The organism is Streptomyces radicis (assembly GCF_003626575.1).
GTDB lineage: Bacteria > Actinomycetota > Actinomycetes > Streptomycetales > Streptomycetaceae > Streptomyces > Streptomyces radicis.
On the sequence record NZ_RBDY01000009.1, the window covers coordinates 171020 to 227912 of the forward strand.

Here is a 56893-nt window from a genome sequence, read left to right on the forward strand (position 1 = left end):
AGCAGCGCGATGTCGTCGGTCGGCAGCACGCCTTCGAGCACCGTGCCGAGCACCTCGTCACACGTCGTCTCGAGCGACGTCGAGCGCCCGGCGAGCGCCTGCCGCAGGCTCTCCTGGCCGCGCGCCATGTCGTGGTCCACGTCCACCAAGCCATTGGTGTACAGCGCGAGCAGGCTGCCCTCGGGCAGCGAGAGCTCGGTCGCCTCGAACGGCAGCCCGCCGAGCCCGAGCGGCGGCCCCGCGGGCGCCTCGAGCAGCTCGGCGCGCCCGTCGGGCCGCACGAGCACCGGCGCGGGATGGCCCGCGCGGGCCATGACACACGTGCGCCCTACCGGGTCGTACACCGCGTACAGGCAGGTCGCGCCCACCGCGCCGCCGGGGATCTCCTGCTCCTCCGCGCTCTCCTCGGTCTCCGAGCCGAGCCGGATCACCACGTCGTCCAGATGGGTGAGCAGCTCGTCGGGCGCCAGGTCGATGTCGGCGAGCGTGCGCACGGCGGAGCGCAGCCTGCCCATCGTGGCCGTGGCGTACAGGCCGTGCCCCACGACGTCGCCCACCACGAGCGCCACCCGCGCGCCCGACAGCTGGATCACGTCGAACCAGTCCCCGCCCACGCCCACCGTCGAGTCGGCGGGCAGGTAGCGGGTGGCCACCTCGACCGCGGCGATCCTGGGCAGTCGCCTGGGGAGCAGGCTGCGCTGGAGCGCCAGGGACGTGCGGTGCTCGTGCGTGTATCTGCGGGCGTTGTCCACGCAGACCGCCGCCTGCACGCCGATCTCCTCGGCGAGCAGCAGGTCGTCGGCGTCGAACGGCTCGTCGCGCCGGTTCCTGACGAACACGGCCACGCCGAGCGTCGCGCCCCTGGCCCGCAGCGGCACGGCGATCCCCGAGTGCGCCACCGGCTGCCCCGGCGACCCCGCGTGCCGCGCGTCGCCGCCGAGCCAGCCCGGCACGTCCTCGCCGTCGAGCAGCGTGGCCCGGCACGTGGCGCCCTCGACCAGGCAGCGCACCGGAACGGCGTCGTTCTGGTGCGCCTCCCCCGTGGCGGGCCCCGGCGCGGCGAACTCGCCGCCGCCGCCCTCCTCGGTCCCACGGGCGTCGCCGCCCCCGTCCCCCTTCCCGCCCCCGTTGCCGCTCGCCGACCGCTGCGCGATGCGGCGCAGCGTGCCGCGGCCCTGCTCGGGGTCGGGCGGCTCGTCGCCGCGCAGCACGGACTCGTAGAGGTCGACGGTGACCAGGTCGGCGAACCGCGGCACGGCCACCTCCGCCACCTCGCCCGCCGTCCGCGACACATCGAGCGTGGACCCGATGTGCTGGCTGGCGACGCGCAGCAGGGTGAGCCGCTCCCTGGCGATGGTCAGCCGCCGCACCCGGGCCTCGCGGTCGAGGCGGATGCGGCACACGAGCACGGCGAGCGCGAACGAGCAGAGCGCCGCGATGTTGACCAGGATGCGGATGCCCATCTCGAGGTCCGGGATGGCGTAGCCGTAGCTGAGGCCGACCGACGCGATGTTGACCACGCCGACGATGACGGTCTGCCGCATCGAGAGCAGCGCCCCGGCCACCACGGGCGCGAGCATCGAGAACCCGGACCAGCCCGCGAGCCCGAAGTGGCGGGTCGAGAGGATCTGGACGCACGTCAGCAGGGCGAGATAGACGAGCACCAGCGTGAAGATGCCGCCCTTCATGCCGCGGCGGAGGAAGACCACGTGGCACCTCCAGCGTCGAGACCTTGCGGCCACGGTAGCCGGGGAGGTGCCACCCCGCGACTGGCGAACGTGACGGAGGGTGGCGGCGCGCCGGGCTCAGATCGTGCGGCTCACCCGGGCGGGGTTCCCCACGGCGACGACATCGGGCGGCAGGTCACGCGTGACGACGGCACCCGCGCCGACCACGGTGTTCTCGCCGATGCTGACCCCGGGGCAGACGATGACGCCGCCGCCGAGCCAGACGTTGTCACCGATCGTGATCGGCTTGGCCGCCTCCCACTTCTGGCGGCGCGGCTCGGGATCGACCGGATGGGTGGGGGTGAGCAGCTGGACGTTCGGGCCGATCTGGACGTCGGCGCCGATGGTGATGGGCGCGACGTCGAGCATGATCGCTCCGAAGTTGACAAACGTCCTGGGGCCGATCGTGATCCGGTACCCGTAGTCCACGCGCAACGGCGGCCGCACCTCGACGTCCTCGCCGACCTCCCCGAGCAGCTCGGTCAACGCCGCGAGCCGCACCGAACGCTCGGCGGCCCCCGTGGCGTTGAACCGCTCCGCGAGCCGCGCCGCGCGCATCAGGTCGACCGCCAGGTCGGGATCGTCGGCGATGTACAGCTCCCCGGCGAGCATGCGTTCCTTCTGACTCCCCATGCGGGAACCCTAGCGGGCGCTTCGGGGGCGGCGGCTAAGGGCTGGACGCCCTCCCGTCCGCCGCCTGCCGACCTCTGCTTTCGTGCCCTTCGGGCCTGCCCTGGCCGCCGCTCTCGTCGTTCACCGCGCGCACGTTGAGCTGATGGAGCGGGCCGGTCCGGGGCGAGCGCGCGCTTCGTTCAGCGGGCTCGCTGGACTTTATCCCCCGCTTACGCGAGGCCGGGTGCTCTCCTGAAACAGGGCACACTCTGTGTTGAACAAAACGTGCCGCGTTTCAAAAGAGCACCTGCCCCGGCATAAGCCGCGGATAAGCACCGACCCGCTACCTGAGCTCAACGGACGCCAGGAATGAAAACGCTTCCGGCGGCCAGGGCAGGCCCGAAGGGTGCGCGCCACCGCAACCGACCACCGGGAAAACGGCCGCCGACGAGGGACGCGGCCGCGCCCGTTTGGCGAACGGTCCGGGCCAGCGACGAAACCGACCGTTTACCGGGACGGCCGGTCACCCGAGGCCCCCCCTCCCGTAGGTGCCAGCTTTTACCCGCACCCACCACGAAAGACGAGGTCGGCGGACGGCGAACGGGAGGACGTCCAGCCCGTAGCCGCCCCGCAAAGCGAGCGCAGCCCACACAGCAAGCGCAACCTACCGAGGCGCGCCCGTCGAGTCCCGCACCATCAGGTCGCCCCGGAACGTCGTCACCCCGCCGGGCGGCCCCTCCTCGCGGCCGAGCGCCAGCCGCCCCGCCTTCGCGCCCGCGTCGTGCAGCGGCAGCCGCACCGTCGTCAGCGCGGGCATCGCGTCCACCGCGAACGGCAGGTCGTCGAAGCCGGTCACCGAGATGTCCTCGGGGATCCGCAGCCCCCGCTCGCGCAGCGCCGCGCAGACGCCCAGCGCCACCGTGTCGTTCGCCGCCAGGATCGCGGTCAACGACGGCTCGCGCCACAGCAGTTCGCGCGCGCCGTCGTAGCCGGACGCCCGGTCGTACGCGCCGTGCACCGTCAGCCGTTCCGCGTCGCCGCCGAGGCCCGCCGCGGACAGCGCCGCGCGGTGGCCCTCGAGGCGGTGGCGGGTGGTCGTCCGCGCCGCGGGGCCCGCCAGATAGCCGAGCGAGCGGTGGCCGAGCGACAGCAGGTGGTCCGTCAGGCGGCGTGCGCCGCCCCTGTTGTCGAAGGCGACCGTCAGCGGGTGCGGGCCCGCGTCGCCCGCGTCCATGGGCGGGCGCCCGCACAGCACCACCCGCGTGCCCGCCGCCTCGAGCCGGCGCAGGCGCGCGGCGAGCGCCCCCGTGTGCGCCGCGTCCTCCACCGTGCCCCCCGTCAGCACCACCGCGGCGGCGCGCTGGCGTTGGAGGAGCGTGAGATAGGTCAGCTCGCGCTCGGGGGAGCCTCCCGTGTTGCACACGACCGCCAGCTTGCCGGGCCCGTCCGCGCGCCCCGCCCCGCCGCCCCCGCCCGGCACGGGACTCATCTCCGACTGCACCGCGCTCGCCATGATCCCGAAGAACGGGTCGGCGACGTCGTTGACCAGCACGCCCACCAGGTCGGACGTGGCGGCGGCGAGCGCGCTCGCCGGGCCGTTGACCACGTACTCGAGCTCCTCGACCGCCCGCAGCACGCGCGTCCTGGTCGCTCCCGCCACGGGATAGTTCCCGTTCAGCACCCGGGAAACGGTCGCCGCGGAGACGCCCGCGCGCGCCGCGACATCCGCAAGCGTCACTGACATCCTCTGCTCCACTTGTCCTAGCCGGTGGGGAGAGGTTAGCTTCTCTCCGGGTAGAAAGCGCTTACTGCTCCGGAGGGAAGGGCATGACGACGAAGAGGACCGTCCGGATCGCCATGAACGGCGTGACCGGCCGGATGGGCTACCGCCAGCACCTGGTGCGTTCGCTCCTCGCCATCCGCGAGGAGGGCGGCCTGGACGTGGGCGACGGCACCGTGATCTGGCCCGAGCCCGTGCTGGTCGGCAGGCGCGAGCACGCGCTGCGCGCCCTGGCCGAGCGCCATGGCCTCGACCAGGCCACCGCGGTCTCCACCGACCTGGACGCGGTGCTCGGCGACGACGCCGTCGACATCTACTTCGACTCCCAGATCACGCTGGCCCGCGAGGAGGCCATCGCCAAGGCGATCGCCGCGGGCAAGCACATCTACACCGAGAAGCCCACCGCCACGGGCCTCGACGGCGCGCTCGCGCTGGCCAGGCAGGCGGCGGACGCGGGGGTCAAGCACGGCGTCGTGCAGGACAAGCTGTTCCTGCCGGGGCTGCTCAAGCTCAAGCGGTTGCTCGACGGCGGCTTCTTCGGGCGCGTGCTCTCGGTGCGCGGCGAGTTCGGCTACTGGGTCTTCGAGGGCGACTGGCAGGAGGCGCAGCGCCCCTCGTGGAACTACCGCTCCCAGGACGGCGGCGGCATCGTCGTGGACATGTTCCCGCACTGGGAGTACGTGCTGCACGAGCTGTTCGGGCGCGTCGAGTCGGTGCAGGCGCTGGTCACCACGCACATCCCGCGGCGCTGGGACGAGGGCGGCGCGCCCTACGACGCCACCGCCGACGACGCGGCCTACGGCATCTTCGAGCTGGCCGGGGGCGCGATCGCGCAGATCAACTCCTCGTGGGCGGTCCGCGTCAACCGCGACGAGCTGGTGGAGTTCCAGGTCGACGGCACCGAGGGCTCGGCGGTCGCGGGCCTGCGCAACTGCCGCGCGCAGCACCGTTCGGCCACGCCCAAGCCCGTGTGGAACCCCGACCTGCCCGCCACCGAGGTCTTCCGCGACCAGTGGCAGGAGGTTCCCGACAACGGTGTGTTCGACAACGGCTTCAAGGCGCAGTGGGAGCTGTTCCTGCGCCATGTCGTGCTCGACGAGCCGTACACGTGGGACCTGCTCGCCGGGGCGCGGGGCGTGCAGCTGGCCGAGCTCGGGCTCGCCTCGTCGGCCGAGGGCCGCCGCCTGCCCGTCCCCGAGCTGACCCTGTGAGCACCGTGCGAGAAGGGACGCGAGAAGGGAAACGCGCCATGTCCGTGATCCGACTGCCCGACGCCGAGGGCCGGTTGACCGAGTACCGGCCGCGCGCCGAGGCTCCGCGCCCGGCGCCGGGGGGCGCGCCCCTCGCGTCGCGCGTGGTGTTCTCGGCCGCCCATGTGGTGGCCGACCCGTTCGCCGACGTCGCGCCCGACGACCCAGCGGCCGTGGACTGGGACGCCACGCTGGCGTTCCGCCGCCACCTGTGGGCGCACGGCCTGGGCGTCGCCGAGGCGATGGACACCGCGCAGCGCGGCATGGGCCTTGACTGGGCGCGCGCCGCCGAGCTGATCCGCCGCTCCGGCGCGGAGGCGCGCGCGACCGGCGGGCGCGTCGCGTCGGGCGCGGGGACGGACCAGCTGACCGGGCCTGGCGCCGCGACGTTGGCCGAGGTGCGGGCGGCGTACGAGGAACAGCTCGCCGTCGTCGAGGAGTCGGGCGCCCAGGTGATCCTGATGGCCTCGCGCGCGCTGGCCGCCGTGGCCAAGGGCCCCGAGGACTACGCGGAGGTGTACGGGCACCTGCTGCGGCAGTCCGCCGAGCCGGTGATCCTGCACTGGCTCGGGCCGATGTTCGACCCGGCCCTCGAGGGCTACTGGGGGAGCGACGACCTGGACGCCGCGACCGACACGTTCCTCGACATCATCGCCGCGCACCCCGACAAGGTGGACGGCGTGAAGGTGTCGCTGCTGGACGCCGGGCGCGAGGTCGCGTTGCGTCGGCGCCTGCCGGAGGGCGTGCGCTGCTACACGGGCGACGACTTCCACTACCCCGAGCTGATCGAGGGCGACGAACACGGCTTCAGCCACGCCCTGCTCGGCATCTTCGACCCGCTCGGCCCGCTGGCCGCCCAGGCGGTGCGCACGCTGGACACGGGCGACGCGGCGGGCTTCAGGGCGCTGCTCGACCCGACGGTCGCGCTCTCGCGGCACCTCTTCGAGGCGCCGACGCGCTTCTACAAGACCGGCGTGGTCTTCCTCGCCTGGCTCGGCGGGCACCAGGACCACTTCACGATGGTGGGCGGCCTCCAGTCGGCCCGCTCGCTGCCGCACCTGGCGACCGCCTACCGGCTGGCCGACGAGCTGGGTCTCTTCCCCAACCCCGAACGCGCCGCCGACCGGATGGCGCGGCTGCTCGCGGTGCAGGGGGTGGACCGTTGACGACCGATCTCGATGGGTTCTCGATCAACCAGATGACCGTCAAGCAGCTGTCGTTGCCCGATCTTGTCGACGGATGCCTGGAGTTGGGCGTTCCGGGGGTCGGGCTGTGGCGGGAGCCGGTGGCCGAGTACGGCCTGGCCGCCGCCGCGCGCCTGGTGCGGGGCGCGGGCCTCGCGGTCACGACGCTGTGCCGGGGCGGCTTCCTCACCGCCGTCGAACCGGCCGAGCGCGCCGCCGCGTTGGACGACAACCGCGCCGCGGTCGACGAGGCGGCCACGCTCGGTACCGACACCCTGGTGCTGGTCTCGGGCGGGCTCCCCGAGGGCAGCCGCGACCTGGCGGGGGCGCGGGAGCGGATCGCCGACGCGCTCGCCGAGCTGGCGCCGTACGCGGCCGAGCGCGGCGTGCGGCTCGCGATCGAGCCGCTGCACCCGATGTTCGCGGCCGACCGGTGCGTGGTCTCGACGCTCTCCCAGGCGCTCGACCTGGCGGAGCGCTTCCCCGCGGACCGCGTCGGCGTCGCCGTGGACACCTACCACCTGTGGTGGGACGACCGCGTGGGCGAGGGGATCGAACGCGCGGGGCGCGGCGGCCGGATCCACACGTTCCAGCTCGCCGACTGGACGACCCCGCTGCCCGCGGGCGTTCTCACCGGGCGCGGCCAACTCGGCGACGGCGCCGTGGACTTCCGCTGGTTCGCGGCGGCGGTCGCGAAGGCGGGGTACCGGGGGCCCGTGGAGGTGGAGATCTTCAACGACGGGATGTGGGCGCGCGACGGGCGCGAGGTGCTCGCCGAGACGGTGGCCAGATACCGGGCCCACGCGGCATGACGGTGCCGCGCCCTTCCGTGGCATCGTGGGCAGCCGCGCACATCCCGCGCCACACCCCCACGGCAGGAGGCATCCCATGACCAGCACCGACGACAGGCTCATCACCGTCTCGCTCGACAAGCGGGGCGTCAGCTGCACCGCCCGTCTGCTGGGCGACCGGGCGCCGATCACGTGCGACGCCGTGTGGAACGCCCTGCCGCTCGGCGGCGACGTCTACCACGCCAAGTACGCGCGCAACGAGATCTACGCCCTCGTCCCGCCGTTCGCGCCCGAGGAGCCGCCCCTGGAGAACCCCACGGTCACCCCGATCCCGGGCGATCTGTGCTACTTCACGTTCTCCGACACCCAGCTCGGCACGGCGTCGTACGGCTACGAGAACCAGGCCAAGCACCGGGGGAAGGCCACGGTGGTCGACCTGGCGCTGTTCTACGAGCGCAACAACCTGCTGATCAACGGCGACGCGGGCTGGGTCCCCGGCATCGTGTGGGGCACGGTGGTGGATGGCCTCGAGCGCATGGCCGACGCCTGCCAGGACCTGTGGCGCGCGGGAGCACTGGGCGAGACGCTCACGTTCCGCCGCGCGTGATCCCCTCCGGGGAGGTGGCCGACGCCGGGTCCGTGGGCGTGGGGTGCGGGCCGATCCGGTCCGCGCCCCGGGGCGGGATCCCCTCCGGGGAGGGGATGCCCGTGCGGGCGCGCGACGGCCGTACGTGGTGTTCCCTTCGGGGAGGTGGCGGATGCTCGGGTTCGTGGGTGTGGGTGCGGGCCGATCCGGTCTGCGCCTTGGGGCGGGGTCCCCTCCGGGGAGGGGATGCCCCTGCGGGGGCGCCCCGCCCTCCCCGGCCCGGTGCTCGCGCGGGTGTTCGCGGCGCGGCGATGCGCGCGAATGCGGCGGTGCCGCCTCTGCCCTCCCGGACTTGGTGGCCGCGCGGGTGTTCGTGGCCCGGGCTGCCACCGGGCGCGCGGCGGCTGTACGCGGCGGGGGCGCCCCGCCCTCCCCGGCCTGGTGCTCGCGGGGGCCGTTCGCGGTGCTCGCGCGGGCGGGCTGCCGTCAGATGTGCGGCGCTCGGGGCTGGCGCGCCTCGCGCGGACGCGGCGGGGGCACCCCGCCCTCCGGCTCGCGGGCCCGGAGGGCCCGCACTCCGGACCCCAGCAACAGACCTCAGGCGGAGGGCCGCGGGCCCCTCGGGGCCCGCGCCCCGCGGCCGGGTCCGGGTCCGGCAGGACCCGGGGGAACCGGCCTCAACCCGTGGGGACGTCGCGCAGAACCGCCGGAGGCTCGCGCAGAACCGCCGGAGGCGGAATCCTGGCCGCCCCCGCCTCGTACAGGGCGTGCGCGGCGCGCAGTACCAGCGCGTCCGCGTGGCGCGCGCCGACCAGGTGGAGACCGATCGGCAGCCCGTCCGCGTCGACGCCGCACGGCAGCGACGCGGCGGGCTGCTGCGTCATGTTGAACGGGTAGGTGAACGGCGTCCACTCCGTCCACCGCGCCATCCCCGAGCCCTCGGGCACCTCGACGCCCTTGGCGAACGCCGTCCCCGGCATCGTCGGCGTCACCAGCAGGTCGAACTCCTCGTGGAACGCGCCCATCGCGCGCCCCATCGCCATCCGCACATCCACCGCCGCCAGGTAGTCGAGCGCCGAGTAGCGCGCCCCCCGCGCGCAGATCTCGCGCAACCCCGGGTCGAGCGCCGCGCGCCGCTTCTCGTCGAACGGCTGCGTCACGCGCGCCGCCCCGCTGAACCACAGCGTGTGGAACGCCTCCCGCACCCCGTCGAGCGGCGGCACCGGCGGATCGGTCTCGGTGACGCGCGCCCCCAGGTCGGCCAGCCGGTCCACCGCGCGCCGCACCGCCGCCGCCACCGCGGGCTCCACGGCCACCTCGCCCAGCGCGGGCGAGAACGCCACGCGCAACCCCGCCACGCCCTCCGCGCCCGCGCGCAGCGCCTCGCCGAACGCGCCGGGCGCGGGCCCCAGATGCGACCAGTCGCGCGGGTCGGGCCGCCCGATCACGTCGAGCAGCAGCGCCGCGTCCCGCGCGTCCCGCGTCATCGGCCCCACGTGCGCGAGCGTGCCGAACGCGCTCGCCGGATAGAGCGGAACGCGCCCGTACGTCGGCTTGAGCGCGAAGATCCCGCAGAACGACGCGGGGATCCGCACCGAGCCCCCGCCGTCCGTGCCCAGGCTCAGCGGCCCCGCGCCCAGCGCCACCGCCGCCGCGCTCCCCCCGCTCGAACCGCCGGACGTGCGCTCCGGGGCGTACGGGTTCCCCGTCGCGCCGGACGCGGGGGAGTCCGTGACGCCCTTCCAGCCGAACTCCGGCGTCGTCGTCTTGCCCAGGAAGACCGCGCCCGCCTCGCGCAGCCGCGCCACCGACGGCGCGTCCTCCGTCCAGGGCCCGACGTCGCCGGGCGCGGGCAGCGCGCCGCGCAGGGTGGGGTGGCCGCGCTGGAGCAGGATGTCCTTCACCGTCACCGGCACCCCGTCCACGGGTCCCGCGGGCTCCCCGCGCCCCCAGCGTTCCTCCGAGGCCAGCGCCTCGCCGAGCGCCCCCGCGTCGTCGATCAGGACGAAGGCGTTGACGGCGGCCCCCACCGCCTCGGCCCGCCGCAGCGCCGCCTCGGTCACGGTCACCGGCGAGAGCTCACCGGCCGCGTAGCGGGCGGTCAGCTCGGCGGCGGACAGCGCACACAGGTCGCCCATGTCACTCATGCCATCTCCCCCGGGACATAGCCCAGCTCCTTGTCGACCACGTTGAACAGCGGCTCGCCCGCGATCCACCGGTCGAAGTTGTCGCAGAACTGCGCGGACAGGTCGTCGCGCCAGCCCACGGTGTCCCCGCTCATGTGCGGCGAGATCAGCAGCCCGGGCAGCCCCCACAGCGGGCTGTCAGCGGGCAGCGGCTCGTCGCTGAAGACGTCGAGCGCGGCCCCCGCGAGCCGCCCCCCGGCCAGCGCGTCGGCCAGGTCGTCCTCCACCACGTGCTGCCCGCGCCCGACGTTGACGAACCGCGCCGTGGGCTTCATCAGCGCGAACGCGTCCGCGTCGAACATCCCCTTCGTCTCCGGCGTGAGCGGCGCCGCGCACACCACCCAGTCCGCGCCACGGAGCAGACCGGGGAGCGCGCCGTTCCCGTGCACGCGCCCGAACTCCCGGTCCGTCTCCCGCGCGGTGCGGCCGACCAGCTCCACCTCGATGCCGAGCACGAGCAGCGTCCGCGCGATGCGTCGCCCGATCGGCCCTGAGCCCACCACCACGGCCCGGGTGCCCGCGACCTTCTCCGTCTCGCGATACGCCCAGCGCCGCTCCCGCTGGGCCGCCCAGCGCCCGGGGAAGTCCTTGGCCATGGCCAGAACCAGCCCCGCCACATACTCGGCGATGGGCCCGTCGAACGTGCCGCGCGCGTTGGTCACCACGGTGTCGGAGGCCAGCAGCTCGGGGATCAGCAGCCGGTCGACGCCCGCGCTCGCGGTGTGTACCCAGCGCGGCCGGGGCCCGGGCCCCGGCCAGGCGGCGCGCACCGCGTCGGACAGGAAGTCCCACACCAGGAGCACGTCCGCCTCGGGCAGCAGCTCGGGCAGCGAGGGCTCGTCGGTGTGGGTGATCACCGCTCTCCCCGCCAGCCGGTCGAGGCGTGGCAGGGGGTCGGCGTCGAGGACGAGGACACAAGGGTCAGACATGGGGGAAACCGTTCCGCAACGAGCCGCTGGTTGGCTGGAAGTCAAGGATTGACCACGGTAGGAAGCCGTATCTACCTTCGTCAACGAAGGCATCTGCTTCTCTCATCTCCCCACATTCGCCTCTGCCGGCCCGTTCGATCGGGGTGTCCCCATGGATGTCTCCTTCCTCGGTGGCCCGGTGCCCCAGCGTGGCATCGGTGTCGTCGCGCCGTTCGACTTCGCCCTCGACCGCGAGCTGTGGCGCTGGGTGCCCGACGACGTCTCGCTCCATCTGACACGAACGCCGTTCGTGCCGGTGGAGGTCAGCCTCGACCTGGCCAGGCTGGTCAGCGAGCACGAGACGCTGCGCGAGGCCGTGCGCGCGCTGACCGCCGTCAGTCCCGAGGTCGTCGCCTACGCCTGCACGTCGGGCAGCTTCGTCAGCGGGGTCGCGGGCGAGCGGGCCATGACCGCCGCGATGGAGCAGGCGGGCGAGCTGCCCGCGCTGACCACGTCGGGGGCGCTGCTCGACGCGCTGGTGGAGCTGGGCGTCCAGCGGATCGCGGTGGTGACGCCCTACACGAGGTCGGTGACCGACGCGCTCGAGGAGTATCTGAGCGAGGCGGGCGTCCAGGTGTGCGGGCGCAGCTATCTGGGGCTGACCAGGGAGATCTGGCGCGTTCCCTACCGGGACGTGGTGGGCATGGCGCGCGAGGCCGTCGCCGACGCGCCCGACGCGCTGTTCATCTCGTGCACCAACCTCCCGACCTACGACGTGATCCCGCAGCTCGAGGCCGAGCTGCGCATGCCGGTCATCTCGGCGAACCAGGTGACGATGTGGTCCGCGCTACGGTCGATAGGGAAGACCGCCGTCGGTCCCTATCAGGCGCTGCTCGACCCGGTGGCGCGCCGCGGCCCGGCCTCGCTGGCCGCCGAGGCGCCCGCCGTGGCGGTCGACCCGATGCCCCTGGCGGTGGAGGCGCCACCGGCCGTCCCCGAAGAGGAAGTGTGAGCGAACGATGGTCGCGACTGTCGGTTTCCTGTACCCGGGCCACTCGGCCGAGGACGAGTTCCCGCGCATGGAGTCCCTGCTGAACGCCGCGGGCGCCGACGTGGGGCTGCCGCTGGTCCACACGGACATCGGCACGGACGCCCACCGCGTGGACGCGCTGCTCGAGATGGGCTCGGTCGACCGGCTCACGCCCGGCCTCGGCGAGCTGTCCGAGCGGGGCGCCGAGGCCGTCGTGTGGGCGTGCACGAGCGCGAGCTTCGTCTTCGGCTGGGACGGCGCGGCCGACCAGGTGCGGCGCCTCGCCACCGCGGCGGAGCGCCCCGCGTCCAGCACGTCGTTCGCGTTCGCCAGGGCCGCGCGGGCGATCGGCGCCCAGCGGGTGGCCGTCGCCGCGACCTACCCCGACGACGTCGCGGGCCTCTTCGCCGACTTCCTCAAGGCCGCGGGGCTCGAGGTGGTGGCGATGCGCGGCAGCGGCATCATCACGGCCGCCGAGGTGGGCACGTGGGGCCGGGACGAGGTGCTGCGCCTGGTCGCCGAAGGCGACCACCCCGACGCCGACGCGATCCTCCTGCCCGACACCGCGCTGCACACGGCCGCGTGGCTGCCCGACCTCGAGGCGGCGGCGGGCAAGCCGGTGCTGACCGCGAACCAGGTCACCGCGTGGGAGGGCCTGCGGCTCCTCGACCACAGCGCGCGCTGCCCGGCGTTGGGGCGGCTGTTCGCCTGAGCGCGCGTGAGCGCGCCCGACCGTTCCGGCCACCGGCGCCGCTCAGCGGTGCCGTCTGCCGCTCGTGCGGAACGCGTGGATGGCGTGGCCGTGCTCCTTCGCGACGCGCACGGCCTCGTCCCACGAGAGCGCCCTGCTCCCCACCGCGAACAGCGGCCCTGTCGCGCGGTCGCCGACGAGCCGCCCCAGCAGCGCGTCGGCGCGTTCCCCCAGCTCGGACTCGGCCCCCGCCGCCACGGGTCTTATCCGCTCCACGTCCGTGACCTCGAGGGCGAGCAGGTCGAGCACGCGCACGTCGCTCTGCCACAGCAGCAGCCACAGGGCGCGGTGGACCACCGGGATCGACTCGTCGTCGAGAAGGCGCTCGAACCGTTCGAAGGACACGGAATCAGCCATGATCGTCATGGCCCGGGAGTATCCCGTTCCGGCCGGTGCCACGTACACCCCGGAAGGGCCCGTTGACAAGTACTCGCCTCTCCGGTCCGGGTGTTGGGCGGTCCGGGTGTGGGGCGCCGCGCGCGGCTCAGTCGCGGGCGGCGAGCAGCGCGGCCATGTGGTCGGCGGGCATGGGCCGCGCGTAGTGCCAGCCCTGCCCCGTGTCGCACCCGATGCGCCGCAGCCGCTCGGCCTGCGCGGGGCCCTCGACGCACTCCGCGGTGACGGTCAGCCCGAGCTTGTGGGCGAGCTGCACGAGCGAGGTGACGATCGTCTCGTCCGCGGGGTTGAGGTGGCGCGCGGTGCGGAACCCCCGCACGAACATCCCGTCGAGCTTGAGCGCCCGCACCGGAAGGCGGCTGAGGTAGGCGAGGTTGGAGTACCCGGTGCCGAAGTCGTCGATCGCGATCCGCACGCCCATGTCGGACAGCGCCTGCAACGCCTGCAACGGCCGCCCCGCCGAGCCCATCACCGCCGACTCGGTCAGCTCGAGCTGGAGCAGCCCCGACGGCAGCCCCGACTCCCGCAGCGCCCCGGCCACGTCGCGCACCAGGTCCGAGTCCCACACCTGCCGCACCGCGACGTTGACGCTCACGAAGAGCGGCGGGCCAGGGTGCTCACGCTGCCAGCGCCGCGCCTGGCGGCACGCCTCGCCGAGCACCCAGCGGCCGAGCGGCACGATCGCGCCGTTCTCCTCGGCCAGGCCGATGAAACGGTCGGGCCCGAGGGTGCCGAACTGCGGGTGGCGCCACCGCACCAGCGCCTCGGCGCCCCGCACGATGTCGTCGGCGAGACCCACGATCGGCTGGTACTCCAGCGTGAACTCGCCCCGGTCCACGCCCCTGCGCAGCGTGGACGAGAGCGACTGCCGGGTCATGCGGTGCGCGTTGCGCTCGGGGTCGAACAGCGTCCAACGCGCCTTGCCGTCCGCCTTCGCCCAGTACAGCGTCGTGTCCGCGGCCTGCATGAGCCCGGTGGCCGTCGTGTCGGCGGACTCCCGCTCGACCACGCCGATGCTCGCGGAGACCGCGAGCCGCTGCCCCGCCAGGTCGAAGGGGCGCTGGAGCGCGGTCAGCATCGTCTCGGCGAGCCCGGTCAGCTGCTCGGTGCCCGTGGACCCCTCGACAAGCACCGCGAACTCGTCGCCGCCGAGCCGTGCCACGAGGTGCCCGCCCGCGCCCGTCGCGCACTGGGCCAGGCGCTGGGCGGTGGCGCCGAGCAGCTGGTCGCCGACGCGGTGGCCGAGGGTGTCGTTGACCGCCTTGAACCCGTCGAGGTCCAGGTAGCACAGCCCGATCCGCCCGGTCGCGGAGTCGGCGAGCGCGCTGGTGAGGCGCTCGAAGAAGAGCGCGCGGTTGGGCAGGCGCGTCACCGGGTCGTGCATCTGGATGTGGCGCAGCCGGTCCTGGAGGTCGCGCCGCTCGCTGATGTCGGACACGGTGAGCAACGCGGCCGAGCGGCGCCCCGGCACCGGCGCCACGGTGACCTCGGCCCACAGGGTGTGCCCGTCGGCGTGCTTGAGCCGGCGCGTGCAGCGCATGCGCTCGCTCTGGCCGCGCAGCACCGCGTGGTACGAGCCGCGCGCGCGGCCGTCGAGGCCGAGCCCGGTCAGGGCGTCGGCCCGCAGCCCGGCCAGCCCTCCGGGCTCGACGCCGAGCAGGACGCCGAGCGCGGCGTTGGCCGCGAGGATCTCCCCCGAGCCGCCGACGAGCGCCATCGGGAGCCCCGCGATCTGGAAGGCGGCCCGGTAGTCGGCAAGATGCTCGGCCTGATTCTTACCCTGGGTGACCGCGGCCCGGCTCGCGTCAGGGGCGCTCCCGGGGCCGTGGCCCGGTGCTGTGTGGGGTCCGTTCACCGATCGCTCCCGATGGTGCTGTCGGGCGCTCCCCGGCTGCCCGCTTGGCGTATCCGCGCTGGAAATGTGGCGATCATAGAGGCAGTGGCGCGGCTGGAGCCAGTGGCCCGGTGGCCTGTCTCGGAACCCGAAACATGTGCTTCCGACAAGCATTCGACGGCGCGATCGCTCATCTGATCGTTTCTGCTCGTCGGTGTGCCCTACGGATTGATTCCGATTGATGTATACGCAGGGTCATCGTACTGCCCATGACTCGGGCGGCGTACCGAAACAGGGCGATTCCCGGCATATCTGAACAGAGTGGTGGCGGTGCCCTCATCAGCCCCGATCGGAGGTCTCCGTGCGCCGCTCACCCCGCAGACCCGCCGCCGTGCTCGCCGCGCTGGCCGTCCTGCTCGGCGCCACCATGACCGCGGGCCCGGCCACCACCGCGAGCGCCGACGAGCCGTGCACCCTGCCGCGCGCCCCCCTCCACCACTCCGAGGGCCTGGACAGCTGGAACGAGGAGTACCCCGAGCCCGTGGGCACCGTGCGGGCGGTGATGCTGTTCCTCTCCTTCCCCGACGCCAAGCCCAAGCTCTCCCCGCGCCGCATCGCCGACGACTACTTCCCCGCCACGAGCGACTTCTTCCGCGACGCCTCCTACGGCAAGCTCGACCTGCGCGCCGACATCGAGGCCGCGTGGCTGCGCATGCCCGCCGACTCCGGCGACTACGGCATACGGCGCGACTGGGACGCCTCCCTGCGCTCGGCCTATCTGCGCGACGCGCTCAAGGTGGTCTCCCCCCGCGTGGACCTCGCCGACTACGACGTCGTCTACCTGGTCGCCGACCCCGACGCCCCCGGCGTCGACCCGGACGCCACCAAGGTCGTCAACTTCGACAAGCCCGTCACCGTCGGGGACGCCGAGATCCGCCGCCTCGTCACGGTCTTCGAGCACCGCGTCCCCGACCGCAACGTCCTGGCCCACGAGACCGGCCACGTCTTCGACCTGCCCGACCTCTACCACCGCCCCGACGACCCGCACGGCGACTGGGACACCCACGTCGGCGACTGGGACCTGATGGGCAGCCAGTTCGGCCTCTCTCCCGAGCTGTTCGGCTGGCACAAGTGGAAGCTCGGCTGGCTCGGCCACGGGCACGTGGACTGCGTCCGCTCCACCGGCACCACGCTGCACACCCTCCAGCCCATCGGCGCCCCGCTCGAGGACGGCGACCCCGAGGCCGACACGCGCCTCGCCGTCGTCCGCACCGGCCCCGCCGAGGCCCTGGTCGCCGAGGCCCGCACCCCCGTGGGCAACGACTCACGCAGCTGCACCAGGGGCGTTCTCCTCTATCGCGTGCGCAGTGACATCGCCTCCGCGGACGGGCCCATCGACGTCGTCGACGGCCACCCCGACACGGGCGCGTGCCACGCCGCCTCGGTCCACCCGCGCCTGGCCGACGCCCCGCTCGAGACGGGGGAGAGCTACTACGACGCCGACGCCGCCATCCGCGTCGAGGTCGGCGAGCGCACGGTCACCGGCGGCTGGAACATCAAGATCGTCCGCGGCTGAACGGCCCCCGCGCACACACGAAGAGGCCCCCACCTGCCGGTGGGGGCCTCCCGCTGTCGGTGCGCCGCCAGGGACTCGAACCCCGGACCCGCTGATTAAGAGTCAGCTGCTCTAACCAACTGAGCTAGCGGCGCCTGCTGACGTCGTAGACCTTAGCACCCCGCCACGCCGGAGCGAAAATCGGTTAGGGGCGGTCCCGCAGCAGCTCACGGCCGTACTCGATCATCTTGACGGCGTAGTCCTCGGTCCAGCCCGCGCGGTCGGCGATCGCGGCGGCCGGGAGCGCGTCGAAGCTGCGGGGGTCGGCCAGCTGCGCCGCCGCCATCGCCTGGTACTCGACGGAACGGTCGGCCGCGGCCTGGAACGCGACCGCCAGCTCCGTGGAGCGGTCGAGCAGCGTCCGGGGGTCGGTGATCGACTCCAGGGCGAAGAAGTGCTCCTCCCGCTCCTGGTCCGACGGCGGCTCGAAGAACAGCGCGGCCGGGCGGCGGTGCCGCGGCGGCTCACCGCCCTGCGGCTCGGAAGCGGGCCCTGCATCGCCCATGGGTCTGTCAGCCTTCCTGTCCGTGGCCCTGTCCGTGGCCCCGTCCGCGGCGCGGCGGCGCGACACAAGGGGACGCCGTTCGCGACGCCGTTCGCCGCGCCGCCTCACGACGGCGACGCCAGCTCGCGCCGCACCGACCTCCCATTGTGCCGCGCTGCCGCGTCGGGGCGCCCTGGGCCGCGCCCCGAGCGCGTCCACCGCCGCTGCCGCGGCGGGGCGGAGAGGCTGTCGTGCTCGGTGCCCGGCTCGGGCCCGCTGGCCCCCAGGGCGCCCCTGATCCGGTCGCCCGCGCGCAGCAGCGGGCGCACCAGCAGCAGCCCGGCCGTCATCACCGCGGCGCCCGCGACGGCGTCGAGGAAGTAGTGGTTCCCCGTGCCCATCACGACGATCGTGGTCATCAGCGGATACCCGACGGCCAGCGCGCGGACGAGCGGTGTGCGCCGCCCGTAGTGCCACAGCGCGACGCCGCACCACAGCGACCAGCCGACGTGCAGGCTCGGCATCGCCGCGTACTGGTTGGTGAAGTCGCCCATGCCGCTCGGCGCGCTCGCGTCGTCCGCCCACCAGCCGTACCCGGCGTACTGCGCCAGGCTGTCGACGAAGCCGTAGTCCCCAGGCAGCAGCCGCGGCGGGCTCGTGGGCATCAGCGTGAAGCCGACCAGGCCGAGCACCGTGGACGCCAGCAGCCAGGTGCGCATCAACCGATAGTGCAGCGGCCGACGCCGGTACAGCCAGAGCAGCACCGCGGGCGTGACGATGTAGTGCAGCGACGCGTACGCGAACGACGAGGGAACGCCGAGCCACTTCTCCTGCGTGAACAGCTCGTTCAGCGGGTCCTCGGGGTGCAGCCACAGCGAGCTCTCGAGACGCAGGATCGCCAGGCCGTTGTCCACCGCCGTGGCCACGTCGCCGCGGGCCAGCAGTCTGGCCCCCGAGTAGGCCCCGTAGACGACCACGATGAGTAGCAGCTCGGTCCACCAGCGTGGCCGGTCTCGGGACATGCGCGAAGACTCCTGATTCGTCTCGTCGTCGGCGACAGGGCCAGCTTGTGGTGGGTCCACCGTACGGCGAACTCCACCAGAACGGACGCCCGGGGCGCCCCGGTCGGTTGCGTACGGGATGATGAGTGACGGAAGAGACGGAAGAGGGGACCCGCATGGCCGCGCACATCCTGCTGATCCGGCACGGGAAGACCGCCTGGTCGGTCGCCGGGCGCCACACCGGACGCACGGATGTCCCGCTCCTCGACGAGGGCCGCGACCAGGCCAGAGCGCTCGGCGCCCGGTTGCGCGGCGCGCCCTGGAAGGGCCTCGCGGGCGCCGAGGTCCGCACCAGCCCGCTGTCCAGGGCGCGCGAGACGTGCGAGTTCGCAGACCTCGGACCCGAGGCCACCGAGTGGGACGCCCTGTGCGAGTGGGACTACGGCGACCAGGAGGGCCTGACCACCGAGCAGATAGCCGAACGGCGCGGGGGCGAGTGGGTCATCTGGCGCGACGGCGTCACCGGGGGCGAGACCCTTCGGCAGCTCTCCGACCGCGCCGACGAGGTGGCCACCTGGGCGCGCGCGGTGCACGCCGAGGACCGAAGCGCCGTCCTGTTCGCGCATGGCCATGTCCTCCGCGCCGTCGCGGCCCGCTGGCTCGGCCTCGACGTCAGCTTCGCCGCCCGACTCCGCCTGGACGCCGCGGCCGTCTCGGCCCTCGGGTGGGCCTACGGCGAACCTGCCCTGGAGCGCTGGAACGACACCGCCCACCTCGAGACCGGCGACTGAAACGACCGATTCGCGCCGTTGTGCGCGCCTTCGGCTTCGCGCGCCCTTCGACTCCGAACGCCGTTCGACAACGGGCCCTATGCCGCGAACGCCCCGCGCGAGCCCCGGTCGAGGAACGCCGCGACCGTCGCGTCGTGCCGGGCGGGGCGCAGCCGTTCCGCGGTGTCGGCCAGGCGGCCCCTGATCCGCGTCGAACGGACCTGCTCGAGCAGGTCGAGCGCGCGATGGCCGTGCGCCGCCGCCTCCTCCGGCTCGCCGTCGTCGACCAGGCGCGCGGCCAACTCCGCCGAGTACAGCGCGATGTTGCGCGCGAAGTGCGGCTCGGCGAGCGCCGCGTCCACGGCCGCGCGCGAGTGGTTCGCGGCCCGCCGCGCGTCGCCGAGCGCCGCCCAGCACGTGGCCTCCAGATCGGCGAATTCCGCCTGCCCGAAGAACGACATCCACTCCGGGTCCTCGTCGTTCGCCCCACGGCCGTAGTGGCGGCGCGCCCGCGTGAGCGCCTCCTGCGCGGACGCGCGGTCGCCCATGCGCGCCCACCCACCCGCCTCGCGCAGCGCGAGCAGCGCGCGCAGGTGGTGCGAGCCCAGCGCGCGCGCCGCGTGGTCGCCCGCCTGCGCGGCGCGCACCGCCTCCCTGGGCCGCCCCGCGTCCCCGGCGAGGAACGCGGCGTTGCAGAACGCGTGCGCCTCGAGCGCCGCGCTCCCGCCCACGCGCGCCGTGGCCAGGGCCTCGGCGTAGTGCGAACGCGCCTCGTCGAGGCGGCCCGAGTCATGCGCGAGCCAGCCGACCGAGAGCGCCAACTCGCCCGCGCCGGCGTGCAGTCGGTCGCCCACCGAGGCGGTGCGCGCCCCCGAGTCGAGCAACGCGTAGGCCGAGCGCAGGGCCAGGACCGCAGGGCGGTACAACGCGTCGGCGCCCTGTCGGTCGTCGAGCAGCCGGATGTCGCGGACGGCCTGCCACACCGCGGCGGCCTCGCGCGCGCCGGGGCGGGGAACGGGCCCGGCGGACAAGGGGCGTTCCCCCAGGGCCGCCAGGGACGCGACGGCGGCGGGGCCGCCGGTCATGAACGCGCGACGCAGCACGTCGCCCTCCTCCATGGTGTTGTCCAGGGTGTCGTCGATGGGAACGCCGTCGGGGCCCGCCACCGGTAAGGCGGGGTCGGCGGACAGCGAACGGGCGCGCGGCCGCCGCGCACGCACCACCTGGCGCGGCTCGAACCCCAGCTCGCCCAGGGAGCGACCGGGGAACATGTGAAGGAATACCCGTTCATACGCGTAATTAGGGCATCGGATCTCGCCCGCCTCGACGCGGCCGATGTACCGGGCGTCGCAGCTGACGCGTTCACCGATCTCCCGCGCGGCGCGCCGCACCGCGGCCGCGAACTCCCCCTGGGACCTGTCTCCGCGCAGCTGTCTGAAGACCCGGTTGGGGGCGCCGGGCCGGGGCGCGGGGGGTGACGTCACCATGGCCGGAAGGTACCCGCTGTGCATGGGCCACTACGGTGAGTTTCTCTACAAACCGGATATCCCACCCTCGATCCGCCATGAAGTGCCACCCTTTGCGGCGGTCATCGGCCGTACCCGTTGACGGCGCACGCGCGTTGTACACGGCACGCGACGGGTTGAAGGAGGAGCCATGGCGGACACCGGCGAAGCGGCGCCCTGTGATCTGGTCACCGTGCCGGCCCGGGAGGGACTCGAAGCCGTCGACATCCTGCGGCTGCGGCACGGCGTGGGCCCGGTGCTGCACGACAGGGAGGGCGACACCCTGGGTTTCATCGTTCCACCGGGGACCGCCGAGCGCTGGGACCTCCCGGGGAGCGCGTGCACCCAGACGTACACCGGCGCGCGCCGGGGCACGCAGCCGCCGGTGACGGGGAGCGGCTGGCTCGTGTCCCCCGAGGGCGCGGTCGTCGCGGCCACCGAGCCGGACCGGCTGCGCGCCGCGCTCAACGAGGCCGTCTCGATGCTGCGCGTCGTGGACCGCTGCCGGGCCTTCGGCGGCCGCCCGGCACACTGGAGGGCGTGAGAAACAGAGCGCGGCGCGCGCGGGGCCCCGAGATCGTCGAGGAGCCGGTGGGCGGCGGGCTGGCGCGGCTCGTTCCCGATCCCCAACGCGCCGAGAGCTGGGAGCTGTTGATCGACGGCGCCCCGCAGTCCCATGTCGACATGGCCGACCCGACGCGGCTGGTCTTCGAGTACCAGCGGCGCCTCGGCCACATGGCCGACCTCGCCGCGCCGCCGGGGCAGCCGCTCGCGGTCCTGCACCTGGGCGGCGGAGCGCTGAGCATCGCGCGCTACGTCGCGGTCACCAGGCCGCGCTCGACCCAGCAGGTCGCCGAGCCCGACACCCGGCTCACCGACCTGATCAGGCGCGAGCTGCCGCTGCCGCACGGCGCCCGCGTCCGGGTGCGCGCCGGGGACGCGCGCGACGTGCTCGGCAGGATCAGGGACGGCTGGGCCGACCTGGTCATCACGGACGTCTTCGACGAGGCGCGCACGCCCGCGCATGTGACCAGCGGGGAGTTCCTCGACGAGGTCCGCAGGGTCCTGCGCCCCGGCGGCACCTACGCGGCCAACGTCACGGACGGGCCGCCCTTCCGGCACCTGCGCGGCCAAGTGGCCACGGTCCGCAGCCGTTTCACGGATGTGGTGCTCACGGCCGAGACGCCGGTGCTCAACGGGCGGCGCTACGGCAACGGCGTCCTGTGGGCCGCCGACCGCCCGTTGCCGCTCGTCGAGCTCGGCCACCGTTGCGCCGCCGATCCCGCGCCCGCGCGGCTGCTCGTGGGCCGCGACCTGGCCGACTTCGCGGCGGGGACCCCACCGGTCACCGACGCCACGGCCCTGCCGTCCCCACCACCCCCTTTGGGCACGTTCGAGGTGTGAGGCGGTCGGCTACTGGCTGGATGTCCTCCCGTTCGCCGTCGGCCGACTGCTGCTCGCGCGCACCCTTCGGGCCTGCTCTGGCCGCCGCTCTCGTCGTTGACCGCGCGTACGTTGAGCTGAGGTGGCGGGCCGGTCCGGGGCGTGGGCGCGCGTCGTTCCGTGGGCCCGCTCGCGCTTATGCCCCGCTTACGCGGGGTCGGGGCCTCTCCTGAAACGGCGCACGTTCTGTTCAACACAGAGTGTGCGCCCGCACCGGCCGCCCCTCCGTAGCCGCCCGCAGGGACGTGTGACGTGTGAGGCGGGTGGACTGGCACCGCGCCTACCTTTGAAGTACCTTTGAAGTATGACCGTGACCCAGGCTGAGGCGAACTTCTCCGAGCTGATCCAGCGGCCGAAGGACACCGTCGCCCGCATGCAGAGCAGCACCAGGAAGGGCATTCGCCTGCACCGGCGCGATGAGGAGGACCTCTACCTCACCACCGCGAGCAAGGCGGACGAGGCGGTGCGTGTGGTCGAGTCGACCACGCGCATGTTCACCGCCCTCATCAAGAGCGATCCCACCGCCGCCCAGAGCCTGGCCGATGTCTTCCCCGAGGCGTTCCCTTGGGTGCGCTTCCTGCCGCGCGAGGCGGCGCGGGAGTTCTTGGCCGAGTTCATGGAGACGGCGCGCGCGGCTTCGGACCTGGGTTCGATCAGTCCCCTCGTCCCGCTGATCGCTTCGTGGAAGTCGACCGCTGAGGTCTACGCTGATCCCGAACTGGCTGCCCAGCTCAGGCAGTCGACGGATGATGACCTGGGGCCGGTCGAGCGCCCCGAGTGATGTGCGCGAGGTGTGGTGACGGGTGTCGTTGGGCAGGGGGGATCCGGTCGCGCCGCCGCCGGGCGACGGGGAGTTCGCGATCATCTTCGCCTCCAAGGAGGCGGCGCGTGGATGGAGCGAGCTGTGTCGGCAGGTCCCCGGAGCGGCCGGTAGGGCGTGGGAGCAGATGCGCCGTGACCCGGCTCCGTCCTCTCCCACCGAGCGGCACCACCCGCTGAAGGCTGCCCTGGCGACCGCGACACATCAGGGCCGTGAGCTGCCGGTGTGGCAGATCGAGGTCACCGGTGGCGGGCGTGTCTGGTACCTGTTCGACCGGGAGAGGCGGACCTGCTGGCTGAAGCTGGCCTCTCTGCGGCACCCGAAGAAGACCGAGTAGCCGTTCCCGCGCCTCCGTGGCCGCCCTTCCGGGGAGGGATTCCGGAGGGGCTTCCGGGTGGACGTGGGGAGTCGTGGGCCCCAACGCGCCGAGAGCTGGGAGCTGTTGATCGACGGCGGCCCGCAGGGTCCTGCGCCCCGGCGGCACCTTGCGGCCAATGTTCACGGACGGGCCGCCCTTCCCACACCTGCGCGCCCGTTGCCGCTCGTCCACCGTTGCGCCGCCGATCCCGCGCCCGCGCGGCTGCTCGTGGGCCGCGACCTGGCCGACTTCGCGGCCGGTGCCCCACCGGTCACCGACGCCACGGCCCTGCCGTCCCCACCACCCCCTTTGGGCACGTTCGAGGTGTGAGGTGTGCGGCTACTGGCTGGATGTCCTCCCGTTCGCCGTCGGCCGACTGCTGCTCGCGCGCGCCCTTCCGGCCTGCTCTGGCCGCCGCTCTCGTCGTTGACCGCGCGTACGTTGAGCTGAGGTGGCGGGCCGGTCCGGGGCGTGGGCGCGCGTCGTTCCGCGGGCTCGCTGGCGCTTATGCCCCGCTTACGCGGGGTCGGGGTCTCTCCTGAAACGGCGCACGTTCTGTTCAACACGGAGTGTGCACTCGCACCGGCCACTGACGCCGACCTGTCCCCGGCCCCGCGAGGGGCCGGGGACGGGGTTCCCCTGTCCCCCCTTCCGGGAGGGATTCCGGAAGGGCTTCCGGGTGGACGCGGGGAGTCGTGGGCCCGCGCGCCGCCTCAGCTGGTGGCGGGCAGGCGTCCCGAGGCGGCGATCCCCGCGTACCAGCGGGCGCTGGCCTTGGGGGTGCGCTGGAGGGTGTCGAAGTCGACGTGGACGACGCCGAAGCGCTTGCTGTAGCCGTAGGCCCACTCGAAGTTGTCCAGCAGGGACCACACGAAGTAGCCGCGCACGTCGGCGCCCTGCTCGATGGCCTGGTGGACGGCGGCGAGGTGGCCGTGGAGGTAGGCGATCCGGTCAGGGTCGTGCACCGCGCCCGCGGCGTCCACCTTGTCCTCGAACGCGGCGCCGTTCTCGGTGATGTACAGCGGGAGGTTGGGCACCTCGGTCCTGAAGCGGGTCAGCAACTCGACCATGCCGGTCGGGTCGATGACCCAGCCCATGTCGGTGAGCTGGCCGGGCGCCAGGTGGAACTCGACGTCCTCGGAGCCGACCCAGGGAGAGTGCGTGGACGAGCCGTGGCCGTCGTTGCGCGAGACCACATCGCCGCCGGTGGGGGCGGAGACGACGGTGGGGTTGTAGTAGTTCAGCCCGAGGAAGTCGATCGGCTGGTGGATCAGCGCCTCGTCGCCGTCGCGCAGGAACGACCAGTCCGAGGCGCGGGCGGTGTCCCGGCGCAGGTCGTCGGGGTAGCCGCCGTGCAGCACCGGGCCCGTGTAGATCCGGGTCTGGAGCGTGTCGATGCGCCGCGCGGCGTCCACGTCCTCGGGGGACTCCGTGCGGGGCCTGATGACGCCGGGGTTGAGCGTGATCCCGATCTCCGCGTTGCGCGGCAGGACCGAGCGGAGGGCCTGGACGCCGAGGCCGTGGGCGACGTTGAGGTGGTGCGACGCCTTGAGCACGGACTCGGGCTCCGTGCGCCCCGGGGCGTGCACGCCGGAGCCGTAGCCGAGGAACGCGGTGCAGAACGGCTCGTTGAGCGTCGTCCACATCGAGACCCGGTCGCCCAGGGCGTCGCCCACGATCGCGGCGTACTCGGCGTAGCGTTCGGCCGTCTCGCGCTCCGGCCAGCCGCCCGCGTCCTCCAGCTCCTGGGGCAGGTCCCAGTGGTAGAGGGTGATGGCCGGGGTGATGCCCCGTTCGAGCAGGCCGTCGGCCAGGCTCCGGTAGAAGTCGAGCCCGCGCTGGACGGCCGGGCCACGCCCGGTGGGCTGGACGCGCGACCAGGACACCGAGAAGCGGTAGGCGCCCAGGCCGAGTTCGGCCATGAGGCGGATGTCGTCCTGCCACCGGTGGTAGTGGTCGCAGGCCACATCGCCCGTGTCACCGGCGTGCACCTTGCCCGGGGTGCGGGCGAAGGTGTCCCAGATGGAGGGGGTGCGGCCGTCCTCGGCGGCCGCACCCTCGACCTGGTACGACGCGGTGGCCGAGCCCCACAGGAAGTCCGGTGGGAAGACCCGGGGTTGGTTTTCAGTCATGGAAGCGCTCCCATTCTTGCTCGTAGAGAAGGTATCAACCGCGGTGCCGGGGTGCTCAGCCCTTGAGCGCTCCGTGCATGATGCCGCCCACGATCTGCTTGCCGAACAGGACGAACGCGATGAGCAGCGGCAGCGTGCCGAGGAAGGCGCCGGCCATGATCACGCCCTGGTCGGGGATGTAGCCGCGGCCGAGGTTGGTGAGGGCGACCTGGACGGTCGGGTTCTGCTGGGTGAGCGCGATGATCGGCCAGAAGAACTCGTTCCACGCCGCCACGAAGGTGAGCATCCCCAGCACGGCCATGGCCGGTCTCGCCGCGGGGAAGACGACGTGCCACACGACGCGCAGGCTGCTCGCGCCGTCGACGCGCGCGGCCTCGATCAGCTCGGTGGGCAGCGCCTGCGTGAGGTACTGGCGCATGAAGAACACGCCAAAGGCGCTCACCATCGTGGGCAGGATGACCGCCTGGAGGTGGCCCGTCCACTCGATCTCGGCGATCGCCATGAACAGCGGCACCACGGTGAGCTGCGGCGGCACCATCATGGTGCCGATGACCAGCAGCATCATGAAGTTCTTCGCGCGGAACCGCAGCTTGGCGAACGCGAAGCCCGCGAGCGTCGCGAAGAGCACGGTGGAGACGGTGATCGCCCCGGCCACGAAGACCGTGTTGGTCATGGCCTTGACCAGGTTGGCGTCGTTCCACGCGGCCTCGAGGTTGTCGAAGAGGCGGTCGCCGAACCAGAACGGCGGGGTGCGCTCGCTCAGCCTGGCGTTGTCGTGGGACGCGGCGATCGCCGAGTAGAGCAGCGGGAGGATCGACCCGAGGGCGAAGAGGACCAGGATCAGATAGGTGAGCCAGCCTGCCCGGTGCTGCTGCCCCGCGGCCCGAACGCCCCTGCGGCGCTTGGCCCTTCGGGGCGCGGGGGCGTCGGTGGCCTCCTCGGGGTGGGTCTGCGTCGCGGTGGCCATCACTCCTCCTCTCCGGTGCTGCGCCCCACCCACCGGGTGATGAACGCGTAGAGCAGCCCGATGACGATCAGCAGCAGGAACATCGTCCAGGCGATGGCCGCGGCGCGGCCGAGGTGCCGGTTGGTCCAGCCCGTCTCGTACATGTAGAGGCCGAGCGTCTGGTACTGGCCCTGGGCGCCGCCCGACTCGTCGCCGCCGAACAGCATGGGCTCGCCGAAGAGCTGGGTGGCGCCGATGGTGGAGACCACGACGGTGAACAGGATCGTCGGGCGCAGCGCGGGCAGCGTCACATGCACGAACTGCTGCCAGCGGGACGCCCCGTCGAGCGACGCCGACTCGTACAGGTCGTTCGGGATGGCCTGCATCGCGGCGAGGTAGATCAGCGTGTTGTAGCCGGTCCAGCGCCAGATGACGATGGTCGAGACGGCGAGCTGGGAGCTCCAGTCGCCCGCCTCCCAGGAGACGCCGTCGATGCCGACGAGGCCGAGGCCCCAGTTGATGACGCCGTAGTCGCCCTGCCCGAACAGCATGACGAAGACGAGCGTCGCCGCCGCGATCGAGGTCGCGTACGGGGTGAGGATGGCGACGCGGAAGAACATGCTGCCGCGCATCCGGTAGTTGAGCAGGTGGGCGAGGCCGAGCGCCATCGCGAGCTGCGGCACCGTGGAGATGATGCCGATGGTGAACGTGTTCGCCAGGGCGTTCCAGAAGAACTCGTCGTCCCACAGGCGCGTGAAGTTCTCGAAGCCCACCCACTCCAGGTCGTTGGGGTTGTTCAGGTTGACCTGGTGGAGGGACGACCAGCCCGTGTAGAGCAGCGGGAAGAGGCCGAACGCCGCGAAGAAGAGGAAGAACGGCGCGATGAAGCCGTAGGGGCTGTACTTGATGTCCCAGCGGTAGCGCCGGGAGCGGCGCGCCTGGCGGCGCGCCTCCTTGGGGTCGGGTGCGGGCGCCTCGCCGTGGGGCGGCTTGTCAAGGCGCGGGGCCGCGCCCCCCGGGGTACCGGGGGGCGCGGCCTGACGGTGTTCAGTCGTCATGGATCCGTCCTGCTCACTCAGCGACTGCGTTGTCCAGCGCGCTGACCACGTCGTCCCAGGCGTCGTCGGGCGACAGGTCGTTCTGCTCGAGGGCGAGCAGGCCGTCCGTGATGCCCTCCTGGATCTGCTGGTCGTACGGGCCGATGACGGTCGTGGGCACGTCCGCGGCGGCCTGCGAGAAGATCTGGCCGATCGGCGCGTCGTTGAAGTAGTCGTGCGTGGCCTCGAGCACCTCGGGCAGCTGCTGGGCCTCGGCGGAGCTGGGGTAGCTGCCGCGCTCGGTGAACAGCTTGGCCAGCTGCTCGGGGGCGGTCAGCCACGCGGCCAGGGCGACGGCCTCGTCCTTGTTCTCGCCGGCCTCGGGGACGCCGACGAACGCGCCGCCCCAGTTGGACGGGACGGGGGACTGGGCGACGTCCCACACGTCCTCGCCGCCCTCACCGGCCTGCGACTGGATGTAGCCGAGCATCCAGGCGGGGCAGGAGGGGAGCGTCGCGAAGTCGCCGTTGGCCATGGCCTGGTTCCAGTCGGGCTGGAACTGCTCGAGGCCGCTCGACAGGCCCGCCTCGGCGGCCTGCGTGGCCAGCTCCCAGCCGGTGGCGACGGCCTCGGTGTCCTCGTAGGCGATCTCGCCTTCGGCGTTGTAGTACCGCTCCTCGTAGCCCGAGACCACCGCGTTGAACATGCCGCCGGCGGAGTCGAGGAACGCGACGCCCTCGGGTCCCTCGGCCGCGAACTGGTCGCCGACCGCGAGGTAGTCCTCCCAGCCGCCCGCGAACAGCTCGGTCACCTCGTCGCGGTCGGTGGGCAGCCCGGCCTGCTCGAAGAAGTCGGTGCGGTAGCAGATGCCGGTCGGGCCGATGTCCGTGCCGAGGCCGATGAGCCGCCCGTCGGGGTCGGTCGCCTGCTGGTTCTTCCACTCGACGAAGTGGCTCGCGTCGACGTCGGGGTACTCGTTGAAGTCCACCCAGCGGTCGGACAGCTCGGTGGTCATCTCGGCGATGTTGCCGATCTCGATGGCCTGGATGTCGAGCAGCCCGCTGTTCTGCGAGAGGCGCGTGCGCAGCTGTGTGATGTAGTCACCGTTGTCGGTGATCGAGTCCTGCTCGATGGTGATGTGCGGGTTCAGCTCCATGTACTCGTCGTAGAGTCCGGACTCCTCGAAGCCGAACTGGCCGAAGACGCCGACCCGGAGAGTGATCTCCTCGTCTCCGTTGCCGCCGTCGCCGTCGCTGTCGTCGTCGCTCGAACACGCGCCGAGCAACGCCGTGGACATGACGGCGGCCATGCCGACGGCGAGGGCTCTGCCCGCGCGTCGGCGCGATCGAAGGGTGGTACGTGGTGTGTTGCGCATGACGTGGTCGTCCTCCTGGCGCACTGACGTTGCCTTCCCAGCCGGGTGGTTGCGACACGTGGGGATGGGGGCCTGGGCTCGGAACGTACGGGTTCTGTAGGGTTTGACAGCCATGGGAGCGCTCCCAGACGTGATGGGTTGAAGGGTTCCCGAGTGCTGAGCGGGTGTCAAGGCGTAGAACAGTTCGTCTCGGATTCCGTGATGTAGTTGGATCCTGGGGCGGAAACGGGAGGAAGCGATGGCAATGGCAAGGCGCGGCACCGGTCGCGACGGAAGACCGACACTTGAACAAGTCGCGGCCCGCGCGGGGGTGGGGCGCGGCACGGTGTCGCGCGTGATCAACGGCTCGCCCCGGGTGAGTGATCGCACGCGGGCCGCCGTCGAGCAGGCCATCGCCGACCTCGGCTACGTCCCGCACCGGGCCGCGAGGGCGCTCGCCGCGAACCGCTCCGACGCCATCGCGATGGTCGTCCCCGAGGCGGAGACCAGGCTGTTCGCCGAGCCGTACTTCTCCGGCATCCTCAGGGGCGTCTCGGCCGAGTTGGCGGACACGGACATCCAGCTGCTGCTGACGTTGATCCGCACCCCGAAGGAGCGGGCGCGGTTCGCGCAGTACGCCGCGAGTCACCGCGTGGACGGCGTGCTGCTGGTGTCGGTGCACGGCGACGACCCGCTGCCCGACCAGCTGGCCGAGATGGGCATCCCGCTGGTGATGAACGGACGCAGGTCCGCCGACGAGCTGGTCCCGCACGTGGACTGCGACAACATCGGCGGGGCCCAGCTCGCGGTCGAGCACCTGCTCGGGCGCGGCAGGACGGGCGTGGCGACGATCACGGGACCGGCCGACATGTATGTGGCCAGGTGCCGCCTCGACGGCTACCGGGAGGCGCTGCGGGCGGCGGGCCGCAAGCAGGACGAGGAGCTGGTCGGGCGCGGGGACTTCACCGAGGAGAGCGGCCACTCGGCCATGCGCGAGCTGCTGATCAGGCGGCCCGGGCTCGACGCGGTGTTCTGCGCCTCCGACCTGATGGCCATCGGGGCCAGGCGCGCGCTGCGGGAGATGGGGCGCTCGGTGCCCGACGACGTGGCGCTCGTCGGCTTCGACGACTCGGCGCTGGCCCGGCACATGGACCCGCCGCTGACCAGCGTGCGGCAGCCGATGGAGGGCATGGGGCGCGCGATGACGCGGGCGTTGCTCGCCGAGATCGCCGACGGGCCGCCGGAGCGGCCGCGCCTGGTGCTGCCGACCGAGCTGGTGCGGCGCGCGTCGTCGTAGCGGGGCCGGTGGGTCCGGTCGGCGCAGGCGCGTTCGGGGGGCGTGTGACGCGCGGAGAGTGGTGGGTGCGGCGCGTCCGCGCCGGGGTGGTGCGGGCGCGGAACGGGGCGTGAAGTGGCCCCTCGGGGCGCGCCGTTGCCAGATCGATACCTTCATTTCTTGAACGCGGCGGTGTCGCTCCGTCGGCGTGCGGGGGCCGTCGAGGGCGCCCGTGGGCCGCCTCGGGCGGTGGTCGGGCGATGCCCGGGTACCCGCCCAACTGCCCACGAAACGGGCGGCGTTCGGTCCCGCCTCGGCCGCGCGGCGGCGCGGCGTCGGCGGCGGGGGCGCGCCGTGGGGCCCCGGCGTCACGCCCGGTGGCCGCTGATTCCATGCGTTGAACGCAACGCCCCCTGTCTCGCGCGTCCCTCGCGCCCCGTGGCGCTCGCGGCCCCGAGGCTTGTCGTCAACGGCCTGACGCGGCGTGGCCGAACTGTGCCCGTCGGCCCGTGCAAGGCGGTCTCCGCGGGCGGCGGAGCGGTTTAAGGTCCCTGTCATGGCTGTTCGGTACCTGTGCGATCCCGGGAAACTGGACATCCGCAGGCCGCTCCCCGGGCGGCCCGCCGTGGCGCAGCGCGTGACGGCGGTGGCCGTCTCCGAGGGCGTCGAGCGGGTCGCGGTGGCCACCGCCGCGCCGTGGTTCCCCGGCTGCGGCGAGCTGCTGCTGTGGGAGAACGCCTCCCACGGTGGGCGTGGGAGCGATCCCGTGCGCCTCGGGGTGGCGCGCCGCACGCCGGGGGTGGCGATCAGGGACCTGCTGTTCGGCCCGGGCGGCACGGCGTTGAGCGCGTCGTTCGGCGGGACCGAGGAGCAGCACGTCGGCCAGGTCGCGCACTGGACGCGGCTCGGCGCGCGCGAGCGGTGGCGGCGCTCCATCAGCCGCCCGTTCTACGCGGGCTACGGCGACTTCGGCGGCGTGCGGCTCGCGGTCAGCGGCGACGGGGCGACGGTGGCGGGCTGCGACCAGAGCAGCCGCAGCGTCGTGGCCTGGCGCGCCGCGGACGGCGAACAGGTCGCAGAGCCCGCCGGGATCGGCGGCAGCGAGGCCATCGCGGTCGACGCGGACGGCGCACGCCTGGCGTTCCGGCTGTGCCGCCCGTACGAGCGGGCGCCCGAAGGGGCGATCGCCGTGCTCGACCTGCGCGACGGCTCGCTCGCCACCCACCCCACGGGTCTTGGCTGGTGCGCGGGCCTGACCTTCTCGCCCGATGGGCGCTCCCTCGCGGTGGTCGGCGCCACCGGGTCGACGGCGGTCGCGGTGCTCATCGACCTGGCGGGCGGCGCGCCCCGCACCGTTCCGCTGGCCGAGCTCCCGGGCGAGGCACGGCAGCAGGTGGTCCGCCCCGTGTGGGGCGCGGCGGGCCCGCGCGCGGCGGTGCGCGCCGGGCGCACGGTGACGGTGTGGGACCTGGCCGCGGGCGCGCCCCTGCTCGCGGTCCCCGACCTGGGCCGTTCGACGGCCTGGGCGCTGAGCCCCGAGGGGCGTGCGCTGGTCGTCGCGAGCCCCGAGCGGGTGCGCGCCCATGATGTGTGAGGACGGGTGATGGACAACGGGGCGCCGGGGAACGGGGCGACGAACGACATGGCGAGGAACGACGCGATGACACCGTTGGACACCCTGCTCGCCGCCCGGCCGAGCGAGGCGGGCTGGCGGGAGATCTGCCGCCTGCTCGAAGGGCTCGACGACGCGGCGCTCGCCGCCGTGGCGCCGCGCGTGCTGCGCTGGCCCGCCGGGCAGCGCCCGATGCCGGACGGCTGGTGGGCCCGCTGGGTCGCGGGGGACGTCCGCCCGTGCCACGCGCTCGCGGGCACCCGCCGCCTCGGGCGCCTCGACAGCGTGGAGACCGGCACGGTCCCCGTCCCGGTCGAGGACGACCGCGAGGACGCGGACGGCAGCGAGGGCGCGTACTTCGTCAGCGGCGCGAGTGCGGTCGCCGCGCCGCCCGGGCTGCGCTGGCTCGCGCTCGCCGCCGCGGCGGAGTGGCACCACAACGGCGGCGACATCGTCCGCTGGCACACCACGAGGGACGCCCCGCTGGTGTGGTACCTCTCCGGCGGCGAGTACGACGACGAGGCGTACGACATCGCCGTCAGCCCGGACGGCGCCACGGTGGTGACGGCCGTCGAGGGCGCGTGGCACGCCTGGTCGGCGGCGACGGGCGAGCCGTTGTGGCAGGTCCGCCCGTGGCTGGGCGACGAGGACGACGACGTGTGCTTCGGGCGCGACGACGTGGTGCGGTTCGCGTTCTCCGGCGACGGGGAGCGGCTGGCCGTCGGGACCGGCTCGACCGATGTGGTCGCGGTGATCGAGGTGGCCACGGGCAAGGTGCTGCTGCGGGTGCCCGAGGGGCAGGACGCGTTCGGCCCCGTGGCGCTCGACGGAGAGGGGCGGCTGCTGGTGCACGCGGGCCCCGCGGGGCGCGTGGTGGCGCGCGAGGTGGTGACGGGCGCGGTGCTCGCGACCGCCGAGACCGGGCTCACCTCGGTCGGCGCGCTGGCCGTGGCGCCCGACGGGCGCGGGGTGTTCGCGGTCGGCGGCGCGGTGGGCGGGGCCCCCGAACGCGCCGGGCTCGCGACCGCGGCCTGCCCCGCCGCGCGGCTGCTGACCGCGCGCCGCTCGTCCGACGACGAGCTGACCCTGGAGCCAGGGGCGTTGCTGCGCCCCGAGGGCTTTGCCGAGGGCCTCGACGCGGACGCGCCGAGCGCCGCCCTGACCACGCGCGCCAGCTGGACCGCGGCCGGTCCCCACGGGTTCGTCGGCGCGGACTTCGGCTCGCTCCTGTTCGACGGCGAGGGGCGGACGCTGTGGGCCGATCCGGCCTCGGCCATCGGGGCGTTCACCCCCGACGGCACCGCGCTGGTCACCGTGCAGGACGAGATCGAGGCGTGGTTCCTCGCGGGGCTCGCCCCGCCGGGCGACGCCCCCGCCCCGGCGCCCGAGCCGGGCCCGGGGCGCGTGCTGCTCACCGGGCTCCCCGCCGCGCTGGTGGGCGCCCCCGTGGGCGCCCCCCAACTGCCGTGCTCCCACTGGTCCATACCCGTGGCGGCGGTCGCCGATGACGCGCGCGCCCTGGCGTTCGGCGCCAAGCTCGACCGCGACTCGGCCGACCGCCCGCAGATCCTGTGCGCGTGGGACGCCTCGCCCGACCCCCGCGTCGCCACGCTGCCGCGCGTCGCCGACGCGGCCTATCTCACCGATCTGGCCTTCGCCCCCGACGGCTCCGCGCTGGCCAGGGCGCTGCTCGGCGAGGAGTCGTGCGTCGTGCTCGACGACGTGCCGGGCGCCACCACGCGCTGGCGCCACGCCCTGCCGCCGACCGCGCCGCACGGGGAGGAACGCCTGCGGCTGGCGTTCAGCGGCGACGGCTCCCGGCTGGCGTGCGCGCTGCACACGGCGGGCGCGGTCACCGTCATCGACGTGGCGACGGGCGACGTGGTGCGGACGATCGAGGAGCCCGAGGCGCGCCCCGGGCACTGGCGTGGGGTGCGGATGGAGGCCGCGGCGCTCGACCGCGCGGGCGCGCGGGTCGCGCTCGGCGCCAAGGACGCGGTCAGCCACGTCGTCGTCCGCGACGTGGCGACCGGCGCGGCCGTGCTGCGGGCCGAGCCCGCGGGGCTGCGCCAGATCACCGGGCTCGCGTTCGCCCCCGGAGGGCGTGAGCTGGCCGTGGCGGGCGCGACCGACCGCGGCCATGCCGCGCTGTGGCTGCTGCCGTTGGGCGGCGCGGCGGGGGAAGAGGCGGAACGCCCCCGGCTCGCCGTGCCCGACCTGCCGATGCACGACCAGCCCGACGGGGCGCTCGTCTGGTCGGCCACCCGTGGCCCCCTCGCGTACTTCCCCGGCAGCCACGGCTGGGGCGCGGTGTGGGAGGCGCGCGGCGGAACGGTCGTCGCCGAGGTGCCGTTCGGGCGGGCTGACGGCGCGGTGGCGCTCTCGCCCGACGGCGGGACGCTGGTGACCGTGACCCAGTTCGGCGCCAGGCGCTGGCCGTTGCCGAAAGTGGAGGGCGGCGCGGCCGAACGTTCGGGCCCGCTTCTCCGTCCCTGATACATGACAGGGAGACACATGACAGGGAGAAGAGGAAACGGGCGCCGCCGCGCCGCCGCGTCCGCGCTTGCCGTGCTCGCCGCGCTCACGTCGGCCGTGCTCGCGCTCGCCGGGTGCGGCGACGGGGCGGGGGCCTCCTGGCGCGAGCCCGACGACTACGCCTACACGCTGGAGCTGTTCGACGGGGAGTGCGGCGCCGCGTCGAGGGGCGCGTGGCGCATCACCGTGGAGAACGGCGCCGCCGTTGAAGCGGAGCCCCTCAACGACGAGGCGCGCGAGAGCGCGTGGGCCGAGGGCGCGCCCACGATCGGGGAGCAGCACGCCGCCGCGCTCGGTGTGCGCCAGGACGGTGCCTATGACGCGGTCGACATCGACGAGGTCGATGAGGGCCCGGAGGCCGGGCGCCTCCTCCGCGTCCACTACGTCGACCGGGACGGGGGCGCCGAGGGCGAGGGCCATGAGAGCTGCGAGGAGTACCGCGACGTTCAACGCACCGACTGACCAGGGGCGTTGAGGACGGCACCGCGCCCCCGGTGCCTGGCGGGCACCGGGGGCGGGCGCGTGGGGGGTGTCACGCCGATCCGATCCGATCCGTCCCCTCCGTCTCGAGGGACGGAGACCGCCGGATCGCTGAGACCGTCAGATCACAGGGGCGGGTAGGCGTTCGCCAGCAGCTCCTCGAACTGGGCCTGGAACCAGTGACCCGAGATCGGGGCGTCCGGCAGGGCGCCCGACGGGTTGTTCTGGTTGCGCGGGTTCCCCTCGTAGGTGGGGTCGCACATCCGGTCGAAGCCCTTGCCCTCGTCGTTCGGGATCTCCTCGCTCGAACCGTCCGACTCCCCCGGGGGCTTGACCCACGCGTAGGCGTCGATGTTGGCCGCGGGGGCGGCGGCGGGGCGCTCGCCGAGGCCCGCACCCGACTGGTTGCACCAGTTGCCGAGGTGGATCCTGCGGTCGTAACGGCCGCCGTCGACGTACTCGTCGGCGGAGGTCTCCGGGCCGGGACCGCTCGGGCGGTCGGGGCCGCCCCAGCCGTTGCGCGAGGTGTCGATGACCACGCCGAGGCCCTGGGGGAAGCCGGCGGCCGGGGCCGCGACGCTGGCGAAGTCCTGGGCGAACGACTGCTCGTCGACGTAGTTGTTCCAGTCGATCCACGAGCTCTCGCCGCGGATCGGCTGCCCGTTGATCGTGTCGCCGATGGCGAAGTTCTCCTCCACCGTCGCGCTGTAGTTGGCGGTGTTGGCCGCGAAGCCCGCGACGTCGTCGGGGGTGGCGCCCCCGGCGTTGGCCGCCTCGAACAACAGGTCGGCGGTGGCCTGGAAGTTGTCCTCCCAGCCGATCCAGCCGTGGTGGCCGATGTCGATGTAGTTGTAGACGTTCTCGTTGTCGCCGAGCGTGGCGACGTTGTAGCCCACGCCCTCGACGTAGTTGCCGTTGGCCAGCATCTCGTCGCACTCGGGGGTGGCGGTCTCGCGGCTGCCGACGTTGGTGATGAGGTTCGGCAGCGAGTCGATCTCCACGATGTTGATGATGCGGAGTCCGGCGTAGGCCGGGTCCGACACGATCGCGTTGATGGGATCGATGAACTCGGTCTTGTAGACGTCGATCTCCTCCGGGCCCAGCTCGCCGTTGGAGGCGAGCGCGGCGCAGTCGCGGCCCGGGAGGTTGTAGGTGACGATCTGGATCGCGTCGGCGCCCTGGGCGACCGCCTCGTCCAGGTGCTCGCGCAGGCCCATGGTGTTCGAGCCCGCGGAGCCGCCCTCGATGGCGGCCCTGCTGTCCAGCCACACCGCGGTGGGCTGGTCGGCGATCGCGGCGCCGCCGCCCTCGGTGGCCGCGGCGGACCAGTCGGGGTTGACGTAGAGCTGGGCGCCCGCGTACGGGTTGTCGACGCGCTGCAACACCTGCGGGTCATCGCCCGCCGACGCGGTGCTCAGCGTGCTCACGGTCATGGCGGCGGCCCCGACCAGGGCGCCGGCGACCAGATACGCCCTGCGGCGCGATCGACGGGGTGGGGGGTTGGTGCGGCTCATCGCTGTTGATCCTCCGGATGGTTGCGTACGGCCGATGCCGAACGGCGTCGGATGCCGTCGCGGCTCGGGGACAGGCCGCCATGGCGACCCGGCGGCCACTGCCGAGATGTCTCCACGGGTCCCGCCGCATGTCCACACGTGCTGATGCCACCGGCCACGGGCGGGACCGGAGGACAGACCGATGAGGGGTCTCCGCGGCCGGGGCGCCGGAGCGCGCCCGGCCGAGGGCACGGGGGTTTCTCGCCACTGCTCGTTCAACGGAGCACCTGGGAGGTGTGTGGGGGTATGTGGGGGTTGTGGGGGTGCATGCTCGGAGCGGCTCCGGGTCGTCACAGCGCGCCGTCCCCGGCGCCTGACAGTTTGGGACCGCTCCCACTGGTTGAATGGACCGTAGGCCACAACGACCCGTTTCGCCAAGGGGTCGTTCGAGAAATTACCGCTGACCTGCCACGCAGGAGCGGGATTTGTCGCGCCACTTGACGTGTGCAGTCCATTGCCCAAAGCTTGGGAGCGCTCCCACTGGTCCGAACCGCTCCTCACCCCCACGAGCCGCGAGGAGGACACGATGCGGATCCGCCGTGGATCAGCCATCGAGATCCCGACCAGAACAAGACATCGCACGTCCCGGCGCCTCTGGGTCGCCGGTGCCGTCGCCCTTTCCCTGCCGCTCGGTCTCACCGCGGCAGCCCAGGGCAACGCCAGCTCGCCCTTCGGCGACGAGCCCGAACTCCTCCAGTACGAGGAGCAGTTCCTCACCCTGTACGAGACGATCAAGGACCCGGCCAACGGGTACTTCTCGGACGAGGGCATCCCCTACCACTCGGTCGAGACGATGATCGTCGAGGCGCCCGACCACGGGCACGAGACGACGTCGGAGGCGTACTCGTACCTCATCTGGCTCGAGGCGCAGTATGGCCAGGTCACCGGTGACTGGGGGCCGTTCAACGACTCCTGGGCGCTCATGGAAGAGTGGATGATCCCCAGCTCGGACGAGCAGCCGACCAACAGCGGGTACAACCCCTCGTCGCCCGCCACCTACGCGCCGGAGTCCACGAGCCCCGAGGACTACCCGGCGCCGATGGACCCGGACGTGCCGGTGGGCCAGGACCCGCTCGCCGACGAGCTCGCGTCGACGTACGGCACCGACGACATCTACGGCATGCACTGGCTCCAGGACGTGGACGACGTCTATGGCTACGGCGCGGCCTGCGGTGGCACCGCCGGTGATCCGACCTTCATCAACACCTTCCAGCGCGGCCCGCAGGAGTCGACCTGGGAGACCGTCACGCACCCGTCGTGCGACGACTTCAGCTCCGGCGGCGAGAACGGCTTCCTCGACCTGTTCACCGGGGACGAGGCGTACTCGCAGCAGTGGCGTTACACCAACGCGCCTGACGCCGACGCCCGCGCGGTCCAGGCGGCCTACTGGGCCAACGTCTGGGCGGGCGAGCAGGGCAACGCGAGCCAGGTCGCCGCGACGGTCGAGAAGGCCGCGATGATGGGCGACTATCTGCGCTACTCCATGTACGACAAGTACTTCAAGGAGATCGGCGACTGCGTCGGCCCGTCGGACTGCCCCGCGGGCAGCGGCAAGAGCAGCAACCACCAGCTGATGTCCTGGTACTACGCCTGGGGCGGCGCGCTCGACACCTCGGCCCCGTGGGCCTGGCGCATCGGCTCCAGCTACGCGCACTTCGGCTACCAGAACCCGATGGCCGCGCACGTCCTGTCCAGCGACGCGGCGCTCCAGCCGCAGTCGCCCACCGCGGTGGACGACTGGGGCAACAGCCTCGAGCGGATGATCGAGTTCTACACGTGGCTCCAGTCCGCCGAGGGCGCGATCGCGGGTGGCGCGACCAACAGCTGGGAGGGCCACTACGGCGAACCCCCGGCCGGTACGCCGACGTTCTACGGGATGTTCTACGACGAGCAGCCCGTCTACCACGACCCGCCGTCGAACCGCTGGTTCGGCATGCAGGCGTGGTCGATGCAGCGGCTCGCCGAGTACTACTACACGACGAGCGACGAGCGTGCCGGTGCGGTCCTCGACAAGTGGGCCGACTGGGTCGTGAGCGAGGTCACCATCGGCGAGGGCGGGGACTTCCAGATCCCGGCCACCCTGGAGTGGACCGGCGCCCCCGACACCTGGGACCCGGCGAGCCCGGGCGACAACGCGGGCCTGCATGTCGAGGTCACGGCGTACTCGCAGGACGTCGGCGTGACCGGCTCGCTGGCCAACGCGCTGTCGTTCTACGCCGCGGCCAGCGGTGACACCGCGGCGCAGGAGACGGCGTCGGGGCTGCTCGACGCGCTGCTCGCGCTCCAGGACGGGCAGGGCATCTCCGTCCCCGAGCCGCGCGAGGACTACGCGCGCTTCGCCGACGAGATCTACATCCCCGCGGGCTGGACCGGCACGATGCCCAACGGTGACCCGATCGAGCAGGGTTCGACCTTCTCCTCGATCCGCACGTTCTACGAGGACGACGAGAACTGGCCGCAGGTCGAGGCGTATCTGAACGGCGGCGAGGTGCCGACGTTCGAGTACCACCGCTTCTGGGCCCAGGCGGACATCGCCATCGCCCTCGCCACGTACACGCACCTGTTCGGGGCGGAGGAGTAGCAACGGCGTTTCTCGCCGCTGTCGTTCGACGCGGGCGTCCGGTCGGGGTGTGTTGTTGTTCCCTGGCCGGGCGTCTTGCGCTGCGCTTTTCTGTGCGGGATCTTCGAGGCCCTCAGGCGGCGGCCACGGAGGGTCCGGTGGTGTTCGCCGTCCGCCGGGCTCTTTGTGTCGTCGGGGCGCGGGTCGGAGATCGGCATCTACGGGAGGGGGGCGTCGGGTGAGCGGCCGCCTCGGTCACCGGGCTGTTTGTTCTTGGGCCGGGACCGTTCGCCGAACGGGCGCGGCCGCGAAGGGTTTGCGGGCGGCCGCTTTCCCGGTGGTCGGTTGCGGTGGCGCGCACCCTTCGGGCCTGCCCTGGCCGCCCGAAGCGTTTTCATTCTTGATGTCCGACGAGCTGATGTAGCGCGCCGGTGCTTATCCGCGGCTCGCGGCTGGCAGCCGTGTGGCCGTCGCCGGTGCCCCTATGCGGCGGCGAGGGGGGTGAAGGAGAAGGACGAGTCGTCGTCGAGGGTGATGGTCAGGGACGCCTCCAGGGCCTTGGCGAGTCGGGGAGTTCAGGTAGCGGGCCCGGCGCTTATCCATCGCTTACACGAGGGCGGGGTCTCTTCTGAAACGGGGCACGTTCTGTTCAACACAAAGTGTGCGCCGTTTCAGAAGAGCATCCGCCCCGGCATAAGCCGCAGATAAGGACCGGCCCGCTACCTGAGCTCATCGTGCGCGAGGAATGAAAACGCTTCGGGCGGCCAGGGCAGGCCCGAAGGGTGCGCGCCACCTCAGCCGACCACCGGGAAAACGGCCGCCCGCAAGCCCTTCGCGGCTGCGCCCGTTCGGCGAACGGTCCTGGCCAACGACGAGACCGACCGTTTACCGGGACGGCCGGTCACCCGGCGCCCCCCTCCCGTAGGTGCCATCACTGACCCGCACCCCGACGAGACAAGCCACAGCGGCAGACGGCGAACGGAAGGGCGTCCGCCCGTAGCCACTCGGACACCCACGTCCCGATCTCCTCCCGTGATGCGGAAGGCCAGGCGTTGCGCATGGTCGCCTCGGCGTATTCGGGGGTCTGAAGGAGGCAGTGCACGAGGAGCGGCTGGAAGAAGTGCAGCCTGGCCGCGCCGTCCTCCACGTTGAGCCGTTCCTCGAAGTCCGGGTCGAGGTCCTGGCTGGACTGATGCCACCAGCTCTTCTGGCGGGCCTGCCGCGGCATGGCGGTCAACGCGGCCACCGTCGCCTCGTCCGTCACGCCGCAGAGCCCGAGCAGCGCCTCGAGTTCGAGGCGTCGGATCGTCAGGCGGCCGTTCTCGATCCTGCTCATCGGAGCACCCCCGCTCGCGCGGGGAGGACTGGGCCCCCTGACCGTTGCATGCCGAGCAGGTCGGAACACCCCCGCTCGCGCGGGGAGGACTCCCCCGGTTGGGCCCCTCGCCCGATCGGGGGCGGAACACCCCCGCTCGCGCGGGGAGGACCCGATTCAGCCTCTACATTTCCGATGACCTGCCGGAACACCCCCGCTCGCGCGGGGAGGACACCTCGTGACCTGGCGTTCTAGCGGCGCTTTGCCGTTTCGTGACCTGCCGGGTGCGGCTCTGCGTGGGCCGGGGGATCGGGTGGACTCAGCGTTGACACGGCTGAGGAGTATAGAGGAGTTCGCGTGGGCCGGGGGCCGCGAAGTGCTGAGAGCGTCGGCGTTGACCACCTACGGGCACTTCACCTCGACGATGCGTCACGTTCGCCACAGGCGCGCACCGGCGTCCGCGCGATCTCCGCCTCAACGCGGCCGAGTTGTCGACCGAGCACCCGGCGCTGGCCGCACTCCGGGAGGCGCGTCGGGGCCCACCGGCGAAGCGCCGTCCGGGAGTTCAGCGTCGAGGCGTCGCTGACCCCGCGGTCACGCCGCGCCGTCGTCCCCGCCCCGCGCACCTTCGCGTATACGCGCTCCAGCGCATCAAGCACGGCGCCCAGCGTGAACCTCTCGCGCACCAGCTCGAACGCCGCGACCGACGCCTTCTCGTTTTCCTGGAACTTGAGGTGATGAAGGGGCTGTTCGCTGTTTCCCGGCGCGCACCCGGGAGTACCGTTCGAGTATCGAGGTCGATAACAGCACACGCGAGGTCAGTATGCACGACCGCACTGCCACGCCTCCGAAGGGCAGAGGAATCGGCGCGCGCATTCAGGAGATCCGCCAGATCCGCGGGTTCTCACTCTCCGAACTCGGGCGCCGCGCGCATGTCTCTCCATCCCAGCTCTCTCGTGTGGAGAACGGGAAGCGCTACGCGTCGCCAAGTACCGTGGCCTCGGTTGCCCGTGCGCTTGGCGTGGGTGCTGATGTCCTCAGAGGGCAGCCGTATATCCACATGCTCCAGCGGGACCAGCTGGACGCCCTGCTATCGCCCATCAGCAGCGCTCTGCACAGCTGGGACCTGCCTCCGGAGGACGAGCCGCCGCCGCGGTCGCTGGACGTGCTGGAATCGGCCATGCGCCGCATGGTTGACCTGCGGGTACGCACCGAGTTCGCGGAGATCGCGGCCGATCTGCCGGGCCTGATCGTCGAGTCCGCGTTGGCCGCCGAGATCCACGATCGGCCTGGGCACGATCGAGAGCGAGCCCATGCGGTACAGGCCGAGGTGGCGCGGACAGCCGCGATCATCGCCTACCGGCTGGGGTTCATGGACTTGTCCCGGCTGGCACTGTCACGGATGGCGGTCGCCGCTCCGCAATCCGGCGATCCGCGTCAGCTCGCCGTCGAGAGGTACGAGCGTGCGCAGATCACCCACGCTGTGAGCGGGCGTCCGGATCGAGGTGTGGCGCTGATGAAGCGGGCGCTTCGCGACCTGGACGATGACGGCACCCTCGCGACCCGTGCGGTCCGCGGCACTCTTCAACTGCGCGCGTCGGTCCTGTCGGCCGAGCAGAACGAGCAGGACGACTGGCTTGGCCAGGCTGAGGAGTTGGCGGACGGCACGGGGGAAACGACCGACTACGCAATGGCGTTCGGCCCGCTCAACGTGGCGTTGAACAAGATGGCCACCGCAGCCGCGCGCGACGAGCACGAGGAGGCGTTGAACATCGCGGCGGGAGTCCGACTGCCGGAGGACTACACGCCGACGAGGGCGGCCGGGTTCTGGGTGGGCAAGGCGAAGTCGGAGACGTGGGCTGCACGGCACGGTGACGCCCTCGACTCGCTGTACGCGGCTCGCGAGGTGGCGCCGCAGTTGACCCGGTACCACCCGGGTGTGCACGAGACGGTGGGCACGTTGCTTCGCGCTCGTCCGCGCCCGTCCGCGCGGCTGAGGGCGTTCGCACAGTGGAGCGGCGTGTAACACGGCGATTGCTGGGCGTCAACTGATTCGGTGATCTTGGCATTGTCAGCGGGGCAATGTCGGAGCACTGTTACCCCGGCAGGCTGTGACCGTCAGCACCGAGACAGTCACTGGAGCCGAACCATGGCGTCTACCCCCCCGCACGCCCCCGCCCGAGCCCGCGCCGCCGCCGTTGTCCGATGACCCGCCGACGGTGATCGTCGGGCGGGACTGCCCGCCCGCGGTGCCGCTTGCTCTGTGTCTGGGCTGCCCGGAGCGGGTGCGCGACCGCGCCGCCCACGTGGGTTCGGGTGGTGGGTCGTGAGCGAACGCTGTGCGTCGTGCGGGACGACGATGCCGCCGTTGACCGTGGTGGCGGTGCACCATGCCGGGTCGGGTGGCGGGTGGACGCATCGCGCGTGCGCGCGCTGCCTGGCGCGCGAGCGGCTGATCCCGCTCGCCTTCCACCCGCTGCGCCACGACGGGGCGCGGCTGACGTACCCGGAGATCGTTCCCGGTGAACTGGTCGCCACGCTCGCGCCGTTGGGCGAGTCACCCGTGCTCGCCGCGCCCATCGGGCGGCTGCTGGCGGCCGTGGCCCGCACGAAGGACCGCACGCTCGACGCCGACCAGCGGCACGCCGCCCACGACGAGGCCCGCGCCACCGTCGCACAACTGCGGAAGGCCGCCCGACGAGCGAGCCACGCCGTCCGGGAGGCGCGGTGAACGGCGCGATCGAACGCGGCCACCCCCCGTCCCCCACCCACCCACCACGTCTGGGAGCCCGTCATCTTCTGGCCGTTCCTCTTCTGGCCCCCGTCCCACCGGCACGGCGAGCGCCCGCCGAAGCGACATGCGGCGATGTCCGCGACGGATGCGCGACGCGTCGAGGTGACCCCGAGAACGATCCTCACCGGGGACGTACTCACCATCGGCGAGCGCCACTTCAAGGTCATCACCCGCACCCGCGTCCACGGCGGGATCAAACTGGGGCTCACCTCGGGCCACCTGTTCGTCATGCCCCACCGCACCACCCTCACCGTCTGGCGCGCCGACCCACCCGGCTTGCGGCCCCGCTCCTTCTGGGAGACAGCCCTCCGCCAACCCCCGCCGTCGCGGGCGGAGATCGTCGCGCAGGTCGTCGTCGGCTGCGCCCTCGTCAGCGTCATCGCCCTGGCGGTGATCGCGCGATGAACCCCACCGGGATGGTGGCGATCGAGATCACCGCCGCCACGGTCAAGCGAGGTGACCAACTGGTCGTCGGAGGACGGCCCTACACCGTGTGCGACATGAGCGCGCTCGCCAGCGGCGGCAAGCTGCTGCGCTTCCACGGGGGCGAGTCCTTCCACATGGGCTGCTTCACCGTCCTGTGGGCCAGCCGCCACATCTCCCAACTCCCCGGCTTCATCCCACCCCGCGCGAGACGTTACGAGGGAACGCGCCACCAGCGCGCCACGCGGTAGCGAAGGCACGGGCACACCCCGACCGACGGGGAGGCGGGCTCGGCGTTGGCATGGCTGGGGAGTGTGGAGGGGTTCGTCCACCGGCGAAGCTGTTCGGGAGTTCGGTGCCGAGGCGCTGCTGTCCGCCGTCGTGCGGCCTACGCTGGTGTCGGCCGCACCGACGCGCAGCGCGTGAGGGAGAGTGCCATGACCGGCCAGAACGCGTTCAGCCGCGAGCAGTTGGGGCTCATCCATGGCGCGGGGCGTGGGCGGGTGTGGGAGCGGGGGGAGGCCGTCGTCTCCGAGGGGGCGCCGTCCACGGACGTCGTGCTGATCGAGGCGGGCCTGGTCAAGATCACCACCGAGCTGGAGAACGGCTACACCAGCGTGCTGGCCGTGCGCGGGCCTGGCGAGCTGCTGGGGGAGCTGTCGTGTCTCGACGGCATGCCGAGGTCCGCGACGGCCACCGCCCTCGAGCGGGTGCGGGGCACGGTGGTGCCGGGGGAGCGGTTCCGGCGGCTGCTGTCCGCGCACGGCGCCCTCGCGCTCGCCGTGCTGCGCAGCGTCGCCGCGCGGCTGCGCGACTCCGACCGGCTGCGGGCCGAGCACGGCGCCTACCCCGCGGTGGTGCGGATCGCCCGGGTGCTCGCCGAGGTGGCCCTGCGCCACGGGGAGCCCGACCCCGAGCTGCCGGGCGCGTTGACCGTGCGGGTCAACCAGCGGGAGCTGGCGGGCGCGGCGGGCACGTCGCGTGAGTCCCTGGTGCGCGCGTTCGCGACGCTCGAGGCCGAGGCGCTCATCGTGCGCCGCCGCGGGCACACGCTGGTGACCGACGTGGAGCGCCTGGGCGGCTGGAACGGCGCATGATCTACGCACCTTTCGCGCCGGGGCGTACGGCACTTGTGTGATTGCGTCATCTGACGCTGTGCGCCCCTCGCGGCGTTGGTATCCCTGAAGCACACGGACGGGCCGACGTGCACGGCACGGGGGGCGTCGGCCCGTTCCGTCCCAGCGTGAGCGGGCGTTGAACAGGGGTGAGGAAACGCCATGACCGTCAAGTACGAGTACTACACGATTCTCGTCGTCGACATCGAGGGCTTCGGGCGGCGGCGGAACCCGGTCCAGTCGTGGCTGCGCGAACGGCTGCGGCGGATCCTTGAGGCGGCGTTCGAGACGTCGGGCGTCGACCACCGCGCGGGCCCGCCGCCCGTGGACCGCGGCGACGGGGTGTTCTGGCTGCTGCCGGGGACCGTGCCCAAGGAGGACGTGACCGGCCCGTTCGTCGACCAGCTGCGCCAGCAGCTGCGGGCACACGCCAGGACGAGCAGCGCGGAGGGCGCGCTTCGGCTGCGGCTCTCGCTGCACGGTGGCGAGGTCGGCGCGGACGACCAGGGCTGGGTCGGCGCCGACCTCAACACCGCGTGCCGCATCGTGGACCACCAGCCGCTGCGCGACGCGCTCGCCGCGAGCGAGGGGGCCGAGCTGGTCGTGGCCGTCTCGGACGAGTGGCACCGCAAGGTGATCAGCCACGATCACCCGGGCATCGACGCGACCGAGTACCGGCCCGTCAGGTTCGACGCCAAGGAGATCGAGAACGAGACCGTCTGGATCCGCGTGCCGGGCCACCCCGCGCCGGTGCTCGCGCCGGAAAGCGCGCCCGACAACGCGCCCGGCGCGCACGGTGGTTCGGGCGCCGCGCACGATGGCCGCCGCGCCGCCGCGGCCACCCCGCCGACGCCGTTCATCCAGCACAACTCCGGCATCGGCCAGCTCTACGGCGACATCCACGACGGCGGGATCGGCCAGGTGCAGGGAACGGTCCACCAGACGTTCGGCGCCCCCGCCGCGCCCGACGGGGCGGGGAACGCGGAGCTGCGGCACGAACTCGACGAGCTGCGCGCCCTGTTGAAGGACGCCCTGGCGCGCAGGGACATCGACGCGGGCACCTACCAGGACGCGTCGCGCGAGCTGGACACCGCGGAGGAGTACGCCGACGCGGAGGACGAGGAGAGCCGGGGCGTGCTGGTGCGCGCGCTGGTCAAGCTCGGGGCGCTGGTCACGGGCATCGGCGTCATCGCCGAGCCCGTGCGGAACCTCATCAACACGCTGCGAGGTGAGTGATGACCCAGCCAACGGCACAGTCAAAGGCCCGGCCCATGGCGCAGTCCACGGCCCGGCCCACGATCGGCACCAACACCGGCATCGGCGCGCTGACCGGCGGCATCAGCCACGGCGGCGTCGGCGTCCTGCACGGCGACCAGTACGTCAACCAGTACGTCACCGACCCCAAGGCGTCGCCCGAGCAGATCTTCCGCGAGGGCATGCGCTGCCTGGCCGCTGGCATGCGGGGCCGGGCCGAGGAGCTGGTCGGGCAGGCCATCCAGCGCGGCTACGAGTCCCAGGAGGTCTACTACTCCTGGATGTTGGTGGTCACCAGCCGCCGCTCGCCCGAGGACCTGACCGACGAGGACTGGCACACGCTGCGCACCGCCGTGACACGGGTCGACCGCGCATGGCCCGCCGACCCGCCGGGGAACGCCGCGGGGTACGCCGAGGCCGCGCACGTCGTCGCCGACCTGCTGCGCGCCGCGATCGCACCGGGAGCCACGAAAGCCGCCGCGGCCGCCGCCGCGGACCACGCCGCCGAGGACCGTGGCCTCGCCCAGCGCGTCGGCGCGCTGCCCCAGGCCCGCCGCGCCGAGATCGAGGACCATCTGCGCTATGTCGCCCAGCGCGTCGAGCGCGAGGCGCTCAGCGCCGAGGAGTCGGCCGAGATCGACGCCTACCGCATGGCGGGGGACAGGACGGAGCGCGTTCCGCTGTTCTTCACGCCTGACCCGCTGCCGCTCCAGCCGCTGCCCGAGCCCGTCAAGTCGATCTGGCCGAGCGACCGGGGGACCACCACGGCCATGCTCTACGCGGCCGCGCTCCTGCTGGTGATGGGCCTGGTCCTGGCGATCGTGTTCTTCAACAGGGACTCGGGCGGCACCACGTCGACCGACCCGTTCACCGGCGAAACCATGACGGAGGCGGGGGGAGGGGAGAACTACGGCGGCGTGGCGCTGGTCCTCGGGGGGTCCGCCGCGATCGCCGCCCTCGTGTTGCTGCTTCGGAACGCGCCCCGTGAGCTGCGGCGCCGGGCCCGCCAGGCGCGCAGGCCCCCGTGGCTGCGGGAGCGGCGCCCTCAGCGGCCCGTGCCAGGACCCCTGAAGGCGGTGCTCGACAACGCCGCGCTCCCGAGCAAGCCGGTCGCGGGCTCGTTCTTCGCGTTCCGCGCCCGGCTGGCCGAGCTGGCCGCGGTCCGGTTCGCCGAGGTCAGACCGGGCTCTTTGAACCCCGAGTCCTGGCAACAGCTCACCCGGCACCTCCAGGAGGACCTCGCCGACGCCCTCGCCATCCGCTACTGGCAGGCCGGTCCGCCCGAGGGCCTCGACTGGCTGATTCAGCTGCGGGCCGCCAGGACGGCGAAGGAGTGGGCGGACGGCAAGGTCACGCCGCCATCGGGCGACGCCTGGAGCCAGTGGCGCGGCACGCGGAACGGCGCGGTGCTCGCCGTGATCGCCCTCGCGCTGCCCGTGCTGCTGCTGTCGGCGCAGTCCCAGGGGAGCGCGTACCTGGTCGCCGGTCTGTGGGCCGCCGCGGCCACGCTGGTCTTCGGCGTCAGCGGCAGGACGGCCGAGCTGAAGCTGGTCGAGACCGAACGCGCCGACTTCGCCGACGAGCAGGTCAGGCACGCCGCGTGGGCCGAGCACCTGAACGCCTTCCGCCCCGCCGACGCCGAGCTCGGCCGCTGGCTCGACCTGGACCAGCGGCATCTGCTGCGGGACGTGCTGCGCGAGCACCGGATGGAGCGCAGGGGCGTGCTGTTCACGTTCTTCGTGCTCGAGGGCGCGCCTGACTGCGTGCGCGCCAAGGTGCCCAACGGGCCGCCGCGGTACTCACGTTACGGGCTGCGGCTGTTCGTGCTGACGACGAGCGGGGTGTGGGTCAGCACCTGGGAGGTGGACTTCGCGTCGGGAACGCACCAGGGCCGCAAGGACTTCGTCTTCCGGTTCGACTCGATCAGCTCGGTCGTGCTCCAGACCGTCGCGACGGGCCACGCGGACGGTGAGAAGTCCTCGGTCGGCGTCCTCGACAGCACGACGTCGGGGCTCCAGGAGGTGCTGCGGCTCGTGCTCAACAACCAGCAGAACCTGGAGGTCCAGGTCGAGAACCACCAGAAGCTCGGCGCCGAGGGCAGCCCCAACCCAGGGCGGCTACGCGAGCTCGCCCTGGAGACCTCGGGCATCCTGGCGGGCTTCCGCATCCTGGCGGCGCTGGCCACGGAGGGCGAGGAGTGGTTCGACCAGCGCCGCGACCAGTCGCGCCAGGTGTTCCTCGGCTGAGCGGGGGGGCGGCCGGGGAACGGGGGGCCCGGCGCGCGCCCACGCGGCGTCGATTCAGACGCAGCCCGATTCAGACGCAGATGAAGAGGAAGCAGTCGTCGTCGTCCTCTTCCTCATCCTCGTCGGGCGGCGGCGAGGAGGACGGCGGGTCCGAGTGCTCGGGCTCCTCCGTCGTGGGCGGCGGCGTGTCGTCGTCCGTGGGGGGCGGCCCGCTGGTGCCGGGGTCGTCGGGCGTCTCGACCGAGCCCTCCTCCTCGACGGGGCTCTCGCTCGCGCCGTCCTCGCTCGGGCTCTCCGACGGCTCCTCGCTCTCGCTCGCCGGGAGGTCGGTGGGCGATGAGCCGTCCTCGGTCGGGCTCCCCGACGCGTCGTCCGCCGCGTCCTCGTCGCCCGTCTCGCTCTCCTCCGCGCTGGGCGAGTCCTCCGCGGCGAGGGCGCTGTCGGCGCCCGACGGCTCGTTCGACGGCATCACGACGTCGCCGACCTCGGCCACGGCGACGCCCAGCACGACGACGCCGAGCAGCGCGGCCAGCAGATAGCGGCGGCCCGTGCGGCGCGACGCGGCGTGCCGCGTGGGGCGCCCGGTCGCGGCGGTCTCCGCGTCGGCGCCCGCGGCAGGGGCGGCAGGGGCCTCGGGCAGGTCGAGCGGCGGCGGGGCGGGCACCGGGAGCGGCGCCGTGAAGTCCCGTGCGTCACCGTCCCGTTCGCGGTCGGCGGTGGACCAGGCGGTCAACTCGCCGCATCCGGGGCATATCAGTGCGCCATTCACGTGCCGACGGCACGTGGTGCAGTAGTCCATGGCTCCCCGATTCGTTGCGATGGACCGGTGGGGGTCAGCACACGATAGCGGCGTACGCACGTACGCACGGCGGTGCCCCGTAGCGGCGAGCGCTCCGGGGCACCTGTCTGTCCTGGTCTGCCGCCTGATGCGGCGTTACGCCTCGGTGTTACGTCTCGAAGAGGTTCGCGTACGTCGCCAGCGCGACCGCGATGTCGGCCTGCGCCCAGAACCTGTGGTACTCGAACGTCGGCACAGGGCCCCCGTCGACATAGTCCTCGACCTGCTGCCAGTCGGGGTCGTCGTGGAGGAACGAGCGGATCGAGTCGAACGTCGCGCCCGGCTCGATCACGTCGCCGTTGGGCATGGTCCCGCTGAAGCCCTCGGGGATGTAGACCTCGTCGACGAGCCGGTCGTAGGCGTCCTTGGGCTCGGGGACGGCGACGCCGAGCGCGTCGGAGTTCGCCATGAGGCCGTCGAGCAGCCCCGCCGCGGTGTCCCGCGCCTCGGTGTCACCGGTGGCCGCGGCGTAGTAGGACAGCGCGTTGGCCAGCGAGCCTGTGATGCCCACGTCCTGCGTCGTGCTGACGACCTCGACGTGCAGGTCGGCGTTGGGCCCGGGGTTGTCCGGGTCCCATGTGTCGGGCGCGCCGCTCCACTCGAGCGTGGACGGGATCGCGTAGTCCCCGCCCTGCCCGACGGTGACCTCGTCGAGCACCCAGTCCACCCACGTGTCCAGGACCTCGCCCGCCTGCTCGTCACCCGAGGCGTAGTAGTACTCGGCCATCCGCTGCATCGACCACGCCTGCATCCCGAACCACTGGTTGGACGGCGGGTCGTGGTACACCGGCTTCTCGTCGTAGAACATCCCGTAGAACGTCGGGGTGCCCGCCGGGGGTTGGGCGTAGTGGCCCTCCCAGCTGTTGGTCGCGCCGCCCGCGATGGCGCCCTCGTCGGACTGGAGCCAGCGGTAGAACTCCACCTGCCGCTCAAGGCTCATGTCCCAGTCGCCCTCGGCCGTCGGTGACGCGGGCACCAGGTCGGCCTCGCTGCTCAACGCGTAGGCGGCCATGGGGTTCTGGTAGCCGAAGTGCGCGTAGCTCGAGCCGATGCGCCAGGCCCAGCCCGCGGAGCTGTCGAGCGCGCCGCCCCACGCGTAGTACCAGGACAGCAGGTAGTGCGCGCTGTCCTTGCCCGAGGCGGCCGGGCAGGCGCTCGCGCCCACGCAGTTCCCGATCTCCTTGAAGTACTTGTCGTACATCGCGTAGCGCAGGTAGTCGCCCATGCGCGACGCCTTGTCGATCGTCCCGGCGATCCGCGCCTCGTTGCCCTGCTCGCCCGCCCAGACGTTCGCCCAGTAGGCCGCCTGGATCGCGCGGGCGTCGGCGTCGGGCGCGTTGGTGTAACGCCACTGCTCGGCATAGCTGTCGTCGCCCGTGAAGAGGTCGAGATAGCCGTTCTCGCCGCCGTAGCTGAAGTCCTCGCACGACGGGTGCGGCACCGTCTCGAACACGGACTCCTGGGGGCCGCGCTGATAGGTGTTGATGAAGGTCGGCTCACCTGGCGTCCCGCCGCACGCGTCGCCGTAGCCGTAGACGTCGTCGACGTCCTGGAGCCAGTGCATGCCATAGATGTCGTCGGTGCCGTACGTCGACGCGAGCTCACCGGCCAACGGGTCGTCGCCCACCGGGACATCGGGGTCGATCGGGGCCGGGTAGTCCTCGGGGTCGTTGGACTCGGGGGCGTAGCTGGCGGGCGACGACGGGTTGTAGAAGCCATTGGTCGGCTGCTCGTCGGCGCTGGGGATCATCCACTCCTCCATGACATCCCAGGCGTCGTTGAACGGCTCCCAGTCACCGGTCACCCGGCCGTACTGCGCCTCGAGCCAGATCAGGTACGAGTACGCCTCCGACGTCGTCTCATGGCCGTGGTCGGGCGCCTCGACCAGCAGGGTCTCGACGGAGTGGTAGGGCACGCCCTGGGGGGAGAAGTAGCCGCTGGCCGGGTTCTTGATCTTCCCGTACAGCTCGAGGAAGTACTCCTCGTACGCCGAGTCGCCGCCGCCGAGCACCGTGACGTTGACGGTGGCGGGCTCGTGCCCGGGCGCCGAGGCGGTGAACGTCGCCGACCCGGTCTGCTCGGTGCCCGCGGCCACGGTGACGGACTGGGTGACGTTCCAGTTCGAGGGCGTGAAGGTGAGCGTGGGCGAGCTGGTGACGGTCACGTCGCTGTTGCCCGCGGTGCGCGCGACGCTCACCGTGACGCTGCCCGAGGGCTGGGCGTTCAGGCGCAGCCCGAACGTGCCGGTGGCGCCGGGCTGGAGCGCGACCGATGACGGGGTGGCCACGACGGCCGGGTCGTCGACGGGCTCCTCGCCGCAGATCGTGCCGTTGACGGAGAAGACGGTGGGTGAGGTGTTGGTGCCCGAGTAGGTGAAGTTGGCCCCGGTGGAGACGGAGGCCCCCGGGGCGATCGTGCCGTTCCAGCCGGCGTCCTCGACGGTGACCGCCTGCCCCGACTGCGACCAGACGCCGCTCCAGCCCTGGGAGAGGCGCTGGTTCCCGGCGTAGGAGTAGGCGAGGGTCCAGCCGTCGATCGGCGCGGTGCCCTCGTTGGTGAGGGTGAGGGCGGCGGTGAATCCCGAGCCCCAGTCGTTGGCGCTGTACTCGACCTCGCAGGCCGGATCGGCCGCCTGGGCGGTGAAGTTGACCCCGGTCAGCAGGGTCAGGGGAAGCGCCATGGCCAGGGCGGTGGCGATGCGACCCCGGCGCGCGGCGCTCCCGCGGCGGCGCTCCCGCGGCGCGGGCGGCGGCGTTCCGGCCGGTGCTCGTCTGCGAACACGCATGGTTGCGGTCCCTCCTTGCGGCTCTCGTTCACATGGAGCTCTCTCGTTCACATGGAGACTGCGTGCGTTCGTGGTCGCGAGTGAAGAGTCAGTGGGAGCGCTCCCAAGAATGTGACCAAGTCGGGTACGCGTCAAGAGCTTTGACGCGGCTCGTGTCGAGGGGGTGATTTTCGTGCCCTGACTGCGGTGTCAGGTCGCTTTGCCGACACATTTCTTGAACGGAACCCTGGCGGGCCGCCCCGACTGGCGCTACCTTCCCCTCAGTCAGTGGGAGCGCTTCCAAGAGTTCGGACGTCAGGACGGGCGTCGTCTCCGGTCGCATCGACCCCGTCGCGCACGCCGTACGGGCTCGGCAACCTCCGAAAGGACTCAACCCATGAGCCGCACCACACCCCCACCGAGACGCAGACGCGGAGCCCTGTTCTCGGCCGGGGTCCTGGCCGCCACCGCCCTGGGCGCCGGCGGCCTCACGCAGGGAACGGCCGCCGCGGCCGACTTCGCCTGCGAGGTCGGGTACTCCACCAACGACTGGGGCTCGGGCTTCACCGCCAACCTCACGATCACCAACACCGGTTCGACCGCGGCCAGTGGCTGGACCCTCACCTACTCCTACTCCGGCAACCAGCGCCTCTCCCAGGGCTGGAACGGCGTCTGGTCCCAGTCGGGCCGGACCGTCACCGTCGAGGACACCGGCTGGAACGGCACCATCGCCCCGGGGGCCTCCGTCTCCACCGGCGGCAACTTCACCTACTCCGGCACCAACGCCGCGCCCACGGCGTTCTCCGTCAACGGCGTCGCGTGCGGCGACGACGGCGGCCCAGGGCCCGGCCCTGGCCCCGATCCCGACCCGCCGGGTGACCGGGTGGACAACCCGTACGAGGGCGCGGGCGTCTATGTGAACCCCGACTGGTCGGCCAACGCCGCGGCCGAGCCCGGCGGCGACGCCATCGCCGACGAGCCCACCGCGGTCTGGCTCGACCGCCGCGCCGCGATCACCGGCGGCTCCGCGGGGAACTCGACGGGCCTGCGCGAGCACCTGGACAACGCCCTGATCCAGGCCGAGGAGCACGAGAACTTCGTCTTCCAGGTCGTCGTCTACAACCTCCCGGGCCGCGACTGCGCCGCGCTCGCCTCCAACGGCGAGCTGGCCGCCGACGAGATCGACGTCTACAAGGAGGAGTTCATCGACCCGATCGCCGAGATCCTCGGCGACCCGGCGTACGCGGACCTCCGCATCGTGACGATCATCGAGATCGACTCGCTGCCCAACCTCATCACCAACGTCTCCCCGCGCGAGACGGCCACCGACCAGTGCGACGAGATGCTGGCCAACGGCAACTACGTCGAGGGCGTCTCCTACGCGCTCGACGCGCTGGGCGCCATCCCGAACGTCTACAACTACATCGACGCGGGCCACTACGGCTGGATCGGCTGGGACGACAACTTCGGCGCCTCGGCCGAGCTGTTCCACGAGACCGCCACCACCGGCGGCGCCTCCGTGGACGATGTCGCGGGCTTCATCGTCAACACCGCCAACTACGGCCCGTCCGTCGAGCCGCACTACAGCATCGACGACAATGTCGGCGGCCGTCCCGTGCGCGAGTCGGAGTGGGTCGACTGGAACCGTTACATCGACAACCAGTCGTTCGCCCTCGCCTTCCGCGACGAGCTGGTCAGCCAGGGCTTCAACGACGAGATCGGCATGCTGATCGACACGTCGCGCAACGGGTGGGGCGGCCCCGACCGGCCGACGGGCCCTGGCCCGACGACCGATGTGAACGCCTATGTCGAGGGCAGTCGCGTCGACGGCCGCATCCAGACCGGCAACTGGTGCAACCAGTCGGGCGCGGGCCTGGGCGAGCGGCCCACCGCTTCGCCTGTCCCTGACATCGACGCCTACGCGTGGATCAAGCCGCCCGGCGAGTCCGACGGTTCGAGCGAGGAGATCCCGAACGACGAGGGCAAGGGCTTCGACCGGATGTGCGACCCCACGTACGAGGGGAACCCGCGCAACAACAACAACATGTCGGGAGCGCTGCCCGACGCTCCCCTGTCGGGCCACTGGTTCTCCGCGCAGTTCCAGGAGCTCCTGGCCAACGCCTACCCGCCCCTGTGATCTGACATCCCAGGGACGTGTCTGAGGCCGGGGCCCCGGAAGTCCGGGGCCCCGGTCGCGCGTTCCCCGCGCCGGGCCGCCCTCCCCGGTGAGCCGTTAGGGTGGCGGCATGTGCGGACGGTATGCGGCGAGCCGGCGGCCCGAGGACCTGGTGGGCCTGTTCGACGTCGAGCGCTGGGACCCCGAGGCCACCCTCCCCGCCGACTGGAACGTCGCGCCCACCAAGGAGGTGTACGCCGTCCTCGACCGCCCGCGGAGGGAGCAGGGCGCGGGCCCCGAGCCGGTCCGCCAGCTGCGCGTGCTGCGCTGGGGCCTGGTGCCCTCGTGGGCCAAGTCCCCCGGGTCCGCGGCCAAGATGATCAACGCCAGGGCCGAGACCGTGCACGAGAAGACGGCCTACCGCCGCCCGTTCGCCGCCCGCCGCTGCCTCCTGCCCGCCGACGGGTACTACGAGTGGGTCACCGGGCGGGCCGAGCGCGCCGAGGAGGAGAAGGGCAAGCGCAAGCGCCCCCGCAAGCAGCCGTACTTCGTGACGCCCCTCGACGGCGGCGTGATGGCGCTTGCGGGCCTGTACGAGTTCTGGCGCGACGGCACGCTGCCCGACGACCACCCGCGCGCCTGGTGGGCCACGTGCACCGTGATCACCACCGAGGCCGAGACCGAGCCGCTGCCGGTCCCCGCTGGCATCGGCGAGGCGGCCGAGGCGCCGCGTTCGCTCTCCGACATCCACCCGCGCATGCCGCTCGCGCTGCCGCCCGAGCGCTGGGACGCCTGGCTCGACCCGGGCCGCACCGACCCCGACGAGGTCCGCGGCCTGCTCGCGCCCCCGCCCCCAGGCCGTTTCCGCGCCTACCCCGTGCCCACCGCCGTGAGCAACGCCAGGAACAACGGCCCCGAGCTGCTCCACGAGCTGCCCGCGCCCGAGGAGGCCACCCTCTTCTGAGGTGGCATCGCGCGGGGCCCTAGAAGTGGTCGGGCAGCCAGGGCTCGAACTGTGCCGTGCTGCGGACGAGGGTCGTGAGCGCCTTCTCCGATACGGCGTGGACTCCGGCCATGCGGGCCGAGGTGGTGGACCGGTAGCCGCCGGCGTACCAGACCGCGAGCTGGCGCCGTGTGAAGGTCACCTGTCCCTCGACGTGGGTGGGAACGATCTCGGCCGCTCCGGTCCCGACCTGAAGCATCCACCGGCCCCGGTCGCCGGTGTCGTTCTCGATCTCCATCGGTACGGCTGTGGTGAGGTCGGTGGGCCACCCGCGGAGCCGGATGGCCGCGGGAACGTCGAGGATGCGGAGCATCCAGGGGTGCCAGGCTTCGGCGGTTGTGCGGTGGTGGCGGAGTCCGTGGAGGAGGGTGGGGTAGGGCGGGAGGGCGCCGCGCCGGAACTGGATCGTGTGGGCGCGGGTGTTGTGGTGGCCGAGGAAGGTGAGCATGGCGGCGGCGGTGGGCTGGCTGTCGGCCCAGAAGTCGTGGACGGTCAGGCTCATGCCGTGGCGCTCGTGTCGTTCGGTGGCGAGGCTGAGCAGGCCGGTGGTGGGGCGGTCGGGCGGGGCGAAGCGGTAGGTGGTGAGGTTGTTCTTGTCCTGCTTCCACCGGTTCCACCAAGTGGGCCGGTGGACGGGGCCGTTCCATTGGCGGGCGAGCTCGCGTTGGAGGACTTCGGCTTCGTCGGTCAGTCCGTGCTCGGCCTCGAAGCCCTCAGTGGCGAAGGAGCGTTTGAGGTCGTCGGTGGCCACCTCCCAGGCGAGGACGCCAGTGGGGGCTTCCCAGCCGAGGCGGCGGGCGTAGCCGGTGGAGGAGGTGCTGATCGTGGAGATCACCGCTCCGCGCTCGATCAGAGGGCGCAGTCGTTCGGTGGTCATGTCGGTGGCCAGGTGGTTGCCGCGTTCCTCGGGGGCCACGCAGCCGTCGCCGAGGCAGGCGCTGGGGACGGGAGCGCCGCCGAAGAACTGATCGACGAGGAGGCCGAGGCCGCCGGCGACGACCCGGCCGCCGCGGACGGCGACCTGGAGGTCGGCGTGCTCGCGCAGGTGGGTGATGTCGCCGATCGGGTGGCCGTAGGCGCGGGTGGCGAGCTGGTCGTACTGCTCCCACAGCCCGTCATCGGCCGGGGCGAAGGTCAGCTGCTGGTTCATGGTCCGCCTTCAGTAGTGGGTGGCGTCGCGGACGGCGTCGGCGTCCAGGGGCACGAGGAAGGTGCGGGTGAAGGCCAGGACGCTGGTGTCGTCCTGGTTGTGGGCGGTGGTGTGGCAGGTGATGACCCCGGTGTCCGGACGACTCTCGGAGGCCCGGCGGGTGAGGATCTTCGTCTCGGCGTACAGGGTGTCGCCGATGTGGACGGGCGCGGTGAAGCGCACCTGGTCGACGGCGAGGTTGGCCGTGGTCAGGCCGCTGATGCTGCGGACGGTCATGCCGGCCACGAGGTTGAGGGTGACGCCGGAGCAGACCAGGATGCGGCCCCACTGGGTCTGGCTGCTGTAGTGGGCATCGGTGTGGATGGGGGCGACGTTGCCGCTCAGGGCGGCGCCGAGCAGGTTGTCGAGTTCGGTGACGGTCCGGCCGGGGCGGTGCTCGATGGTCAGGCCGGGGGCGAGTTCGGGGTAGGAGAGGCCGACACTCTCGCGGATCCGGTCCTCGCCGATGTGGCGGTAGCCGTGCGGCAGTCCGGGGTTCATGACGTACGGTCTGCTTCGGCGACGAGCGCGCGGGCGGCGTTGAAGAAGGGGGTGCCACGCATCTGCCCGTCGACGGTGGTCACCGTTCCGCCGCTGGCGTCGGCGGCCGCGACGACGGCGCGGGCCTTTGCGATCTCCTCAGCGGTGGGTGTGAAGACCTCGTTGATCACCTGTACGTGGCGGGGGTGGACGCAGCCCTTGCCGTAGAAGCCGATTTCCCTGGCCCGCTCGGCGTCACGGCGCAGGATGCCGGGGTCGTCGATGTCCCAGGTGGGGGCGTCGACAGCGGGGACGTGCGCGGCGGTGGCGGCGTTGATGAGGGCCGAGCGGGCGTAGTGGAGGGCGTCCCAGCCCAGGCCGCAGCGGACGGAGGCGGCGTAGTCGGCGGAGCCGAAGATGACGCCGCCGAGCCGGGGCGCGCGCGTGATCGCGGGGAGAATGCTGATGGCCCGGGGGCTTTCGATCAGCGCCCAGATGTCGGGGGTGTAGCCGTCGGCGTCGAGCGCGGCGGCGACGAGTTCGATGTCGCGGGGGGATTCCACCTTGGGGACCACGACGAGGTCGGGCCGGGCGGTGTAGGCGGCAAGGGCGGCGAGGTCCTTGATGCCGTCGATCGTCGTGAGGCTGTTCATCCGGATGCCGAGGGTGCACGGCGGGTCGGGGAGGGCGAAGAACGCTTCGGAGGCGGTGCGGGCGGTCTGCTTGTCGGGGAGGGCGACGGAGTCCTCGATGTCGACGACGGCGACCGCGGCGCCGGACTTCTGCGCGCTGGCGAAGCGGTCTTCGCGCAGGCCGGGGGTGATGATCCAGGCCCGTCCG

48 protein-coding genes, 1 tRNA gene and 1 pseudogene (2 of these 50 cut by a window edge) are annotated in these 56893 nt (G+C 72.7%); 27 read left to right on the forward strand and 23 right to left on the reverse strand.

What is annotated here, in order from left to right; translation table 11 throughout:
- The 3 genes from D7318_RS15000 to D7318_RS15010 form a co-directional block, all read right to left on the reverse strand.
- Positions 1-1709: the 5' portion of an ATP-binding SpoIIE family protein phosphatase gene (locus D7318_RS15000; protein ID WP_230423754.1), read on the reverse strand. The gene continues 430 nt to the left of window position 1, outside the view; only the first 1709 of its 2139 coding nucleotides appear in the window; its start codon is at positions 1707-1709; its stop codon lies beyond the left edge, outside the window.
- Positions 1710-1805: 96 nt separating this feature from the next.
- Positions 1806-2360 carry a sugar O-acetyltransferase gene (locus tag D7318_RS15005; RefSeq protein WP_120697584.1) on the reverse strand — a complete coding sequence of 185 codons (555 nt, stop codon included), beginning with the start codon at positions 2358-2360 and terminating at the stop codon, positions 1806-1808.
- Positions 2361-3003: 643 nt separating this feature from the next.
- A complete protein-coding gene (locus D7318_RS15010; protein ID WP_120697585.1) occupies positions 3004-4083 on the reverse strand; it encodes a LacI family DNA-binding transcriptional regulator in 1080 nt (359 codons plus the stop codon).
- 83 nt (positions 4084-4166) lie between these two features.
- Here D7318_RS15010 and D7318_RS15015 point away from each other — a divergent pair, with 83 nt between their 5' ends.
- The 4 genes from D7318_RS15015 (at position 4167) to D7318_RS15030 (ending at position 7951) form a co-directional block, all read left to right on the forward strand.
- A complete protein-coding gene (locus D7318_RS15015; RefSeq protein WP_120697586.1) occupies positions 4167-5330 on the forward strand; it encodes a Gfo/Idh/MocA family protein in 1164 nt (387 codons plus the stop codon).
- Between the two features lie 38 nt (positions 5331-5368).
- Positions 5369-6535, forward strand: coding sequence for a dihydrodipicolinate synthase family protein (locus D7318_RS15020; protein ID WP_120697587.1), 1167 nt, complete (start codon positions 5369-5371; stop codon positions 6533-6535).
- 32 nt (positions 6536-6567) lie between these two features.
- The gene (locus D7318_RS15025; RefSeq protein ID WP_120697644.1) at positions 6568-7365 is read left to right on the forward strand and encodes a sugar phosphate isomerase/epimerase family protein; all 798 of its coding nucleotides are present in this window, start codon (positions 6568-6570) and stop codon (positions 7363-7365) included.
- Between the two features lie 76 nt (positions 7366-7441).
- On the forward strand, positions 7442-7951 hold the full coding sequence (locus tag D7318_RS15030) for a DUF3830 family protein (protein ID WP_120697588.1): 510 nt from the start codon (positions 7442-7444) through the stop codon (positions 7949-7951).
- Between the two features lie 656 nt (positions 7952-8607).
- On the opposite strand, the gene D7318_RS15035 is transcribed toward D7318_RS15030, so the two are convergent.
- Together D7318_RS15035 and D7318_RS15040 are read right to left on the reverse strand one after the other, a co-directional pair.
- Positions 8608-10068 carry an amidase gene (locus D7318_RS15035; RefSeq protein WP_120697589.1) on the reverse strand — a complete coding sequence of 487 codons (1461 nt, stop codon included), beginning with the start codon at positions 10066-10068 and terminating at the stop codon, positions 8608-8610.
- A gap of 5 nt (positions 10069-10073) precedes the next feature.
- On the reverse strand, positions 10074-11045 hold the full coding sequence (locus tag D7318_RS15040) for a D-2-hydroxyacid dehydrogenase (RefSeq protein ID WP_120697590.1): 972 nt from the start codon (positions 11043-11045) through the stop codon (positions 10074-10076).
- A 151-nt stretch (positions 11046-11196) separates the two neighbouring features.
- On the opposite strand from D7318_RS15040, the gene D7318_RS15045 reads away from it, so the two are divergent.
- Both D7318_RS15045 and D7318_RS15050 read left to right on the forward strand, forming a co-directional pair.
- Entirely contained in the window at positions 11197-12036 is an 840-nt protein-coding gene (locus D7318_RS15045) for a maleate cis-trans isomerase family protein (protein WP_120697591.1), read from the forward strand.
- 7 nt (positions 12037-12043) lie between these two features.
- On the forward strand, positions 12044-12766 hold the full coding sequence (locus D7318_RS15050; RefSeq protein ID WP_120697592.1) for a maleate cis-trans isomerase family protein: 723 nt from the start codon (positions 12044-12046) through the stop codon (positions 12764-12766).
- Between the two features lie 42 nt (positions 12767-12808).
- Here the strand turns inward: D7318_RS15050 and D7318_RS15055 are convergent, their stop codons facing one another.
- Together D7318_RS15055 and D7318_RS15060 are read right to left on the reverse strand one after the other, a co-directional pair.
- Positions 12809-13162, reverse strand: coding sequence for a hypothetical protein (locus tag D7318_RS15055; RefSeq protein ID WP_147437695.1), 354 nt, complete (start codon positions 13160-13162; stop codon positions 12809-12811).
- A 127-nt stretch (positions 13163-13289) separates the two neighbouring features.
- On the reverse strand, positions 13290-15056 hold the full coding sequence (locus tag D7318_RS15060; protein ID WP_120697594.1) for a putative bifunctional diguanylate cyclase/phosphodiesterase: 1767 nt from the start codon (positions 15054-15056) through the stop codon (positions 13290-13292).
- Positions 15057-15396: 340 nt separating this feature from the next.
- Here D7318_RS15060 and D7318_RS15065 point away from each other — a divergent pair, with 340 nt between their 5' ends.
- Positions 15397-16611: a M6 family metalloprotease domain-containing protein gene (locus D7318_RS15065; RefSeq protein ID WP_230423755.1), complete on the forward strand. Its 1215-nt coding sequence runs from the start codon at positions 15397-15399 to the stop codon at positions 16609-16611.
- A 60-nt stretch (positions 16612-16671) separates the two neighbouring features.
- On the opposite strand, the gene D7318_RS15070 is transcribed toward D7318_RS15065, so the two are convergent.
- The 3 genes from D7318_RS15070 to D7318_RS15080 form a co-directional block, all read right to left on the reverse strand.
- A tRNA-Lys gene (locus D7318_RS15070) sits at positions 16672-16745 on the reverse strand.
- 50 nt (positions 16746-16795) lie between these two features.
- The gene (locus D7318_RS15075) at positions 16796-17155 is read right to left on the reverse strand and encodes a hypothetical protein (protein ID WP_120697595.1); all 360 of its coding nucleotides are present in this window, start codon (positions 17153-17155) and stop codon (positions 16796-16798) included.
- A gap of 104 nt (positions 17156-17259) precedes the next feature.
- Complete coding sequence (locus D7318_RS15080) at positions 17260-18156, reverse strand: phosphatase PAP2 family protein (protein WP_120697596.1); 897 nt, start codon at positions 18154-18156, stop codon at positions 17260-17262.
- Between the two features lie 155 nt (positions 18157-18311).
- On the opposite strand from D7318_RS15080, the gene D7318_RS15085 reads away from it, so the two are divergent.
- Positions 18312-18926 (forward strand): histidine phosphatase family protein, encoded by a 615-nt coding sequence (locus tag D7318_RS15085; protein ID WP_120697597.1) that lies wholly within the window; start codon positions 18312-18314, stop codon positions 18924-18926.
- 77 nt (positions 18927-19003) lie between these two features.
- Here D7318_RS15085 and D7318_RS15090 read toward each other — a convergent pair whose 3' ends face one another.
- Positions 19004-20392 carry a hypothetical protein gene (locus D7318_RS15090; RefSeq protein WP_183091420.1) on the reverse strand — a complete coding sequence of 463 codons (1389 nt, stop codon included), beginning with the start codon at positions 20390-20392 and terminating at the stop codon, positions 19004-19006.
- Between the two features lie 169 nt (positions 20393-20561).
- Between D7318_RS15090 and D7318_RS15095 the strand changes: the two genes are divergently transcribed.
- The 5 genes from D7318_RS15095 (at position 20562) to D7318_RS15115 (ending at position 23361) form a co-directional block, all read left to right on the forward strand.
- Positions 20562-20954 (forward strand): hypothetical protein, encoded by a 393-nt coding sequence (locus D7318_RS15095; RefSeq protein ID WP_120697647.1) that lies wholly within the window; start codon positions 20562-20564, stop codon positions 20952-20954.
- Positions 20951-21814: a spermidine synthase gene (locus tag D7318_RS15100; protein WP_408055492.1), complete on the forward strand. Its 864-nt coding sequence runs from the start codon at positions 20951-20953 to the stop codon at positions 21812-21814. The genes D7318_RS15095 and D7318_RS15100 overlap by 4 nt, the downstream gene beginning before the upstream one ends.
- A gap of 343 nt (positions 21815-22157) precedes the next feature.
- On the forward strand, positions 22158-22634 hold the full coding sequence (locus tag D7318_RS15105) for a hypothetical protein (protein ID WP_120697599.1): 477 nt from the start codon (positions 22158-22160) through the stop codon (positions 22632-22634).
- Positions 22635-22656: 22 nt separating this feature from the next.
- Positions 22657-23010: a hypothetical protein gene (locus tag D7318_RS15110; RefSeq protein WP_120697600.1), complete on the forward strand. Its 354-nt coding sequence runs from the start codon at positions 22657-22659 to the stop codon at positions 23008-23010.
- Positions 23011-23208: 198 nt separating this feature from the next.
- Positions 23209-23361 carry a hypothetical protein gene (locus D7318_RS15115; RefSeq protein ID WP_183091419.1) on the forward strand — a complete coding sequence of 51 codons (153 nt, stop codon included), beginning with the start codon at positions 23209-23211 and terminating at the stop codon, positions 23359-23361.
- Between the two features lie 383 nt (positions 23362-23744).
- On the opposite strand, the gene D7318_RS15120 is transcribed toward D7318_RS15115, so the two are convergent.
- The 4 genes from D7318_RS15120 to D7318_RS15135 are packed head-to-tail and all read right to left on the reverse strand — an operon-like array spanning position 23745 to position 28521.
- Complete coding sequence (locus D7318_RS15120) at positions 23745-25163, reverse strand: GH1 family beta-glucosidase (protein ID WP_120697601.1); 1419 nt, start codon at positions 25161-25163, stop codon at positions 23745-23747.
- A 55-nt stretch (positions 25164-25218) separates the two neighbouring features.
- Complete coding sequence (locus tag D7318_RS15125; protein ID WP_120697602.1) at positions 25219-26130, reverse strand: carbohydrate ABC transporter permease; 912 nt, start codon at positions 26128-26130, stop codon at positions 25219-25221.
- Positions 26130-27167, reverse strand: a complete 1038-nt coding sequence (locus tag D7318_RS15130; RefSeq protein WP_120697603.1) for a carbohydrate ABC transporter permease — start codon at positions 27165-27167, stop codon at positions 26130-26132. The genes D7318_RS15125 and D7318_RS15130 overlap by 1 nt, the downstream gene beginning before the upstream one ends.
- A gap of 13 nt (positions 27168-27180) precedes the next feature.
- Positions 27181-28521 (reverse strand): ABC transporter substrate-binding protein, encoded by a 1341-nt coding sequence (locus D7318_RS15135; RefSeq protein WP_120697648.1) that lies wholly within the window; start codon positions 28519-28521, stop codon positions 27181-27183.
- A gap of 244 nt (positions 28522-28765) precedes the next feature.
- Here D7318_RS15135 and D7318_RS15140 point away from each other — a divergent pair, with 244 nt between their 5' ends.
- From D7318_RS15140 to D7318_RS15155, 4 genes are all read left to right on the forward strand, one after another.
- Positions 28766-29797 carry a LacI family DNA-binding transcriptional regulator gene (locus D7318_RS15140; RefSeq protein WP_408055493.1) on the forward strand — a complete coding sequence of 344 codons (1032 nt, stop codon included), beginning with the start codon at positions 28766-28768 and terminating at the stop codon, positions 29795-29797.
- Between the two features lie 535 nt (positions 29798-30332).
- On the forward strand, positions 30333-31370 hold the full coding sequence (locus D7318_RS15145; RefSeq protein ID WP_147437698.1) for a WD40 repeat domain-containing protein: 1038 nt from the start codon (positions 30333-30335) through the stop codon (positions 31368-31370).
- Between the two features lie 9 nt (positions 31371-31379).
- Positions 31380-33884 (forward strand): WD40 repeat domain-containing protein, encoded by a 2505-nt coding sequence (locus tag D7318_RS15150; protein ID WP_120697606.1) that lies wholly within the window; start codon positions 31380-31382, stop codon positions 33882-33884.
- An 18-nt stretch (positions 33885-33902) separates the two neighbouring features.
- The gene (locus D7318_RS15155; protein WP_147437700.1) at positions 33903-34385 is read left to right on the forward strand and encodes a hypothetical protein; all 483 of its coding nucleotides are present in this window, start codon (positions 33903-33905) and stop codon (positions 34383-34385) included.
- 143 nt (positions 34386-34528) lie between these two features.
- On the opposite strand, the gene D7318_RS15160 is transcribed toward D7318_RS15155, so the two are convergent.
- A complete protein-coding gene (locus D7318_RS15160; RefSeq protein ID WP_120697608.1) occupies positions 34529-35917 on the reverse strand; it encodes a glycoside hydrolase family 6 protein in 1389 nt (462 codons plus the stop codon).
- A gap of 601 nt (positions 35918-36518) precedes the next feature.
- Between D7318_RS15160 and D7318_RS15165 the strand changes: the two are divergent.
- Positions 36519-38537 (forward strand): annotated as a pseudogene (locus D7318_RS15165) (glycoside hydrolase family 48 protein); the annotation flags it as partial.
- A 910-nt stretch (positions 38538-39447) separates the two neighbouring features.
- On the opposite strand, the gene D7318_RS32435 reads toward D7318_RS15165, so the two are convergent.
- Both D7318_RS32435 and D7318_RS15170 read right to left on the reverse strand, forming a co-directional pair.
- On the reverse strand, positions 39448-39852 hold the full coding sequence (locus D7318_RS32435) for a Scr1 family TA system antitoxin-like transcriptional regulator (RefSeq protein ID WP_147437702.1): 405 nt from the start codon (positions 39850-39852) through the stop codon (positions 39448-39450).
- A gap of 392 nt (positions 39853-40244) precedes the next feature.
- A complete protein-coding gene (locus D7318_RS15170; RefSeq protein WP_147437704.1) occupies positions 40245-40643 on the reverse strand; it encodes a hypothetical protein in 399 nt (132 codons plus the stop codon).
- An 11-nt stretch (positions 40644-40654) separates the two neighbouring features.
- On the opposite strand from D7318_RS15170, the gene D7318_RS15175 reads away from it, so the two are divergent.
- From D7318_RS15175 to D7318_RS15205, 7 genes are all read left to right on the forward strand, one after another.
- The gene (locus D7318_RS15175) at positions 40655-41857 is read left to right on the forward strand and encodes a helix-turn-helix domain-containing protein (RefSeq protein WP_120697611.1); all 1203 of its coding nucleotides are present in this window, start codon (positions 40655-40657) and stop codon (positions 41855-41857) included.
- 300 nt (positions 41858-42157) lie between these two features.
- Positions 42158-42562 carry a hypothetical protein gene (locus tag D7318_RS15180; RefSeq protein ID WP_147437706.1) on the forward strand — a complete coding sequence of 135 codons (405 nt, stop codon included), beginning with the start codon at positions 42158-42160 and terminating at the stop codon, positions 42560-42562.
- A 135-nt stretch (positions 42563-42697) separates the two neighbouring features.
- Positions 42698-43030 (forward strand): hypothetical protein, encoded by a 333-nt coding sequence (locus D7318_RS15185; protein WP_120697613.1) that lies wholly within the window; start codon positions 42698-42700, stop codon positions 43028-43030.
- Complete coding sequence (locus D7318_RS15190; protein WP_147437707.1) at positions 43027-43299, forward strand: hypothetical protein; 273 nt, start codon at positions 43027-43029, stop codon at positions 43297-43299. The genes D7318_RS15185 and D7318_RS15190 overlap by 4 nt, the downstream gene beginning before the upstream one ends.
- A 186-nt stretch (positions 43300-43485) precedes the next feature.
- Positions 43486-44145 (forward strand): Crp/Fnr family transcriptional regulator, encoded by a 660-nt coding sequence (locus D7318_RS15195; RefSeq protein WP_120697615.1) that lies wholly within the window; start codon positions 43486-43488, stop codon positions 44143-44145.
- 180 nt (positions 44146-44325) lie between these two features.
- On the forward strand, positions 44326-45399 hold the full coding sequence (locus D7318_RS15200; RefSeq protein ID WP_120697616.1) for a hypothetical protein: 1074 nt from the start codon (positions 44326-44328) through the stop codon (positions 45397-45399).
- Positions 45400-45434: 35 nt separating this feature from the next.
- Positions 45435-47663: a hypothetical protein gene (locus D7318_RS15205; protein ID WP_120697617.1), complete on the forward strand. Its 2229-nt coding sequence runs from the start codon at positions 45435-45437 to the stop codon at positions 47661-47663.
- A 70-nt stretch (positions 47664-47733) separates the two neighbouring features.
- Here D7318_RS15205 and D7318_RS15210 read toward each other — a convergent pair whose 3' ends face one another.
- Together D7318_RS15210 and D7318_RS15215 are read right to left on the reverse strand one after the other, a co-directional pair.
- Positions 47734-48462 (reverse strand): SCO2400 family protein, encoded by a 729-nt coding sequence (locus D7318_RS15210; RefSeq protein ID WP_456243336.1) that lies wholly within the window; start codon positions 48460-48462, stop codon positions 47734-47736.
- 148 nt (positions 48463-48610) lie between these two features.
- Complete coding sequence (locus D7318_RS15215; protein ID WP_120697619.1) at positions 48611-51286, reverse strand: glycoside hydrolase family 48 protein; 2676 nt, start codon at positions 51284-51286, stop codon at positions 48611-48613.
- A gap of 376 nt (positions 51287-51662) precedes the next feature.
- Between D7318_RS15215 and D7318_RS15220 the strand changes: the two genes are divergently transcribed.
- Entirely contained in the window at positions 51663-53402 is a 1740-nt protein-coding gene (locus D7318_RS15220) for a glycoside hydrolase family 6 protein (RefSeq protein WP_120697620.1), read from the forward strand.
- A gap of 109 nt (positions 53403-53511) precedes the next feature.
- The gene (locus tag D7318_RS15225; RefSeq protein ID WP_120697621.1) at positions 53512-54345 is read left to right on the forward strand and encodes an SOS response-associated peptidase; all 834 of its coding nucleotides are present in this window, start codon (positions 53512-53514) and stop codon (positions 54343-54345) included.
- Positions 54346-54364: 19 nt separating this feature from the next.
- Here D7318_RS15225 and D7318_RS15230 read toward each other — a convergent pair whose 3' ends face one another.
- The 3 genes in view from D7318_RS15230 to D7318_RS15240 are tightly spaced (at most 9 nt apart) and all read right to left on the reverse strand, a layout consistent with a single transcriptional unit that may run on beyond the window.
- Positions 54365-55534, reverse strand: coding sequence for a GNAT family N-acetyltransferase (locus D7318_RS15230; protein ID WP_120697622.1), 1170 nt, complete (start codon positions 55532-55534; stop codon positions 54365-54367).
- 9 nt (positions 55535-55543) lie between these two features.
- Positions 55544-56074 carry a MaoC family dehydratase gene (locus D7318_RS15235; protein ID WP_120697623.1) on the reverse strand — a complete coding sequence of 177 codons (531 nt, stop codon included), beginning with the start codon at positions 56072-56074 and terminating at the stop codon, positions 55544-55546.
- Positions 56071-56893 carry the 3' portion of an HpcH/HpaI aldolase/citrate lyase family protein gene (locus tag D7318_RS15240; RefSeq protein WP_120697649.1) on the reverse strand. The gene runs 23 nt beyond the window's last position, so 823 of the gene's 846 nt are visible here — the last part of the coding sequence; its start codon lies off the right edge, out of view — the gene reads right to left on this strand; the stop codon is at positions 56071-56073. Before D7318_RS15240 ends, D7318_RS15235 begins: the two co-directional genes overlap by 4 nt.

Bases quoted from the DNA above. Each gene is read 5' to 3' on its own strand.
- D7318_RS15225 (WP_120697621.1), top strand. From the start codon at position 53,512: ATGTGCGGACGGTATGCGGCGAGCCGGCGGCCCGAGGACCTGGTGGGC.
- D7318_RS15010 (WP_120697585.1), bottom strand. From the start codon at position 4,083: ATGTCAGTGACGCTTGCGGATGTCGCGGCGCGCGCGGGCGTCTCCGCG.
- D7318_RS15160 (WP_120697608.1), bottom strand. From the start codon at position 35,917: ATGAGCCGCACCAACCCCCCACCCCGTCGATCGCGCCGCAGGGCGTAT.
- D7318_RS15190 (WP_147437707.1), top strand. From the start codon at position 43,027: ATGAACCCCACCGGGATGGTGGCGATCGAGATCACCGCCGCCACGGTC.
- D7318_RS15045 (WP_120697591.1), top strand. From the start codon at position 11,197: ATGGATGTCTCCTTCCTCGGTGGCCCGGTGCCCCAGCGTGGCATCGGT.
- D7318_RS15005 (WP_120697584.1), bottom strand. From the start codon at position 2,360: ATGGGGAGTCAGAAGGAACGCATGCTCGCCGGGGAGCTGTACATCGCC.
- D7318_RS15040 (WP_120697590.1), bottom strand. From the start codon at position 11,045: ATGTCTGACCCTTGTGTCCTCGTCCTCGACGCCGACCCCCTGCCACGC.
- D7318_RS15140 (WP_408055493.1), top strand. From the start codon at position 28,766: ATGGCAAGGCGCGGCACCGGTCGCGACGGAAGACCGACACTTGAACAA.
- D7318_RS15155 (WP_147437700.1), top strand. From the start codon at position 33,903: ATGACAGGGAGAAGAGGAAACGGGCGCCGCCGCGCCGCCGCGTCCGCG.
- D7318_RS15210 (WP_456243336.1), bottom strand. From the start codon at position 48,462: ATGGACTACTGCACCACGTGCCGTCGGCACGTGAATGGCGCACTGATA.
- D7318_RS15185 (WP_120697613.1), top strand. From the start codon at position 42,698: ATGTCCGCGACGGATGCGCGACGCGTCGAGGTGACCCCGAGAACGATC.
- D7318_RS15215 (WP_120697619.1), bottom strand. From the start codon at position 51,286: ATGCGTGTTCGCAGACGAGCACCGGCCGGAACGCCGCCGCCCGCGCCG.
- D7318_RS15125 (WP_120697602.1), bottom strand. From the start codon at position 26,130: ATGGCCACCGCGACGCAGACCCACCCCGAGGAGGCCACCGACGCCCCC.
- D7318_RS15050 (WP_120697592.1), top strand. From the start codon at position 12,044: ATGGTCGCGACTGTCGGTTTCCTGTACCCGGGCCACTCGGCCGAGGAC.
- D7318_RS15175 (WP_120697611.1), top strand. From the start codon at position 40,655: ATGCACGACCGCACTGCCACGCCTCCGAAGGGCAGAGGAATCGGCGCG.
- D7318_RS15135 (WP_120697648.1), bottom strand. From the start codon at position 28,521: ATGCGCAACACACCACGTACCACCCTTCGATCGCGCCGACGCGCGGGC.
- D7318_RS15075 (WP_120697595.1), bottom strand. From the start codon at position 17,155: ATGGGCGATGCAGGGCCCGCTTCCGAGCCGCAGGGCGGTGAGCCGCCG.
- D7318_RS15200 (WP_120697616.1), top strand. From the start codon at position 44,326: ATGACCGTCAAGTACGAGTACTACACGATTCTCGTCGTCGACATCGAG.
- D7318_RS15080 (WP_120697596.1), bottom strand. From the start codon at position 18,156: ATGTCCCGAGACCGGCCACGCTGGTGGACCGAGCTGCTACTCATCGTG.
- D7318_RS15205 (WP_120697617.1), top strand. From the start codon at position 45,435: ATGGCGCAGTCCACGGCCCGGCCCACGATCGGCACCAACACCGGCATC.
- D7318_RS32435 (WP_147437702.1), bottom strand. From the start codon at position 39,852: ATGAGCAGGATCGAGAACGGCCGCCTGACGATCCGACGCCTCGAACTC.
- D7318_RS15130 (WP_120697603.1), bottom strand. From the start codon at position 27,167: ATGACGACTGAACACCGTCAGGCCGCGCCCCCCGGTACCCCGGGGGGC.
- D7318_RS15230 (WP_120697622.1), bottom strand. From the start codon at position 55,534: ATGAACCAGCAGCTGACCTTCGCCCCGGCCGATGACGGGCTGTGGGAG.
- D7318_RS15150 (WP_120697606.1), top strand. From the start codon at position 31,380: ATGGACAACGGGGCGCCGGGGAACGGGGCGACGAACGACATGGCGAGG.
- D7318_RS15055 (WP_147437695.1), bottom strand. From the start codon at position 13,162: ATGGCTGATTCCGTGTCCTTCGAACGGTTCGAGCGCCTTCTCGACGAC.
- D7318_RS15195 (WP_120697615.1), top strand. From the start codon at position 43,486: ATGACCGGCCAGAACGCGTTCAGCCGCGAGCAGTTGGGGCTCATCCAT.
- D7318_RS15145 (WP_147437698.1), top strand. From the start codon at position 30,333: ATGGCTGTTCGGTACCTGTGCGATCCCGGGAAACTGGACATCCGCAGG.
- D7318_RS15035 (WP_120697589.1), bottom strand. From the start codon at position 10,068: ATGGGCGACCTGTGTGCGCTGTCCGCCGCCGAGCTGACCGCCCGCTAC.
- D7318_RS15105 (WP_120697599.1), top strand. From the start codon at position 22,158: ATGACCGTGACCCAGGCTGAGGCGAACTTCTCCGAGCTGATCCAGCGG.
- D7318_RS15025 (WP_120697644.1), top strand. From the start codon at position 6,568: ATGACCGTCAAGCAGCTGTCGTTGCCCGATCTTGTCGACGGATGCCTG.
- D7318_RS15220 (WP_120697620.1), top strand. From the start codon at position 51,663: ATGAGCCGCACCACACCCCCACCGAGACGCAGACGCGGAGCCCTGTTC.
- D7318_RS15020 (WP_120697587.1), top strand. From the start codon at position 5,369: ATGTCCGTGATCCGACTGCCCGACGCCGAGGGCCGGTTGACCGAGTAC.
- D7318_RS15235 (WP_120697623.1), bottom strand. From the start codon at position 56,074: ATGAACCCCGGACTGCCGCACGGCTACCGCCACATCGGCGAGGACCGG.
- D7318_RS15015 (WP_120697586.1), top strand. From the start codon at position 4,167: ATGACGACGAAGAGGACCGTCCGGATCGCCATGAACGGCGTGACCGGC.
- D7318_RS15120 (WP_120697601.1), bottom strand. From the start codon at position 25,163: ATGACTGAAAACCAACCCCGGGTCTTCCCACCGGACTTCCTGTGGGGC.
- D7318_RS15090 (WP_183091420.1), bottom strand. From the start codon at position 20,392: ATGGTGACGTCACCCCCCGCGCCCCGGCCCGGCGCCCCCAACCGGGTC.
- D7318_RS15030 (WP_120697588.1), top strand. From the start codon at position 7,442: ATGACCAGCACCGACGACAGGCTCATCACCGTCTCGCTCGACAAGCGG.
- D7318_RS15095 (WP_120697647.1), top strand. From the start codon at position 20,562: ATGGCGGACACCGGCGAAGCGGCGCCCTGTGATCTGGTCACCGTGCCG.
- D7318_RS15085 (WP_120697597.1), top strand. From the start codon at position 18,312: ATGGCCGCGCACATCCTGCTGATCCGGCACGGGAAGACCGCCTGGTCG.